This is a genomic window from Staphylococcus sp. NAM3COL9 (genome assembly GCF_001431205.1).
Lineage (GTDB): Bacteria > Bacillota > Bacilli > Staphylococcales > Staphylococcaceae > Staphylococcus.
The window spans coordinates 1-40,725 of the sequence record NZ_LGPC01000002.1 but is presented as its reverse complement, the minus strand read 5'-3'; the positions used below and the strand labels follow the sequence as shown (position 1 = coordinate 40,725).

Here is a 40,725-nt window from a genome sequence, read left to right as displayed (position 1 = left end):
TTTGTACATTGAAAACTAGATATGTAAGTAAAATTTATGATTTTACCAAGCAAAACCGAGTGAATTAGAGTTTTAAAAAGCTTGAATTCAAAAAAATAGAAATAATCGCTAGTGTTCGAAAGAACACTCACAGATTAATAACATTTTAGGTTTTCAACCGATTTTATCGTGTTGAAGGTCGAAAAGATTAAGTTATTAAGGGCGCACGGTGGATGCCTTGGCACTAGAAGCCTACGAAGGACGTTACTAACGACGATATGCTTTGGGGAGCTGTAAGTAAGCTTTGATCCAGAGATTTCCGAATGGGGAAACCCAGCACGAGTTATGTCGTGTTATCGATATGTGAATACATAGCATATCTGAAGGCAGACGCGGGGAACTGAAACATCTTAGTACCCGCAGGAAGAGAAAGAAAAATCGATTCCCTGAGTAGCGGCGAGCGAAACGGGAAGAGCCCAAACCAACGAGCTTGCTTGTTGGGGTTGTAGGACACTCTATACGGAGTTACAAAAGAACAAATTAGACGAATCATCTGGAAAGATGAATCAAAGAAGGTAATAATCCTGTAGTCGAAAGTTTGTTCACTCTTGAGTGGATCCTGAGTACGGCGGAACACGAGAAATTCCGTCGGAATCCGGGAGGACCATCTCCCAAGGCTAAATACTCTCTAGTGACCGATAGTGAACCAGTACCGTGAGGGAAAGGTGAAAAGTACCCCGGAAGGGGAGTGAAATAGAACTTGAAACCGTGTGCTTACAAGTAGTCAGAGCCCGTTAATGGGTGATGGCGTGCCTTTTGTAGAATGAACCGGCGAGTTACGATTTGATGCAAGGTTAAGCAGTTAATGTGGAGCCGTAGCGAAAGCGAGTCTGAATAGGGCGTTGAGTATTTGGTCGTAGACCCGAAACCAGGTGATCTACCCATGACCAGGCTGAAGTTCAGGTAACACTGAATGGAGGGCCGAACCGACTTACGTTGAAAAGTGAGCGGATGAGTTGTGGGTAGCGGAGAAATTCCAATCGAACCTGGAGATAGCTGGTTCTCTCCGAAATAGCTTTAGGGCTAGCCTTAAGTAATGATTATTGGAGGTAGAGCACTGTTTGGACGAGGGGCCTTTATCGGGTTACCGAATTCAGACAAACTCCGAATGCCAATCAATTTTATCTTAGGAGTTAGAACGCGGGTGATAAGGTCCGTGTTCGAAAGGGAAACAGCCCAGACCACCAGCTAAGGTCCCAAAATATATGTTAAGTGGAAAAGGATGTGGCGTTGCCCAGACAACTAGTATGTTGGCTTAGAAGCAGCCATCATTTAAAGAGTGCGTAATAGCTCACTAGTCGAGTGACACTGCGCCGAAAATGTACCGGGGCTAAACATATTACCGAAGCTGTGGATTGTCCGTAAGGACAGTGGTAGGAGAGCGTTCTAAGGGCGTTGAAGCATGATCGCAAGGACATGTGGAGCGCTTAGAAGTGAGAATGCCGGTGTGAGTAGCGAAAGACGGGTGAGAATCCCGTCCACCGATTGACTAAGGTTTCCAGAGGAAGGCTCGTCCGCTCTGGGTTAGTCGGGTCCTAAGCTGAGGCCGATAGGCGTAGGCGATGGATAACAGGTTGATATTCCTGTACCACCAAAATTCGTTTTAAGCGATGGGGGGACGCAGTAGGATAGGCGAAGCGTACTATTGGATTGTACGTCCAAGCAATGAGACTGAGTGTTAGGCAAATCCGGCACTCTTAAGGTCAAGTTGTGATGGGGAGAGGAAATTTTTTCCTCGAGTCGTTGATTTCACACTGCCAAGAAAAGCCTCTAGCTAGAATTTTGGTGCCCGTACCGCAAACCGACACAGGTAGTCAAGATGAGAATTCTAAGGTGAGCGAGCGAACTCTCGTTAAGGAACTCGGCAAAATGACCCCGTAACTTCGGGAGAAGGGGTGCTCTTTAGGGTTAACGCCCAGGAGAGCCGCAGTGAATAGGCCCAAGCGACTGTTTATCAAAAACACAGGTCTCTGCTAAACCGTAAGGTGATGTATAGGGGCTGACGCCTGCCCGGTGCTGGAAGGTTAAGAGGAGTGGTTAGCTTCGGCGAAGCTACGAATCGAAGCCCCAGTAAACGGCGGCCGTAACTATAACGGTCCTAAGGTAGCGAAATTCCTTGTCGGGTAAGTTCCGACCCGCACGAAAGGCGTAACGATTTGGGCACTGTCTCAACGAGAGACTCGGTGAAATCATAGTACCTGTGAAGATGCAGGTTACCCGCGACAGGACGGAAAGACCCCGTGGAGCTTTACTGTAGTCTGATATTGAAATTCGGTACAACTTGTACAGGATAGGTAGGAGCCTTTGAAACGTGAGCGCCAGCTTACGTCGAGGCGTTGGTGGGATACTACCCTTGCTGTGTTGGATTTCTAACCCGCACCATTTATCATGGTGGGAGACAGTGTCAGATGGACAGTTTGACTGGGGCGGTCGCCTCCTAAAGAGTAACGGAGGCGCTCAAAGGTTTCCTCAGAATGGTTGGAAATCATTCATAGAGTGTAAAGGCATAAGGAAGCTTGACTGCGAGACTTACAAGTCGAGCAGGGTCGAAAGACGGACTTAGTGATCCGGTGGTTCCGCATGGAAGGGCCATCGCTCAACGGATAAAAGCTACCCCGGGGATAACAGGCTTATCTCCCCCAAGAGTTCACATCGACGGGGAGGTTTGGCACCTCGATGTCGGCTCATCGCATCCTGGGGCTGTAGTCGGTCCCAAGGGTTGGGCTGTTCGCCCATTAAAGCGGTACGCGAGCTGGGTTCAGAACGTCGTGAGACAGTTCGGTCCCTATCCGTCGTGGGCGCAGGAAATTTGAGAGGAGCTGTCCTTAGTACGAGAGGACCGGGATGGACATACCTCTGGTGTACCAGTTGTCGTGCCAACGGCATCGCTGGGTAGCTATGTATGGACGGGATAAGTGCTGAAAGCATCTAAGCATGAAGCCCCCCTCAAGATGAGATTTCCCAACTTCGGTTATAAGATCCCTCAAAGATGATGAGGTTAATAGGTTCGAGGTGGAAGCATAGCGATATGTGGAGCTGACGAATACTAATCGATCGAAGACTTAATCAAATTTAAAAGTGTTTTGTTTTGGCATTATCAAATTTTACTTACTATCTAGTTTTGAATGTATAATTTTTATACATTTCATTGTCTGGTGACAATGGCAAGGAGGTCACACCTGTTCCCATGCCGAACACAGTAGTTAAGCTCCTTAGCGCCGATGGTAGTCGGACTTACGTTCCGCGAGAGTAGGACGTTGCCAGGCAATTAGAGACCCGAATGGGTCTTTTTTTTATGCGTAAAAAAGGTTGATTCAAGCTTGTTTGAAGATAAATTTTTTATATGGGGGTACATTAGAGCATAAGTGGCTCTAATTTTCCAAACGAAATGTAGTATACTATATGTTAAAATATAATGAACTATAAGAACTGAAATTATTGCTTGAAAAGCGAGGATACTTATGAAATTACCATTAACTAATAAACTTAATGATATATTAAATAGAAATCCGATTTCGATGCATGTACCTGGGCATAAAAATATGACAATCGGTTATTTAGAACAATTGAATTTTAAAATGGATATGACTGAGATTACAGAATTAGATGATTTGCATCATCCTGAAGAAGTGATAGCACAAAGTATGGAAGGTATACAGAAACATCCTGACTATGATGCATATTATTTAGTTAATGGGACAACATCTGGGATATTATCAGTAATCCAAGGATTTTCAGGACAAGAGGGACATTATTCTATTGTTCGAAATGCACATAAATCTGTATTTCATGCTTTAGATTTAACATCAGAGCAGTGTCAATTACTGGAAATGAAAATGAGTGAAAAAACGAACCAATATTTAGGTCCGAATTTGGATACATTTCTTTCTCAAATACAACAAACTAAATTAGCGGTCCTTACATATCCTAATTATTATGGTGAATGTTTTGATGTATCTATTGCTATCAAATATCTAAAAGAGCACAACATACCTGTGTTAATAGATGAAGCACATGGTGCCCATTTTGATTTGGAAGGCTTTCCAAGTTCTACTTTAAATATGGGTGCAGATTACGTAGTGCAATCGTATCATAAATCATTACCTGCACTAACAATGAGTTCTATTATACTCATTCATAAGAACGCGCCGAGTCGGGAAAAAGTTATTAAATATTTGTCCTATTTTCAATCTTCAAGTCCTTCTTATTTATTAATGACGAGTTTGGAATTAGCGCATCAGTTTTATAAAGATTATAATGGTAATCTCTTTTTTGAAAAAAGGAGTCAATTAATTCAAGCGTTAAAAAAAATTGGAGCAGAAGTAGTTAGGGTTGAAGATCCACTGAAATTGAATATACGCTGTAATGGTTATACTGGTTTTGAATTACAAAAGTATTTTGAAACTAAAGATATTTATGTTGAACTTGCTGATGAACATCAGGTATTATTCATTTTACCTTTATGGCATAAGGAGGATAGTTATCCATTTGATTTATTAATAGAAAGAATACGGCAGATTGAGTTGGAAGTGAGAAAGACACAAACACTTGCTCAATCAGTGTTTAGAACTGAAGAAGGTATATACCAAGCGGGTGCTATAGTTGATACGAAAATTGTTACTATTAGTCATGCTAAAAATAAAGTTTTAGCAACAAATATCGTCCCATACCCTCCAGGCATCCCTGTTATGTTTAAAGGAGAAAAAATTACAGAAAATATGATAGAATTAATGAATTATTGGTATGATAATAATATAAGAGTAGAAGGAATTAAAAATTATAAAATAGAAATTAAGGATGAATAAAATGTCAGCTTTTATAACTTTTGAGGGCCCTGAAGGTTCAGGTAAAACTACAGTCATTCAACAAGTGGCAAAAAGGTTAGAAACAGAGTATGATGTTGTACTTACTAGAGAACCTGGTGGTGTTAAAACTGGAGAGCAAATACGTGAAGTATTGCTTGAAGGAGACGAGATGGATGAGCGCACAGAAGCCTTATTATTTGCGGCGTCAAGACGTGAACACCTGGTTGGCAAAGTCATACCATCATTAGACGAGGACAAGTTAGTATTATGTGATCGTTATATAGATAGTTCACTAGCGTATCAAGGTTATGCACGGGGTATAGGAATAGAAGAAGTGAAATCTATTAATGAATTTGCTATCAATGGCTTATATCCAGATAGAACCATTTACCTTGATGTGAGCGTGGAGGTAGGCCGTGACCGAATACTAAAAAATCAGCGAAATCAAAATCGTTTAGATCAAGAAAGTGTAATATTCCACGAAAAAGTAGTTGAAGGTTATAAGAAAATTATTCATAATGAGTCTAAACGTTTTATTGTGATTAACGCAAATCAAAGTATAGAAGAAGTAGTAAACGCGACGTATGAATCTATCAGCAAATACTTAGAAAAATTGTGATATAATATTTGGAAGAGGTGTTTAGTATGAAAATGATTATAGCAATTGTACAAGATCAGGATAGTCAGGAACTGTCAGACAAACTTGTTAAGCATAATTTTAGAGCAACAAAACTTGCAACCACTGGTGGATTTTTAAGAGCTGGTAATACTACGTTCTTATCTGGTGTTGAAGATGATCGCGTGGATGAGATGTTGAAAGTTATCAATGATACTTGTGGAAACAGAGAGCAACTTGTATCACCTATTACACCTATGGGTGGCAGTGCAGACTCTTATATACCGTATCCAGTTGAAGTAGAAGTTGGAGGAGCAACGGTATTTGTAATGCCTGTTGAAACTTTCCATCAATTCTAAAATCATGGTTGCTTAATATAGTAGCCTCTCAAATTACATTTTAGCTAAAGAGATGTACCTATGGTGATCTTTTAGAATGTTTTTTGTAGAGTAACTATATATAAGCAGCCTTTTTATATAAAGGAGTAACTTTATAATGGATGAACGAGAAAGACTGACGAAAGCCTATCAATCAAATAAATTGTCACATGCTTATTTATTTGAGGGTGATGATGGTCAGACAATGCAACAAGTCGCTATTGATTTTACGAAACTTATTTTATGTAATCAGGATAATCAATGTCAGTTAAAGGTAGAAACATTTAATCATCCTGATTTTATGTATATATCCTCTGAAGAGACTACAATAAAGAAAGATCGAATAGAACAATTATTACATCATATGAATCAATTACCAATTGAAGGAGACTATAAAGTATATATTATTGAATCCTTTGAAAAGTTAACAATTCAAGGTGAAAATAGCATTTTGAAATTTTTAGAGGAACCTCCTGAAAATACCATCGCTATCTTATTAACTACGAAACCTGAGCAAATCTTAGACACAATACATTCGAGATGTCAGCATGTTTATTTTAAGCCTATTAATAAAGCTAATTTTATAAATCGGTTAGTAGACCGTGATGTTTCTCGTCCAGTAGCTGAATTATTAAGTACATATACTACGCAAATTGAAACAGCAATTACACTTAACGAAGAAGCAGATTTAATGGCGCTACGTAAAAGTATCATTAAATGGTGCCAATTACTTTTAACAAATCGACCTATGGCATTGATTGCTATTGTAGATTTATTGAAACAGGCTAAAAATAGAAGGCTACAAATGCTCACATTAGCTGCAGTTAATGGTTTCTTTCAAGATGTTATGCATGCTAAAGTAGGGATGACTGATGATATGATATATCAAGATTTACAAGGCGATGTACAAGAATATACGAAAAAACTAACATATAATCAAATTATTTTGATGTATGATCAAATAACAGAAGCACATAAAAAGTTGAATCAAAATGTGAATCCAACGTTAGTGTTTGAGCAAATCGTAATAAAAGGGGTGAATTAGTTATGCAAAATGTAGTAGGAATTGATTTTCAAAAGTCAGGAAAAATGGAGTATTATTCGCCTCAACACTTTAATTTAACTGTAGGAGACTGGGTAGTAGTAGAGTCTAAAAGAGGTTTAGAGATGGGTCGTGTAAAATACGAAGCTTTAAATGTAGCGGATCAAGATGTAACGCTACCATTAAAAGAAATCGTACGTATTGCAACTGAAGAAGACTTATTCAGATATGAACAAAATGAACAATCTGCCAAAGAAGCTTTAGAATTATGTAAAGATACAATTCAACAACAACAATTAGAAATGCGTTTGGTTAACTGTGAATTCACATTAGATAAATCAAAAGTAATATTTAATTTCACTTCAGATGAACGCGTTGATTTTAGAAAACTCGTGAAAGTGTTGGCACAGAAGTTAAAAACACGTATTGAATTAAGACAAATAGGTGTTAGAGACGAAGCAAAATTATTGGGTGGCATTGGACCATGTGGTCGTTCTTTATGTTGTTCTACATTTTTAGGTGATTTTGAACCAGTATCTATAAAAATGGCTAAGGACCAGAACTTATCTTTAAATCCAACTAAAATTTCGGGAGCATGCGGACGTTTGATGTGTTGTCTCAAGTATGAAAATGATTATTATGAGGAAGCACGTGCACAATTACCTGATGTTGGTGATCCGATTGAAACACCAGAAGGTAATGGTAAAGTGATAGGCTTAAATATTTTAGACATTTCCATGCAAATTAAAGTGGAAGGCTTAGAGCAACCACTAGAATATAAAATGGAAGAATTAGAAACATTTAATTAGGAGGCCGTTACAACATTGAATCGAAGCGAGATATTTGAAAAGTTAGCGCATTTAGAAGAAAATATTAATCAAATCAATGGTGATATGGTTAATTTGAAAAATCTTACTGTCGAACTCATAGAAGAAAATGTAGCCTTACAAATAGAGAATGAAAATCTAAAAACTTTAATAGATAAAGAAGAAAAACCGAAAAAAGTAGAAAGTGGTCATAAAGCACAATATAAGCGACCACTTCGTAGTAAAGATAATTTAGCTATGCTTTATAAAGAGGGTTTTCATATTTGTAATGGTGAGTTATTTGGAAAACATAGAAAAGGTGACGACTGTTTATTTTGTTTAGAAGTGCTGAGTGAATAATTAAAAAATGAAATTGCCTATAAAACAATATAGATGAAATGTGATTGAGGATGAGATGTAGCGATAGGCTTGGTTATTAAGCATCGCAGTCTCGTCCTTTTTTGGAGGATATAATGAATATGCATATGGAAAATGAAAGGTTAGATTATTTAATTAAAGAAAAACTAGAAATTATTCAAAATGATGATGTGTTTTCTTTTTCAACAGATGCATTACTACTTGCACATTTCACAAAAGTAAAAAAGCAGGACACAATCATGGATTTGTGCTCTGGTAATGGCGTTATACCATTATTACTTTCTAATAAAGGTCAGCAGGCTATAGATGGAATTGAAATACAACAACAACTCGTAGACATGGCTCAACGTAGTATTGCACATAATCGTTTAGAAAGTAGAATTCAGATGCATCATATGGATTTGAAAGAGGCACACAAACAGTTTAGTCCTGCAAAATATAGTCTTATTACTTGTAACCCGCCGTACTTTAAAGAGAACCAAGCGTTCCAACATCAGAAAGAAGCACATAAGATAGCACGACATGAGATCATGTGTACATTAGAGGATTGTTGTTTTGAAGCAAGACATTTACTGAAACAGGGTGGGCGCTTTGTGATAGTACATCGAGCGGAACGTCTTATGGATGTCTTAAGCTATATGAGAGCATACCAAATTGAACCAAAGAAACTTTATTTCATCTATAGTAAGCAAGGTAAAGTGGCCCAAACAATTGTTGTTGAAGGTAGAAAAGGTGGCAATCAAGGCCTAGACATTCAAACACCATTTTACATATATAATAATGATGGAACGTATACTAAAGAAATGAGAGAAATATATTATGGATAAACATTATATATATATTGTTAAGTGTAAAGATGGAAGTTTATATACTGGTTATGCAAAAGACATAGAAAAAAGAGTGGAAAAGCATAATAAAGGACAAGGCGCCAAATATACTAAAATAAGACGTCCGGTAGAGTTAGTTTATCAAGAAATGTTTGATACGAAATCAGAAGCTTTAAAACGAGAATATGAAATAAAAACCTATTCTAGGCAACAAAAATTAGTATTAATAAGCGAGGGATAACTCATGGCGACACTATATTTAGTAGGAACACCCATAGGGAATTTAGCAGATATTACATATAGAGCTGTAGACATTTTAAGATCAGTGGATTTGATTGCTTGTGAAGATACAAGAGTGACTAAAAAGTTATGTGCACATTATGATATTCAAGCCCCCCTGAAATCCTATCATGATCACAATAAAGAACAACAAACGGATTATCTAATAGAACAACTGCAGCAAGATGTTAGCATAGCACTTGTATCAGATGCAGGATTGCCATTGATTAGCGATCCTGGTTACGAGCTTGTTGTTGCAGCGAGAGCAAGTGATATTAGAGTGGAAACAGTGCCAGGTCCTAATGCTGGGTTAACGGCACTCATGGCGAGTGGATTACCCTCATTTACTTATACATTTTTAGGGTTTTTGCCACGAAAAGAAAAGCAAAAATTAGATATTTTAGAGCAACGTATGTTTGAAGATAGTACTCTGATTATTTATGAATCTCCACATCGTGTCAAAGAGACGTTGAAAACAATTCAAAAAGTAGATGAAACTAGAGAAGTTTCACTAGGTAGAGAATTAACTAAAAAGTTTGAGCAAATTGTCACAGGAGAAGTTGGAGAATTACTAAATCAGCTTGATGAAAATCGTATTCCAACTAAAGGTGAATTTGTCGTAGTCATTGAAGGTGCGATAGCTAAAGAGGATACGTCATGGTTTGAAGATATGTCAATACAAGCACATGTAAATTATTATATAAATGAAAATATGAAGCCTAAAGCTGCAATTAAACAAGTTGCTGAAATGCGTCATATGAAGACTGGCGAAGTATATGATATTTATCATGAGGTCTCCAATAATTAATCTAAGTCAGATTGATTATTCTTAGGATAAAGCTTCTAAGATAAAGTGAAAAACTTTCATAGGATAAATTCATATTTAATCAAGAAAAATGAGTTGAAAAACTCCCATAACGCGCGTGATTTATGGTAATGTAGATAAGATAGAGATTATTAAGCATATTAAAATTTCAGAAGAATTAAGTCATGAAAAGTTCGATGTGAATAGTAATCTATCCATATCATTTTAGAAGTGGCTAAATTAGAAAATGAAATAAAAGCATATATCTGTTTCATTGAGGGAAAATGAATTTAGATATATTTAAAGCGTAGGAAACGAGGAGGAACATTGATGGCGAAAGAAACATTTTATATCACTACACCAATATATTATCCAAGTGGGAATTTACATATCGGTCATGCATATACAACAACAGCTGGTGATGTAATCGCACGTTATAAAAGAATGCAAGGCTATGATGTTCGTTATTTAACAGGTACGGATGAACATGGTCAAAAAATACAGGAAAAAGCACAAAAAGTTGGAAAATCTGAACTAGAGTATTTGGATGAAATGATTGCTGGAATTAAAGATTTATGGAATAAATTAGAAATCTCAAATGATGATTTTATTCGTACTACAGAAGCGCGACATAAAGAAGTAGTACAACAAATATTTGAACGTTTATTAAAGCAAGAAGATATTTATCTGGGAGAATATGAAGGTTGGTATTCTGTACCAGATGAAACTTACTATACTGAGACGCAATTAGTGGACCCGATATTTGAAAATGGTGAAATCGTCGGCGGTAAAAGTCCAGACTCCGGTCATGAAGTAGAATTAGTTAAAGAGGAAAGCTATTTCTTCAATTTATCTAAATATACAGATCGTTTATTAGAATTTTACGATGAAAACCCTGATTTTATTCAACCACCTTCACGTAAAAATGAAATGATTAACAATTTCATCAAACCGGGATTGGAAGATTTAGCAGTTTCACGTACGTCATTCGATTGGGGTATCCATGTAAAATCAAATCCTAAACACGTCGTTTATGTGTGGATTGATGCGCTTGTGAACTACATTTCTTCATTAGGTTACTTATCAGATGATGATAGCTTATTCAAAAAATATTGGCCAGCAGATATTCATATTATGGCGAAGGAAATTGTGCGTTTCCACTCAATTATCTGGCCAATCTTGTTGATGGCATTAGACGTTCCACTACCTAAGAAAGTCTTTGCTCATGGCTGGATTCTTATGAAAGATGGAAAAATGAGTAAATCAAAAGGGAACGTAGTTGATCCTAATGTACTTATAGATCGTTATGGTCTAGATGCTACGCGTTATTATTTAATGCGCGAATTACCATTTGGTTCAGATGGTGTCTTCACGCCTGAAGGTTTCGTTGAACGTACAAATTATGATTTAGCGAATGATTTAGGTAATTTAGTTAATCGTACAATTTCTATGGTTAATAAATATTTTGATGGTGAATTACCAGCATATCAAGGTCCAAAACATGAGTTGGATGAAGATATGGAACAAATGGCGATAGACACAGTGAAGACGTTCCATGAGAATATGGACGATTTACAATTCTCAGTAGCACTTTCAACGATTTGGAAGTTAATCAGCCGTACTAATAAATATATTGATGAAACATCGCCGTGGGTTTTAGCTAAAGATGAGAGTCAAAAAGACATGCTAAGTAATGTAATGGCTCATTTAGTAGAAAATATTCGTATTGTAGCAGTATTATTAAAACCATTCCTTACGCATGCACCAAAACAAATCTTTGAACAGTTGAATATTAATTCTCCTGAATTATATGAATTTGATAGCGTGAAACAATATGGTGCCTTAACTGCACCAATCGTTGTTATTGATAAACCACAACCTATCTTCCCACGTTTAGATAGTGAGGCAGAAATCGATTATATTAAACAGTCTATGCAGCCAGAAAAAGCGGCAGAAGTTTCAGAAGAAACTGAAGAAGAAGTACCTAGTAAGTCGCAAATTGATATCAAAGACTTTGACAAAGTAGAAATTAAAGCTGCTACGATTACGGATGCTGAACAAGTTAAAAAATCTGATAAATTATTGAAAATCCAAGTCGATTTAGATAGTGAACAACGTCAAATCGTCTCAGGCATTGCAAAATACTATCAACCAGAAGATATTATAGGTAAAAAAGTTGCAGTTGTAACAAATTTAAAACCTGCCAAATTGATGGGTAGAAAATCAGAAGGTATGATTTTATCTGCTGAAAAAGATGGTGTACTGACACTTGTAAGTTTGCCAAATGCAATTCCAAATGGTGCAATAATTAAGTAATCACAAATTAAGGGAGCGATATAATATGCTTATCGATACACATGTTCATTTAAATGCAGAACAATATGATGAAGATTTAGAAGCGGTCATTGCACGTGCAAGAGACAACGGTGTAGATCGAATGTTTGTTGTTGGGTTTGATACACCAACAGTCGAGCGTACGATGGAACTGATTGACCAATATGAATTTATCTATGGCATTATTGGATGGCACCCTGTAGATGCGGTTGATTGTACAGAAGAACGATTAGAGTGGATAGAAAAACTTGCAAAACATCCTAAAGTGATTGGTATAGGTGAAACAGGATTAGATTATCATTGGGATAAATCACCTAAAGATGTGCAACAAGCATTATTTAGAAAACAAATCGCACTGGCTAAACGCGTCAATTTACCAATTATTATTCACAATAGGGAAGCAACGCAAGATTGTATAGATATTCTTAAAGAGGAACATGCTGAAGAAATTGGCGGCATCATGCACAGTTTCAGCGCTTCTCCTGAAATTGCGGATGATGTAATTAATAAATTGAATTTCTATGTATCTTTAGGTGGTCCAGTCACTTTTAAAAATGCGAAACAACCTAAAGAAGTAGCAAAGCATGTTCCATTTGAACGATTATTAGTTGAGACGGATGCACCATTCTTATCACCACATCCTTATAGAGGCAAAAGAAATGAACCTGTCCGTGTGACATTGGTTGCAGAACAAATTGCTGAATTACGCGGTGTGAGCTATGAGGAAGTTTGCAAGCAAACAACTGAAAATGCAGAACGATTGTTTAAATTAAAAGGATAGACACATTACAAAAAGGTATCGGTCTGAAATAGGGCTTAGTTCATAGAGTAAATGCTAAGTGGTAACCATTATTTGCGACGATACCTTTTTTATTTTTATCTAAAATCGAATTAAAGTGATGAAAGGTGTAACAATAAATGAAGATTAACGAATTTATTGTAGTAGAAGGTAGAGACGATACGGAACGTGTTAAAAGAGCAGTAGAATGTGATACGATTGAAACAAATGGGAGTGCAATTAACGAACAAACGTTAAGTGTTATCGCACAGGCATTTGAAGCAAGAGGTGTAATTGTATTAACAGATCCTGATTTTCCGGGTGATAAAATACGTAATACAATACAAAAACATATACCAGGCGTAAAACATGCATATATCGACAGAGAAAAAGCCAAAAGTAAACGAGGCAAGATTGGTGTAGAACATGCACAACTTGCAGATATTAAAGATGCCTTAATGAATGTGAGTACACCATTCGAAGAAGGACACGAAACAATCAGTAAATTAGTGTTAATTGATTTAGGATTAATAATTGGGAAAGATGCACGCAGAAAAAGAGAAATACTTGGGCGTAAGCTACATATAGGACATTCTAATGGCAAACAATTAATAAATAAGCTCAATGCGTTTGGCTATACTGAAGCAGATGTTAGAAATGCGTTAAGTGATAATGAAGGAAGTGAATGATAAGTGGATATTAAAGATGTTGCTACACCATCGCGTACAAAAGCATTGCTCAATCAGTATGGTTTTAATTTCAAAAAAAGTTTAGGACAAAACTTCTTGATTGACGTTAACATTATACAAAAAATTATCGATGCCAGCGACATAGGTGAAAATACAGGTGTTATAGAAATAGGCCCTGGTATGGGTTCGCTCACAGAGCAATTAGCTAAAAACGCAAAAAAAGTTGTTGCATTTGAAATTGATCAACGTTTGATACCTGTGTTGAAAGACACAATGGGACCTTATGATAACGTGGAAATTATAAATGAAGACATATTAAAAGCTGATATTGCACATTATGTCGCAGAGCATTTAACAGATTGTGACAATATCATGGTGGTCGCTAACTTGCCATACTATATTACAACACCGATATTATTGAATTTAATGCAACAAAATTTACCTATCGATGGGTATGTGGTTATGATGCAGAAAGAAGTCGGTGAAAGATTGAATGCACAAGTTGGTACAAAAGCTTATGGATCACTTTCAATTGTTACGCAATATTATACTGAAACAAGTAAAGTGTTAACAGTGCCGAAGACTGTCTTCTTACCACCGCCAAATGTAGATTCAATTGTTGTGAAATTGATGAAGCGTCAGACGCCGGAAGTAGATATAGATAACGAAGATGAATTTTTCAAAATGACAAAAGCTGCATTTAGCCAAAGACGAAAAACAATCAGCAATAACTATCAAAGTTTGTTTGTAGATGGTAAAGCAAACAAAGAAATTATAAAAAAATGGTTAGAAATAAGCGATATAGATCCAAGAAGACGTGGAGAAACGCTTTCAATAAAAGAATTTGCAAAATTATACAATGAATTGAAAAATTTCACAGAATTAGCATTTTAAATTATTGACAAGCCTGAATTACATTGCTAAAATTGATGTTTTGTTTGACAAAATCGCGCGATTTGTGTTATTATACAACTTGTAGCGAGGTGGAGCAATATGCCAAAATCTATTGGAGACATCAAAAATTCACTTGATTGTCAATTAGGAAACCGAATCGTACTTAAAGCGAATGGTGGTCGTAAGAAAACAATTGAGCGTAGTGGTGTGTTAAAAGAAACGTACCCTTCTGTTTTCATTGTTGAGCTAGATCAAGAAATTTACAACTTTGAGCGTGTATCTTATACATACGCTGACGTTTTAACTGAAAACGTACAAGTTTCTTTTGAAGATGATAATCAGCAAGAAGCAATTGCACACTAAATAAAAGTGATTTAAATAAAGTTTGTCTCTTAGGAGTCATACTTTTTAATTTAAACTTTAATATTAAGATCATTAAATGAAAAGGTATGTTGGTGTAACTTCGCCAACATACCTTTTTCTGTGTCACAATTTATAATGTGTGAGATGGATATAATTTTAATAGAGGCGCACTATATTGTAGAATAGTAAATTAAGAAATGATTTATTGTCTAATATAGTTAAATGTATATTTATCAAAATATCGAAAAATAGTTTTTAAAAACAGGCAATTCAACTATAACAATATGTTAAAATCATTTTATTACCATATCGAATTGGAAGAGGGTGGGAATATGATTTATGAAACAGCTCCAGCAAAGATTAATTTAACGCTGGATACACTCTTTAAACGAGATGATGGTTTTCATGAAGTTGAAATGATTATGACAACGATTGATTTAAATGATCGCTTGTCATTTGAACTACGCAACGACAAAAAAATAGTTGTTGATGTAGAGCAAACTTACGTTCCCTCCGATAATAAAAACTTAGCGTATAAAGCTGCAGAATTAATGAAAAGAACTTATAATCTAAAGCAAGGTATCACAATCACTATAGATAAGAACATACCGGTGTCAGCAGGGCTTGCAGGAGGCTCTACTGACGCTGCAGCTACGATGAGAGGGATGAATCGCCTGTATGAGCTAAATAGACCGTTAAATGAGTTGTGTGAGCTCGGTATTAAGATAGGTACAGATATCCCTTTTTGTATTTTTGGTAAAACAGCATTATGCAGAGGTAAAGGTGAACATATTACGTTTCTGAATAAACCTCCATCAGCATGGGTTGTTGTGGCAAAACCAAATTTAGGAATATCTTCTCCGAGTATCTTCAAAAAATTAGACTTAAATAAGTCACATCATGTGGATACGACAACTTGTAAATCAGCTTTGATTTCAGGAGATTATGAATTACTTTGTAAAAGTCTTTCAAACCGATTGGAACCTGTCTCAAGTAAGATGCATACTGAGATTTTAAAAATAAAAGAAAATATGTTAGAAAATGGTGCGGATGGTGCTGTTATGAGTGGAAGTGGCCCGTCTGTTTATGGACTAACACAAAAAGAACGCCAGGCAAGACATGTTTACAATGCAGTCAATGGCTGTTGTAATGAAGTGTATATAGTAAGATTATTAGGCTAGTGAGAAGGGATGAGTTAAATGCGCTATAAAAGAAGCGAACGAATTGTTTATATGACACAATACTTGATGAATAACCCTAATAAATTGATACCATTAACTTATTTCGTACAAAAATTTAAACAAGCGAAATCATCTATAAGTGAAGATGTTCAAATTATTAAAACCACGTTCCAAAAAGAAAAATTAGGGACAGTAATTACCACAGCTGGTGCCAGTGGCGGTGTAACGTATAAACCTGAAATGAGTAAAGAAGAAGCGAGTGAAGTCATTGATGACGTTATCGCACAACTCCAAGAGAAGAATCGTTTGCTACCAGGAGGATATTTATTCTTGTCTGATTTAATGGGAGACCCGACATTACTTAACCGTGTCGGGAAACTGATTGCTACACTTTATATGGATGAAGAATTAGATGCAATCGTTACGATTGCTACGAAAGGTATCTCTCTTGCCAACTCAGTAGCTAACGTATTGAATTTACCAGTAGTTGTCATTCGAAAAGATAACAAAGTGACTGAAGGTTCTACGGTATCTATCAATTATGTGTCAGGGTCTTCTCGAAAAATTGAAACAATGGTGTTATCTAAGAGAACGTTACCAGAGAATTCCAATGTCCTTGTAGTAGATGATTTTATGCGCGCAGGAGGATCCATCAATGGTGTGATGAATTTAATGAACGAGTTTAAAGCACATGTGAAAGGGGTATCGGTACTAGTAGAATCAAAAGAAGTTAAACAAAGATTAATTGAAGATTATACTTCCTTAGTTAGATTATCTGATGTAGATGAATACAATCAGGAATTTAAAGTGGAGAAAGGCAACAGTTTAACTAAATTTTCTTAAAGGAGCGATTACGGCATCATGAAAACGATTAATACAACCAAAGCACCGGAAGCATTAGGACCATACTCACATGCAACAGAAGTAAATGGTCTAGTATTCACATCTGGACAAATCCCATTAAATTTAAATGGAGAGATTGTTAGCGATGATGTAAAAGAACAGACGACACAAGTCTTAGAAAATTTAAAAGTTGTACTAGACCAAGCTGGATCAGATATAGATTCGGTTATAAAAGCTACTATTTTTATTGCTGATATGAATGAATTTCAAAATATAAATGAAGTTTATGGTAAATATTTTGATCATCATCAACCTGCGAGAAGTTGCGTTGAGGTAGCAAGACTACCTAAAGATGTTAAAGTAGAAATAGAAGTGATTGCAAAAGTGAAGTAAGGATTTATAATTTTTAATAAAATTGTTAAGCTTCTAACAAAGAGATACTATGGGGGGCTCACTACATGAAAGTGACAGATGTAAGACTTAGAAAAATACAAACAGATGGAAGAATGAAAGCGCTTGTTTCAATCACTTTAGATGAATCATTTGTGGTACATGATTTACGCGTTATTGAAGGCAACACAGGTCTATTCGTCGCAATGCCAAGTAAACGTACACCAGATGGTGAATTCCGAGATATCGCGCATCCAATCAATTCAGAAATGAGACAAGAAATACAGGATGCTGTGATGAAAGTATACGAAGAAACTGATGAGGTCATCCCTGATAAAAATGCTCAATCATCAGAAGATACTAATGAGGAAGCTTAATTTAATTATTTGAGATTATAGTGAATTTAATATTGTTTTAAAGAAGATTGAATTTCTAAAACTAGGAAATTCAATCTTCTTTATTTATGTAAGCGTGACTAAAATATAAAATATTAAAATTATTTATAAAATGTAAAGGTGACAAAAATTATAATTTTGAAATTTATAATAAATAACCTGAATTTACATGTTTTTACTTAACTATATTATTATGAAGAAAACAATTACATAAAGAAGGGGCACCGTGTGTTTCATTCATAATAATATGTTGGGAATTACCGATAATAAGAAAAATCACTTCAGAATAATGAAGCGCTTTTAAAACCTAAATAGATGACAAATACTATGCACTTTATTTTTAACAATAGTAATAAAAAACACTCTAATAAAAAACATTGGCACTTTGAGCCTTGAAAGTGTGGCTAGCGTTAAATTATAATAATAAAGAAGTGTATATTTTAATGGAGGGTTAACATACATGCAAAGACATGCAATAGTACTCGCAGCTGGTAAGGGTACACGTATGAAATCAAAGAAATACAAAGTACTACATGATGTCGCTGGCAAATCAATGATTGAACATGTCGTGGATAATGTAAAACAATCCGGCATAGAACAACTTGTAACAATCGTAGGTCATGGTGCAGAAAGCGTGAAAGAAACGTTAGGCGATGCATCGCTTTATAGTTTTCAAAAAGACCAATTAGGTACTGCACATGCCGTTAAGACGGCGAGTGAACATTTAAATGATAAACAGGGTACAACGTTAGTGGTTTGTGGAGATACGCCATTAATTACGACGGAAACACTTAAATCTTTAATTGAACATCACGAAAATAACCAAGCACAAGCTACTGTATTAACAGCTACAGCGTCGAACCCATATGGTTATGGCCGTATTATACGTGATGCAGACAATCAATTAGTTAAAATAGTCGAGCAAAAAGATGCAACAGATACAGAACAACAAATTAATGAAATTAGTTCAGGTATTTTCGCATTTGATAATCAAATTCTATTTGAAAAGTTAGAGTTGGTGAACAACAATAATGTACAAGGCGAATACTACTTGCCTGATGTACTTTCATTAATTTTAGAAGATAAAGGCATAGTGGGCATTTATCATACGAATGATTTTGAAGAAATTATGGGCGTAAATGATCGAGTGATGTTAAGTGAAGCAGAAAAAGCATATAGAAAACGCATCAACGAATTTCATATGAAAAATGGTGTGACAATTGTGGATCCATCCAATACTTATATCGGTTCAGATGTAATTATTGGAGAAGACACGATTATAGAACCTGGAGTTAAACTTGCAGGACATAGTGAAATTGGAGAAGAAACAGTTGTAGGACAATATACAGAAATCACGAATAGTAAAATAGGTGATAATGTTACAATTAAACACTCAGTGATTAATGAAGCAATGGTTGATGATTATGCGATGATTGGGCCATTTGCGCAACTTCGTCCAGGTACAGACTTAGGCAAAAAAGTGAAAGTCGGCAACTTTGTTGAAGTTAAGAAATCAGTTGTAAAAGCAGGAGCTAAATTACCTCACTTGAGTTATATTGGTGATGCAGAAATAGGCGAACGTGTGAATCTTGGCTGTGGTTCAATCACAGTGAACTATGATGGTATTAACAAATTCAAGACGATTATTGGTAATGATTCGTTTATAGGGTGCAATACGAATCTAGTAGCACCTATTACGTTAGGCGAGCGTTCTCTAATTGCTGCGGGCTCTACAATCACTGATAGTGTGCCAGAAGACAGTTTAGCATTAGCGAGAGCTAGACAAACAACCAAAGAAGGTTATTTGAAAAAATAAAAGGTATATGTTTAGACATGCATGCTTGAACTGTTAAACTTAATGTAATTGAATAACTTGTTAACCACAAAATGCTTTATATTGATAAACAATGTAAGTTTGCGCTTGTCTTTAAATGAAAACTAATTGAATGAATTAATTGGAGGACTATAAATGTTAAACAATGAGTATAAGAATTCTGCTTTGAAAATATTTTCTTTAAAAGGTAATGAACCTTTAGCCCAAGAAGTAGCAGATCATGTTGGAATCGAACTAGGTAAGTGTTCAGTAAAACGTTTCAGCGATGGAGAAATTCAAATCAATATAGAGGAAAGTATCCGTGGTTGTGATGTGTTTATTATTCAACCTACATCGAACCCTGTAAATTTACACTTGATGGAATTATTAATTATGGTTGATGCTTGTAGACGTGCATCAGCAGCTAATATTAATATAGTTGTTCCGTATTATGGTTATGCGCGTCAAGATAGAAAAGCACGCAGTCGTGAACCAATTACTGCTAAACTTGTAGCAAACTTAATTGAAACTGCAGGCGCAGATCGTATGATTGCGTTAGATTTACATGCACCTCAAATCCAAGGTTTCTTCGATATGCCAATTGACCACTTAATGGGTGTGCCAATCTTAGCAGAATACTTCAAGAATGAGTCAGGTATTGATCTTGAAGAGTGTGTTGTAGTCTCTCCAGATCATGGTGGTGTAACAAGAGCGCGTAAACTTGCAGATATACTTAAATCACCGATTGCTATTATTGATAAACGTCGTCCAAAACCAAATGTTGCAGAAGTGATGAACATTGTTGGTGAAATAGAAGGACGTACGGCTATTATTATTGACGATATCATTGATACAGCAGGAACAATTACATTGGCAGCTCAAGCATTAAAAGACAAAGGTGCTAAAGATGTATATGCTTGTTGTACACACCCTGTATTATCAGGTCCAGCTAAAGAACGCATTGAAAATTCAGCAATCAAAGAACTAATCGTTACAAATTCAATTCAATTAGATGAAACCCGTAAACCAATCAATACGAAAGAGTTATCTGTAGCTGGTTTATTAGCACAAGCAATTATCCGTGTTTACGAACGCGAATCTGTTAGTGTGCTATTTGACTAATATATTTTATAAATGTATAATGATTTCGTTCGTGAATTCACGAGCAAAATAAACGCTTGCAAGCAACATCATGTTGATGGGCAAGTGAGGGGCTCTTATTTGAGCAAAATGAAAGGTGGAAAATGAATATGGCTGCATTAAAGTCAATTATTCGTCAAGGTAAACAAACACGTTCAGACCTTAAAACACTAAGAAATACTGGTAAAGTACCTGCAATCGTTTACGGTTATGGTACAAAAAATACTTCTGTTAAAGTAGACGAAGTAGCATTTATTAAAGTTATTCGTGAAGTTGGACGTAACGGTGTTATCGAATTAGGCGTAGGTTCTAAAACAATTAAAGTAATGGTTTCAGACTACCAATTCGACCCACTTAAAAACCAAATCACTCACATTGACTTCTTAGCAATCAATATGACTGAAGAACGTACTGTTGAAGTACCTGTTCATTTAATTGGTGAAGCAGTAGGTACTAAAGAAGGCGGCGTGGTTGAACAACCATTATTCAACCTTGAAGTTACAGCTACTCCAGACAATATTCCTGAAGCAATCGAAGTTGAAATCAGCGAATTAGAAATCAATGACAGTATTGCAGTTGAAGATATTAAAGTAACAGGCGACTTTACTATCGAAAATGAAGCTACTGATTCAGTAGTTACAGTAGTAGCTCCGACTGAAGAACCAACTGAAGAAGAAATCGAAGCAATGGAAGGCGAAGCACAAACTCAAGAGCCAGAAGTTGTAGGCGAATCTAAAGAAGACGAAGAAAAATAATATTCTTCACGCTTCATTATCAACATAAGTTGATGATTCCCATATTGTAATATCTTATAAAAAGCACCGTGCTTAATACGTTAAGCAGGTGCTTTTTTATGTTATTATAGTGAATGATATGAAAAAATAATTTTTAATTGTTTATTAATTCAAATACATGAAAATGATATATATAGTTAAGTGAGAACAACAATTGGAGGTAACAAAATGAAATGTATTGTAGGCCTAGGGAACATAGGCAAACGTTTTGAACAAACAAAACATAATATTGGTTTTGAAGTTATAGACTACATGTTAGATCAAAATAAATTTTCATTAGATAAACAAAAATTTAAAGGTGCCTATACAATCGAACGCGTTGGTGGAGAGAAAGTCATGTTTATTGAACCCCTAACAATGATGAATTTGTCAGGTGAAGCGGTAGGTCCGTTAATGAAATATTATGATATAGATATAGATGATTTAGTTGTTTTATATGATGATTTAGATTTACCACAAGGAGAGATTCGCCTAAGACAAAAAGGCAGCGCTGGTGGTCATAATGGGATTAAATCAATGATTCAAGTATTAGGAACAGACCAATTCAAGCGTATTAGAATCGGTGTAGATAGACCTTCAAATGGTATGTCAATTGTCGATTATGTGTTACAAAAATTTTCAAAACAAGAAATGCAAATAATGAATAAAGTAATAGCATATTCTGCGCGTGCAGTTGAAGCTTATATAGAAAGTTCTCGCTTTGATCATGTGATGAATGAATATAATGGTGAAGTCAAGTGAAATCAATAATTACACAATATATAAATGAAGACAAACGATACCAAGAATTAAACGACGTATTTGGTGAAGAAAATGTGCTTGTCACTGGCTTATCTGGAGCAGCTAAATCAACAATTATAGCCGAAAAATATTTACACAGCACTAAACAATTATTAGTTGTTACAAATAATTTATATCAAGCAGATAAATTGGAAAGTGATTTGCTGCAATTTGTAGATGCAGATGAGGTCTATAAATATCCAATGCAAGATATCATGACAGAAGAATTCTCAACACAAAGCCCTCAATTTATGAGCGAGCGTGTACGCACATTAACTGCACTTGCTCAAGAAAAGAGAGGGTTATTTATCGTACCATTAAATGGTTTGAAAAAATGGCTCACTCCAGTTGAAATGTGGAAATCTCATCAATTAACACTATCTGTTGGTGACGATATTGAAATTGATGAATTTTTAAATAAATTAGTGAATATGGGTTATCGTAGAGAAAGTGTAGTGTCACATATAGGTGAGTTTTCATTACGCGGTGGCATTGTCGATATTTATCCGTTAATTGGGAAGCCAGTAAGAATTGAACTATTCGATACTGAAGTGGATTCGATTCGTGATTTTGATGTGGAGACACAAAGATCAAAAGAGAACATCGAAGAAGTCAATATTACGACAGCAAGTGATTATATTATCACGGACGATGTGCTTAAGCATACAAAATTAAAATTAAAAGAAGCATACGAAAATACACGTCTAAAAATTGAAAAATCGGCACGTAATGATTTGAAAGAAACTTACGAAAGTTTCGAACTTTTTGAATCAACGATGTTTGACCATCAAGTATTGCGTAGACTTGTGTCATTTATGTATGAACAGCCAGCGACGATTATGGATTATTTTAAAGATGATGCTATTGTTGCAGTTGATGAACATAATAGAATTAAAGAAACTGAGCAAACACTTATAACTGAAGTTGATGAATTTATGCAAAATCTTATAGAAAGTGGTAAAGGATTTATTGATCAAAACTTCTTACAATATGATGGATTTGAAGCATTGTTGAAAGATTATCCAGTGACGTATTTTACATTATTCACGGCAACAATGCCTATTCAACTAAATGAAATCATCAAATTTTCGTGTAAGCCCGTACAACAATTTTATGGACAATATGATATTATGCGCTCAGAATTTCAGCGCTTTATTCAAAATGATTATACTGTCGTTGTTCTTGCTGAAACGGAAGTGAGAAAAGAACGTATTCAATCTATGCTCAATGAAATGCATATCCCAACATTTATCGATACACCAGGTCAACAAAACAATGGGGGCAATGCAATTATTACCGAGGGTAGTTTATCAGAAGGATTTGAGCTGCCCTATATGCAACTTGTCGTTGTGACGGAACGCGAATTATTTAAATCTAAACAAAAGAAAAAACCAAAACAACAAAAAACATTAACAAACGCTGAAAAAATCAAATCATACCAAGATTTAAAAGTAGGAGATTATGTCGTACACGTGCATCACGGTGTCGGTAGATACTTAGGTGTTGAAACACTTGAAGTCGGTGGCGTACATAAAGATTACATTAAACTTCAATATAAAGGGACAGACCAATTGTTTGTACCAGTTGATCAGATGGATCAAGTTCAAAAATATGTAGCGTCAGAGGACAAGACACCTAGGTTAAATAAACTTGGTGGTACAGAATGGAAAAAAACAAAAGCTAAAGTACAACAAAGCGTTGAAGATATGGCTGATGAATTAATTGATCTATATAAAGAACGTGAAATGTCAGTAGGATATAAATATGGTCCGGATACGGCAGAACAAAGTGAATTTGAGATAGATTTCCCTTACGAATTAACACCAGACCAAGGTAAATCAATTGAAGAAATTAAGCAGGATATGGAAATTGAACGCCCAATGGATCGATTGTTATGTGGTGATGTAGGCTATGGTAAGACAGAAGTAGCAGTACGTGCAGCGTTTAAAGCTGTTATGGAAGGAAAGCAGGTTGCCTTCTTAGTGCCAACAACAATTTTGGCACAACAGCACTATGAAACATTAATTGAGCGTATGCAGGATTTTCCAATCGAAGTCCAACTCATTAGTCGATTTAGAAGTACAAAAGAAGTTAAAGAAACAAAAGAAAGATTAAAGTCAGGCTTCGTTGATATCGTCGTAGGTACCCATAAATTATTAAGTAAAGATATCCATTATAAAGATTTAGGGTTATTAATTGTGGACGAAGAACAACGATTTGGTGTGCGTCATAAAGAAAGAATTAAATCATTGAAAACGAATGTGGATGTTTTAACACTGACGGCAACACCTATCCCACGTACATTACACATGAGTATGTTGGGGGTTCGTGATTTATCAGTGATTGAAACACCACCAGAAAATCGTTTTCCAGTACAAACTTACGTATTAGAACAGAATACGAATTTTATTAAAGAAGCACTAGAAAGAGAATTATCTAGAGAAGGACAAGTCTTTTATTTATATAATAAAGTGCAATCTATTTATGAAAAACGAGAGCAATTACAAATGTTAATGCCAGAAGCGAATATTGGTATCGCACATGGACAGATGAAAGAAGGAGACTTAGAAGAAACAATGCTAAGTTTCATTAACCATGAATACGATATCCTTGTAACTACTACAATCATCGAAACTGGGGTTGATGTTCCAAACGCTAACACACTTATTATCGAAGATGCGGACCGTTTCGGACTCAGCCAGTTATACCAATTGAGAGGTCGTGTCGGACGTTCGAGCCGTATTGGCTATGCTTATTTCTTGCACCCTACGAATAAAGTATTGTCAGAAACAGCTGAAGATCGTTTGCAAGCAATTAAGGAATTTACTGAGTTAGGTTCAGGATTTAAAATTGCTATGCGTGATTTAAATATTCGAGGTGCAGGTAATCTCTTGGGTAAACAGCAACATGGATTTATTGATTCTGTTGGTTTCGATCTTTACTCACAAATGCTAGAAGAGGCAGTGAATGAAAAACGTGGTGTTAAAGATGAGAAACAAGATGCGCCTGAAATTGAAATTGAACTCAACATTGATGCTTATTTACCTGCTGAATATATTCAAAATGAACAATCTAAAATAGAAATCTATAAAAAATTACGTAAGATTGAAACTGAAGCACAGCTTATGGATGTTAAAGATGAATTAATAGATCGTTTCAATGATTATCCAGTAGAAGTAGAAAGACTGTTGGATATGATGGAGATAAAAGTTCATGCTTTAAATGCCGGAGTGGCGCTTATTAAAGATGTAGGTAAAAAGGTAGAAATTTATCTGTCTGAAAAAGGAACGACAGATATTAACGGAGAAACGTTATTCAAACAAACACAACCATTAGGCCGTGCAATGAAAGTTGGCGTTCAAGATGGTAAAATGAAAGTGACTTTAAATAAAGTAAGTAATTGGTTAGATAGTTTGAAATTCTTAGCGAAATGTTTAGAAGAAAGTATGGTTATATCAGATGAAATCTAAGTACGATAAGAATACGGCCTTTAACGGCGTAGTTGTTCTTACAATCGCACTTGTTATTGTTAAAATATTAAGCGCAATTTACCGTGTTCCGTATCAAAATATACTTGGAGACGAAGGATTATATGCTTATCAACAAATATATCCGATTGTTGCTTTAGGTGTTATTTTAACAATGAACGCTATTCCAAGTGCAGTTACACAAACGTTTGGTACACAAGGGCAATCAAGACAATACACCGAAGTGTTACTGAGGTTACAACTCATTAGTACTGCTTTTTTCTTGGCTGTTTTCATAGGCGCGAAGTGGGTCGCACTTCTAATGGGAGACACTAACCTCACACCAATGTTAAGAGCAGCAAGTTTTAGTTTCTTGTTTGTTGGTATATTGGGAGTCTATAGAGGTTATTACCAAGCGCATCAGCATATGACTGTTCCAGCGATATCACAAGTCATAGAGCAAGTGATACGTGTTGTAATTATCATCTTTGCTATTATATTATTTATGACACAACAATGGTCTGTTTACACAGCTGGTACAGTGGCTATTATCGGTTCAGCAGTAGGGTTTTTAGCATCCAGTATATTCCTAATGCAAGGCAAGCCTTTTAATCTCAAGCAAGCGAATAAACCGAATAACCAGGCAATAGTAGAATGGAAAAAGTTATCACTAGCTATTATCATCTTTGCTGTAAGTCAGCTTATTGTCATCGTTTGGCAAGTGATAGACAGTTTTACGGTCATACATGCACTTCAGAATGCAGGCTTAAATTTTCAAGAAGCAACTACGCAAAAAGGTATTTTTGATCGAGGCGCTTCATTTATACAAATGGGCTTAATTTTGACAACAACATTTTGTTTTGTTCTTATACCGATGCTTACGGATGCGATTAAAGCGCGCAACAATATTCTGATTAATAGATATGCGAATGCCTCTATCAAGATTACAATTATGTTTAGTGTGGCAGCTGGTATTGGATTAATTAATTTACTGCCGGTCATGAATAGTGTGTTTTTTAAAAATGATAGTCTGACTGGTACGTTATCTCTCTATATGCTGACAGTTATATGCGTCTCGCTCATAATGATGGACATTGCTTTATTACAAGTGAAAAATCAAGTTCGCCCTGTGCTAATTGCCTTTATTATCGGTGTTGTTAGTAAAGTAATTCTCAATGTGATTTTAATACCACAATTATTAATGCTAGGTGGTAGTATTAGCACTGTAACTTCACTTATTATATTTACACTCGTTTTACATTATCACGTACTAAAACACTATAAATTCCAGATGATGAAAAAATTCGTATTTAAATTGATTGCTACGATGGTGATGTTGTCAGTAGCTGTTCAAATAGGAATGTGGCTCGTACATACACAAAGTAGAATCACAGGTTTAATTGAATTAATCATCGCAGCAGTTATTGGCGTATTGGTAATCGTTTTCTCTATTGTACGTATGCATTTATTGAGTTATAGAGAATTAAAACATTTACCATTGGGCGATAAACTTTATCATATGAAAAGAGGGAAACATTAATGTCAGGTAAAATAACAATTGTTGGATTAGGTAACTACGGTATTGATGATTTACCTTTAGGTATCTACAAATTTCTTAAAAAACAAATGATGGTTTACACGCGTACATTGGATCATCCTGTAATTAAAGAATTAACCGCAGAAAATATACAATTCAAAAGTTTTGATAGCGAATATGAGGCACAAGAATCATTCGAAGGCGTCTATGAACGCATTGTGTCGCAGCTCATTGAAGTGGCACAGAGTGATGATGTCATATACACAGTGCCCGGACATCCACGTGTAGCTGAAACGACAACTGTGAAATTAGAAGCTTACGCACAAAAGCATAATGATGTTCAGGTTGAAGTTTTGGGAGGCAAAAGCTTTATCGATGATATATTTGAAGCGGTGAAGTTAGACCCAAACGATGGTTTTACATTACTTGATGCGACAGCGATTAAAAAAGAGCAGTTAAATATTCGTACCCATACGCTCATTACTCAAGTTTATAGTCCTATGACTGCAGGCGATTTAAAAGTGACATTGATGGAACATTATCATGATGAGCAAACAGTGTTTATCGTCGATGGTGCACAAAATAATGCTGCAAATGTAATAGAAATACCGCTTTATGAATTAGACCATCATGCAGCTATTTTCAGTAATTTGACGAGTGTATTTATTCCGAAAGTAGAAAAAGAAGAAGCATATTATAGTGATTTCTATTTTGCTGCGAACATTATAGACCAGCTTGTCGATGACGAAATAGGCTGCCCTTGGGATAAAGTGCAAACACACCACACATTAAAACGTTATCTATTAGAAGAAACATTTGAATTGTTTGAAGCAATAGATAACGAAGATGATTGGCACATCATTGAAGAGTTGGGGGACATACTTTTACAAGTATTATTGCATACAAGTATTGGCAAAAAAGCCGGATTCCTTGATATAAATGAAGTGGTTCAAAGCCTTTCAGAAAAAATGATACGTAGACATCCACACATTTTTGGTGATGCCGAAGCGGAAACTGAAGAAGATTTAAAACATATATGGTCAGAAGCAAAAGCAAAAGAAGGTAAAACGAAACGTGTTAAATTTGAAAAAGTATTTGCAGAGCATTTCTTGAAGTTGTATGATAAAACAAAAAATATGTCATTAGATGAAGATGCCTTAAGAAAAATTTTAGCGCAAGGAGGAAATAAATTATGAGATTAGATAAATATCTCAAAGTATCACGGTTAGTGAAACGTCGTACTTTAGCTAAAGAAATTAGTGATCAAGGTCGTATTGCCGTGAATGGTTCAGTAGCGAAAGCAGGTACTGACGTAAAAGTAACAGACGAACTTGTAATCCGATTTGGACAAAAAGTGATTACAATTGAAGTTACTGGTTTAAGTGAACATGCGACTAAAGAAAATGCAAAAGGTATGTATGAACTAGTCAAAGAAGAAAAGGTTAGTGGAGACTAGAAAAGGAGGTGGCAAGCAATGAGTAAAAAAGTTGAGAACATAGGTAATACGTTCACTTCTGCTGAAAATAAAAAGAAACAACAGCAAAAAAAGAGAAGACGTGTCGTACGTAAACGTATTACTTTATTTGGTGGCATATTACTTATCCTCATTATTATTTTAACTGTAATGCTTGTCACTCAAAAACAAAGTAATGTAGACGACGCAGGTGAACGACAAGAAAAAGAACAACATTATCAAAAGCAACAAGACGAAGAACTCGCATTAAAAGAACAATTAAACAATCTCAATGATAAAAGTTATATAGAGAAAGTTGCGCGAGATGATTACTATTTGAGCAATGATGGAGAAGTAATTTTCAAGTTGCCTGGAGAGAAATCTGAGGAAGATTCTAAATCATCAAAAGAAGATAAATAGTGAAATTTATCATTTAAGTCACAATACCATTGTTAATTTATGCAAACAGGCATATAATAGGGTTAAAATCGAAACAAATCGGGAGGATTTATTTACAATATGTCAATCGAAGTAGGAAACAAGCTTAAAGGTAAAGTCACTGGTATTAAAAAGTTTGGCGCTTTTGTCGAACTTCCTGAAGGAAAGAGTGGCTTAGTTCACATAAGTGAAGTTGCAGATAATTACGTGGAAAACGTAGAAGATCATTTATCTGTTGGAGATGTAGTTGAAGTTAAAGTGCTTTCAATTGCTGATGATGGTAAAATTAGTTTATCAATTAAAAAAGCAAAAGATCGTCCACGTAGACCTCAAAGTAAACCTAGTTATAAAAAACCTCAACCAAAAGGTGAGGACTTTGAAAAGAAATTAACAGATTTCTTGAAAGATAGTGAAGATAAATTAACATCTATTAAACGTCAAACAGAATCTAGACGTGGTGGAAAAGGCGCGAAACGTTAATAAATATATATTATAAGACTGTTGAAGCAGGAATTAATTTAACGACTTGAAAACGAAGTACAATAAATTTTTCCAAAATTAAGTTTGATTGTAACAATCTAAGACTGTTTTCTTACTTGAGGAAACAGTCTCTTTTTTATTGTATATAAGTCATAATATTACGAGCATTTGCAGTGTTAAGGTAATATTACAGTTAAGGAGGTAGATAAGTTGAGAGTGAATACTGAAGGCTGGGACAAAAGTAATCACATTGTATTGGCAGTTTCTACTGGTGTAGATAGTATGGTGCTATTACATCAATTGATTACGCGTTTAGCTGATTCATATACTAAGTTGACTTGTCTACATGTAAATCACAATATTCGTCCTGTTGCAGCAGCAGAAGAACAATTTATTAAAACGTATTGTGACGAGCATCAAATCCCCTTGCATGTACAACATCTGGACTTGTCTGCTGTGATAGAAAAAGGTAATAGTATTGAAAATGAAGCGAGATATGAACGTTATCATTGGTTTGATTATATGATGACTGAGTTAAAAGCAGACGTATTACTTACAGCACACCATCAAGACGACCAAATTGAAACGATATTTTATCGACTTATGACTGGGCGCTCTACGAGAAGTAGCTTGGGGATGACATATCTTTCTTCAAGAGGTCATTATAATTTATGCAAACCATTTTTAGAAGTCACGAAAGCAGAAATACATAACTATCAAACAAAATATAATGTTCCATATTATGAAGATGAATCGAATGCAGAAAATCATTATGTCAGAAATGATATTCGCAACCGTATACTACCTGATATAGAAAGTAATAAACACTTATCTACAGAACAATTGCTAAAATTACAAGACTGGCATGATGAACAATTAGAAGTTGTGCGAAATGAAGCTACGACATTTATATCGATATTTGCTGATTTTTGTAATGATGGCCAAGAAGTTACTTTTTCAAGAAAACAGTTTTTAAATTTGCGACATAGTGTCAAAATGGCAGTCTTAGATAAAATTTTTGCTCAATTACCACTAGATAAGTCGTTTACTGAGAAAACTTATAATGAATGGTTTCAACAACTTACAGAAAATGTAACACAATGCACATTATATGCGACACATGAATGGATAATTCATATCGCTTATGATAAATTTATAATAATGGCAAATTGTAAGGAAAAACTAGCTCCGACTAAGATTGATCAACCAGGTGCATACAACTATGGTCGCTATAGCATTGATATTACTAATGAATTTCCTACATTCGAGTATCCTATAGTTATCCGTACAAGAAAAGACGGCGACAAATTTGAACTGAATGGTATGAAAGGGCATAAAAAAATAAGTAGACTACTTATTGATAAAAAGGTTATACAAACTGAACGTAACCAAATGCCAGTTATAGTTAATGCATATAATGAGATTATTGCTGTTGGCACATTATATTTAAAAAATAAATACAATCAATCAATTTTTATACGAAATATGGGAGAGGAATGAAGACATGCGAGATGATTTAAAAGACATTTTATTGTCAGAGGAAGATATACATCAAATTTGTGAAGAGCTAGGTAAGAAAATAACAGAGGAATACAAAGGGAAACCACTTGTTTGTATCGGTATACTAAAAGGATCTGTGATGTTTATGGCAGATTTAATTAAATATATTGATACGCATTTAGCTATCGACTTCATGGATGTTTCTAGTTACCACGGAGGCACTGAGTCAACAGGAGAAGTAAAAATCTTGAAAGACTTAAGTGCATCTATTGAAAATAAAGATGTTTTAATTATTGAAGATATTTTAGAAACTGGTACTACATTAAAATCAATTACTGAATTACTTGAATCACGTCGTGTCAATTCACTTGAAATTGTTACGCTACTTGATAAACCCAACCGTCGTAAAGCAAATATCGAAGCGAAATACGTAGGTAAAAAGATACCTGATGAATTTGTAGTAGGCTATGGTTTAGATTATGCTGAACATTATAGAAATTTACCTTACATTGGTACATTAAAACCAGAAATTTATTCAAAATAAGCAGTACAATTTATTCACAGAAAAAGTTGTTATATACTGTAAGTTACAGTTGAATTAAGTTGATGAATGTGAAAAGTAGGGTTAGACTTAAATCATTTGAAATTTAATACATAAACTTGTGGGTACGTGACAATAAATAATATTCATTTAACTTTAAGCATAGTAGAAAAAAAACTAAAGTGTAAAACAGTAAGAATTGTAAACATAATGCAAAAGTTGAAATAGTAGCCGAAAACTCGAGTGTTGTGTTACAATTTTTGTTAGTTTTATAATTGAAGTAGGAGGAAACGACGCATGCAGAAAGCCTTTCGTAACGTGCTAGTTATCGCAATCATTGGCGTTATTATTTTTGGCTTGTTTTCGTGGCTTAACGGAAATGGGAATATGCCAAAACAGCTTACATATAATCAATTTGTTAAGCAGTTAGATAAAGGTGAGTTAAAATCACTTGAAATACAACCTGAACAAAATGTATATATGGTAAGTGGTAAAACAGATAAAGATGAAGAGTATTCTTCAACTATTTTATATAACAACGATAAAGAGCTAGAAAAAATAACTGATAAAGCACAAAGTCAAGACGGATTGAAATTTACAGTTAAAGAAGAAGAAAAACAAAGTGTATTTGTAAGTATATTAACAACATTAATTCCTGTATTAATTATTGCACTCTTATTTATTTTCTTCCTCAGCCAAGCCCAAGGTGGCGGTGGTGGCGGTGGTAATCGTATGATGAACTTTGGTAAATCCAAAGCGAAAACGTACGATAATCAACAAAAACGTGTACGTTTCACCGATGTAGCCGGAGCAGATGAAGAGAAACAAGAATTAATTGAAATCGTCGATTTCTTAAAAGATAATAAGCAATTTAAACAAATGGGGTCTAGAATTCCTAAAGGTGTTCTTTTAGTTGGTCCGCCTGGTACAGGTAAAACATTATTAGCTCGTGCAGTTGCTGGTGAAGCCGGCACGCCGTTCTTCTCAATCAGTGGTTCAGACTTCGTTGAGATGTTTGTGGGTGTTGGTGCAAGCCGTGTACGTGACTTGTTCGAAAATGCTAAGAAAAACGCGCCTTGTATCATCTTTATTGATGAAATCGATGCAGTTGGTCGTCAACGTGGTGCTGGTGTAGGTGGTGGCCATGATGAGCGTGAGCAAACATTGAACCAATTACTAGTTGAAATGGATGGATTTGGCGACAATGAAGGTATCATTATGATCGCTGCTACAAACCGTCCAGACATATTAGACCCAGCGTTATTACGTCCAGGTCGTTTCGACAGACAAATTCAAGTAGGTCGCCCAGATGCTAAAGGTCGTGAAGCAATTCTTCATGTTCATGCGAGAAACAAACCGTTCGATGAAACAGTTGACTTAAAAGCAGTTTCAGAAAGAACACCTGGTTTCTCTGGTGCAGATTTAGAAAACTTATTAAACGAAGCATCATTAGTTGCTGTACGTGAAGGTAAGAAAAAAATCGATATGCGTGATATTGAAGAAGCGACAGACCGTGTTATCGCTGGTCCAGCTAAAAAATCTCGCGTAATCTCAGAGAAAGAACGTAATATTGTAGCGCACCATGAAGCTGGTCATACAATTATTGGTATGGTTCTTGATGAAGCTGAAGTTGTTCACAAAGTTACAATCGTACCTCGTGGACAAGCTGGCGGTTACGCAATGATGTTACCAAAACAAGATCGCTTCTTAATGACTGAAAAAGAGTTATTAGATAAAATTTGTGGTTTACTTGGTGGACGTGTATCTGAGGACATTACCTTTAATGAAGTATCTACAGGTGCATCTAACGACTTTGAACGTGCGACACAAATTGCACGTCAAATGGTTAGTGAATATGGTATGAGTGAAAAAATTGGAACAGTTCAATTCACAAATAGCAACGGTGGCCAAGTCTTCTTAGGAAAAGAAATGCAAGGCGACACTGAATTTTCAGGACAAATTGCATATGAAATTGATAAAGAAGTTCAACGTATCATCAAGGAACAATATGAGCGTTGTAAGGATATCCTGTTAGAGCATAGATCACAGTTAGATTTAATAGCTAAATCATTATTAACTGAAGAAACATTAGTTGCCGAACAAATCCAATCATTATTTAACGATGGTGTATTACCAGAAGTTGATTATGATAGTGCCAAAGTTGTGGAACATAAAGAGAATGACTTTGAAGAAGGAAAATACGGTAAATCTTACGAAGACGTTCGTAAAGATCAACTATCTTCAGATGATGAAACACAAGATACCAATGAAGAAAACGAACAACAAGATAATAATGACACTGAAGAAACAGGTCATGAACAAGCACCTAATATCGATAAACCTAGCAATCCAAATGATCCAAATGACCCAAGTAACAGAAATTAAGAACTGAACTTAAAGCTTCTTTCTGCTATCATATTGATAGTAGAAAGAAGCTTTTTTAATAACAAGTTATAATAAAACAATTTCCAAACAGATGTTTCGCATTTTCTACTTCGAACGATTACAATAATTGCATTGATAAAAAGTGTAAAAACAATATTAAAGCAAAGATAAAGAAATTTTCAAAACTAGATGATATTAAAGGAGAAATAAACAAAATGACGAATGATTATATAGTTAAAGCATTAGCTTTTGGAGGACAAATTCGTGCTTATAGTGCACTCACAACTGAAAGTGTACAAGAAGCACAAACAAGACATTATACATGGCCAACTGCTTCAGCAGCACTTGGACGTACGATGACAGCGACGGTGATGATGGGGGCAATGCTCAAAGGCGATCAAAAATTAACGGTTACTGTTGATGGTAAAGGTCCAATTGGTAAAATAATTGCTGACGCTGATGCTAAAGGAAATATAAGGGGTTATGTTACGAATCCTCAGACACATTTCCCTTTAAATGATGCTGGTAAATTAGATGTTAGTCGTGCAGTTGGTTCAGAGGGTGCATTGACAGTTGTAAAAGATGTTGGAATGAAGGATTACTTTTCTGGTTCTAGTGAACTCGTTTCTGGTGAATTAGGAGATGACTTCACTTATTATTTTGCTAAAAGTGAACAAGTACCATCGTCAGTAGGTTTAGGCGTATTGGTTAATCCTGACAATACAATTAAAGCTGCAGGCGGTTTTTTATTACAAGTTATGCCAGGTGCAGAAGAAGAAACAGTTAATAAACTTGAAGATGCAATCAATCAAATGACACCAGTTTCGAAATTGATTGATCAAGGTTTAACACCTGAAGAAATTCTTTTCGAAATACTAGGAGAAGAAAACGTACAATTATTAGAAAATCTTCCTGCACGTTTTGATTGTAATTGTGGTCATGAAAAATTCTTAACTGCTATTAAAGGTTTAGGAGAAGCTGAAATTCAAGATATGATTGATAAAGATCATGGCGCAGAAGTTGAATGCCATTTCTGTAGAAGTAAATATAATTTTTCAGAAGATGAGTTATATGGATTAATAGAAAATAGTAAATAAAAGGTTTAAACTAGATATAGAATATGCTATTGAACAAAAATATTGGTACATTAAATCTTCGTAGTTGTATTTGCTGAAAAATCTGATAAAATATAAAGTATATCCGAGAGAATAAGTAGGTTTTAAACTTTTTAATGAAAAGGAGCAATACTAAATGACAAATAAACCAGTAGATAATATTGTAAAAGCAATTGGCAATACACCTGTTGTTAAGTTAAACAATGTTGTGGGAGAAGATGCCGCAGACATATATGTGAAACTTGAATATCAAAACCCAGGTGGCTCTGTAAAAGACCGTATTGCATTAGCAATGATTGAAGAAGCTGAAGAAGCAGGCAAAATTAAACCAGGCGATACAATTGTTGAACCGACAAGTGGTAACACAGGTATCGGCTTAGCTTTTGTTTGTGCGGCTAAAGGGTATAAAGCAGTATTTACGATGCCTGAAACAATGAGTCAAGAACGTCGTAACTTATTAAAAGCATACGGCGCAGAATTAGTATTAACACCTGGATCAGAAGCAATGAAAGGTGCAATCAAAAAAGCTAAAGAATTAAAAGAAGAATTTGGTTATTATGAACCACAACAATTCGAAAACCCAGCGAACCCTCGTGTACACGAATTAACAACTGGGCCAGAATTAGTTGAACAATTTGAAGGCAAAACAATTGATTCATTCTTAGCTGGCGTGGGTACTGGCGGAACACTTAGTGGTGCTGGTAAAGTATTAAAAGAAAAATACCCAGACATCAATCTTGTAGCGATTGAACCAGAAGACTCGCCTATCTTAAGTGGTGGCGAACCAGGTCCGCATAAATTACAAGGTTTAGGTGCAGGATTTGTACCAGATACTTTAGATACAAACATTTACGATGAGATCATCAAAGTAGGCAACGAAGCTGCTATGGATATGTCACGTAGAGTTGCTAAAGAAGAAGGTATCTTAGGTGGTATTTCTTCAGGTGCAGCGATTGTCGCAGCGATTGAAAAAGCAAAATCATTAGGTAAAGGTAAAACAGTTGTTACCGTATTACCAAGTAATGGTGAACGTTATCTTTCTACACCGCTATATTCATTTGATGACTAAATGATAGATTTTTAACAATTACCGACCACATATTCATGTGAGTCGGTTTTTTGTGTATACATAAGTATATTTGATTTTAAGTTTTGTTTACTGAAAAAAATGAAAATTAACGTTATTATAGAATAGTAAATAAAATACATAAGAAAAAATCATTTATAAAGTGAAAGGAAGAAGAATAATTATGACGCATACAAAAATTATGGGCATATTAAATGTAACTCCTGACTCTTTTTCTGATGGTGGTAAGTATAATACAGTTGAAAAAGCGATTAAGAGAGCAAAAGAAATGATGAACGAAGGTGTTGATATTATAGATGTCGGGGGGATATCTACTCGTCCAGGTTTTGAAGAGATAAGTGTTGAGGAAGAGCTAGAGCGTGTTGTCCCTGTTGTAAGTGCGTTGGCTGACTTAGATGTACAATTATCTATAGATACCTACCGAAGTGAAGTGGCAGAATCTGCAATGAAACTAGGTGCCAAGATGATTAATGATCAATGGGCAGGACACTATGATGAACGTATTTTCAATGTAGTAGCGGAATACAATGGTGAGATTGTACTCATGCACAATGGCGATGGTCAAAGAACAGAACCTGTAGTAAATGAGATGTTGTTATATTTATTAAAACAAGCGAATAAAGCGGAAATGGCAGGTATACCTCAACATAAAGTATGGATTGATCCGGGGATTGGCTTTGCAAAAACACGTGAAGAAGAAAAAGAGGTTATGTCACGTTTAGATGAACTTGTAGCGACGGGTTATCCTGTACTATTAGCAACAAGTAGAAAAAGATTCATAAAAGAAATGATAGGGACAAAAACAACGCCTACTGAACGTGACGAAGCAACGGCAGGTACTACTGCGTATGGTATAATGAAAGGCGTAAAAGCGGTAAGAGTTCATAATGTCGCATTAAACGTTCGATTAGGGCAAAGCATGGACTATTTAAAGGAGAATGACGATGAGCGACACAATATTTCTTAATGGTATGAGATTCTATAGTTATCATGGTGCGCTACCAGCTGAAAATGATATCGGACAAATATTTATTGTTGATGTCACAATGAAAGTTGATTTGAGTATGGCTGGTCAATCTGATGATGTTACAGATACTGTCCATTATGGTGAAGTTTTTGAAGAAGTAAAAGCAATCATGGAAGGCGAGCCTGTAAATTTATTAGAGCATCTAGCTGAACGTATTGCAAAACGTATAAATTCACACTATAATCGTGTAATGGAAACGAAAGTTAGAATCACTAAAGAAAATCCACCTATACCTGGTCATTATGATGGTGTAGGCGTTGAAATAGTGAGGGAGAATCTCTAATGGAATATGCTTATTTAGGATTAGGAAGTAATGTTGGAGAAAGAGCGGCACAACTTGATGAAGCGATCCGTATATTAGATAATATAGATGGCATTCAAGTAACGCAAAAATCCCCGATATATGAAACAGAGCCAGTAGGTTATGTCGACCAACCACAATTTTTAAATCAATGTATTGAGATTTATACATCTTTAACACCACAAAAATTATTAAAAGCATGTTTGCTTACTGAACAACAGTTACACCGGGTAAGAGATATACGTTGGGGCCCTAGAACTTTAGATGTTGATATTTTATTATTTGGTAATCATATTATTGATGAAGAAAATTTGAGCGTACCGCATCCACGTATGCTGGAGCGTTCATTTGTACTTATACCATTAAATGATATAGCATCAAATTGTGTAGAACCTCATTCTAATAAAAAAATTGGAAGTATCGTGATTGCAGATGATTCAGTCAAAGAGTATAAAGATTCATAATTATAAAATGTGTGGAAAATGGGAGTCGTAGAGATATATAATAGAGTAGTTCTTGCTCCTACGGGTAGTATAGAGAATGTTACATTTAAGCTTATAGTTAAAAATGTGTGTGTGCTTAATGTGTACTATATCTAAATGATAAGACTAGAAAAGCTTTGAAACAAACAGAACAACAAACGATAGATAACCATCAAACGTTCAAGTGGAAATTGAAGCTAAAGAAGAATAAAAATTAGAACAAGAAGCATAAAGGAGAGAAAGTAATGTCAGAAGAAATGAACGACCAAATGCAAGTCCGCCGTCAAAAATTACAAGAATTATATGATTTAGGTATCGATCCTTTTGGTCAAAAATTTGAGCGTACTTCTACGGCTGACCCGTTGCACGAAGATTGGGATGCATATACAAAAGAAGAATTACATGACAAAGAAGATGAAAGTAACGTAAGTATTGCTGGTCGCTTAATGACTAAACGTGGAAAAGGTAAAGCTGGATTTGCCCATGTTCAAGATTTAACTGGTCAAATACAAATTTACGTAAGAAAAGATCAAGTGGGAGACGAACAATTTGAAGTTTGGAATTCTGCAGACCTTGGAGACATTGTAGGCATAGAAGGTGTAATGTTCAAAACAAATACAGGTGAATTGTCTGTTAAAGCTAAAACGTTCACGTTATTGACTAAAGCATTACGCCCATTACCTGATAAATTCCATGGTTTACAAGATATCGAACAACGTTACCGTCAACGCTACCTTGATTTAATTACAAATCAAGATAGCACGCAAACGTTTATTAACCGTAGTAAGATATTGCAAGAAATGCGTAATTACTTAAATCAAAGAGGATTTTTAGAAGTAGAAACACCTATGATGCACCAAATTCCTGGTGGTGCTGCTGCGCGTCCTTTCGTAACACACCATAATGCTTTAGACGCAACATTATATATGCGAATTGCAATTGAATTACATTTGAAACGTTTAATCGTAGGTGGATTAGAAAAAGTTTATGAAATTGGCCGTGTTTTCAGAAACGAAGGCGTATCAACGAGACACAATCCAGAATTCACTATGATTGAATTATATGAAGCGTATGCTGACTATCAAGATATCATGGATATAACTGAGAACATGATTAGACATATTTCTGAAAAAGTACTTGGTACTGCTAAAGTGAACTATGGTGAAGAAATTATAGATTTAGAATCTGATTGGAAACGAGTTCACATGGTTGATGCTGTTAAAGAAGAAACAGGGGTAGACTTCTTCGAGGTACAAACTGACGAAGAAGCTAAATCATTAGCTAAAGAACATGGTATTGAAATAACAGAAAATATGAAATATGGTCATATCTTAAATGAGTTCTTTGAGCAAAAAGTCGAAGAAACATTAATTCAACCGACATTTATATATGGACATCCAATCGAAATCTCTCCACTAGCTAAGAAAAATCCAGAGGACCCAAGATTTACGGATCGCTTTGAATTATTCATAGTAGGTAGAGAACATGGTAATGCATTCACAGAATTAAATGATCCTATTGATCAAAGAGCAAGATTTGAAGCGCAATTAGTAGAAAAAGAAGAAGGTAATGATGAAGCACATGAAATGGACGAAGATTTCATTGAAGCATTAGAGTACGGAATGCCTCCAACAGGTGGTTTAGGTATTGGTATTGATAGATTAGTAATGCTACTTACTGATTCTGCTTCTATCCGTGACGTATTGTTATTCCCTTATATGAAACAAAAATAAATTATTAAAACCTTGAGATAAACTAAGTAATAATTAATTTAGACATTTAAACTAGATCATATGTTGCGATTTCACGCTGGTGAGACGTAATATATTGTCTAGTTTTTATTTGATTTTTTATAGACATGCTATAAATGAGGGAGAATAGAGGATATAAGTACTAAATAAATTAATTAAATTAGTAATAAGATACAATTAAGTATTATAATGCTATTTAAATATAATAATATACTAAAAAAGGTATGGTAAAGATAGATTCTATGTGATAAGATTATTCAAGTCGAGTTAAGGAAACGAAGCAAGACAGACATAAACATTTAAAATATTTCTTTTCAATAAATGTTCGAAAAGTATTGACTTTAAAGTGGAAATGAATTAATATATAAAAGTCGTCGAAAACGACAAGTGCTTTATACATAACTCAAGTAAAAGTCTTGTAAACAAATCTTTAAGATAGTGTAAAATTGACTATTGCAAATGATTAACAAGTAATGTATCATTAATTGAGTAAGTTAATTTGTCTGGTGGCAATAGCAAAGAGGTCACACCTGTTCCCATGCCGAACACAGTAGTTAAGCTCTTTAGCGCCGATGGTAGTCGGACTTACGTTCCGCAAGAGTAGGACGTTGCCAGGCTTTATATTAAAATTATTTGGAGAATTAGCTCAGCTGGGAGAGCATCTGCCTTACAAGCAGAGGGTCGGCGGTTCGAACCCGTCATTCTCCATCACTTCATGAAAGCCGGCCTAGCTCAACTGGTAGAGCAACTGACTTGTAATCAGTAGGTTGGGGGTTCAAGTCCTCTGGCCGGC

Annotated in this window: 37 protein-coding genes, 2 tRNA genes and 3 rRNA genes; all 42 read left to right on the top strand. The window is 35.2% G+C overall.

Annotated features, from left to right (window positions below):
* The first annotated feature begins 185 nt into the window (after positions 1-185).
* Positions 186-3,109 (top strand): 23S ribosomal RNA (locus ACA31_RS00225).
* 81 nt (positions 3,110-3,190) lie between these two features.
* Positions 3,191-3,305 (top strand): 5S ribosomal RNA (gene rrf / locus ACA31_RS00220).
* A 195-nt stretch (positions 3,306-3,500) separates the two neighbouring features.
* Positions 3,501-4,844, top strand: coding sequence for a lysine decarboxylase (locus ACA31_RS00215; RefSeq protein ID WP_057511385.1), 1,344 nt, complete (start codon positions 3,501-3,503; stop codon positions 4,842-4,844).
* A 1-nt stretch (position 4,845) separates the two neighbouring features.
* Entirely contained in the window at positions 4,846-5,463 is a 618-nt protein-coding gene (tmk, locus tag ACA31_RS00210; RefSeq protein ID WP_057511384.1) for a dTMP kinase, read from the top strand.
* 26 nt (positions 5,464-5,489) lie between these two features.
* Positions 5,490-5,819 (top strand): cyclic-di-AMP receptor, encoded by a 330-nt coding sequence (locus ACA31_RS00205; RefSeq protein ID WP_002508726.1) that lies wholly within the window; start codon positions 5,490-5,492, stop codon positions 5,817-5,819.
* Between the two features lie 136 nt (positions 5,820-5,955).
* Positions 5,956-6,882 carry a DNA polymerase III subunit delta' C-terminal domain-containing protein gene (locus ACA31_RS00200; protein ID WP_057511383.1) on the top strand — a complete coding sequence of 309 codons (927 nt, stop codon included), beginning with the start codon at positions 5,956-5,958 and terminating at the stop codon, positions 6,880-6,882.
* A gap of 2 nt (positions 6,883-6,884) precedes the next feature.
* Positions 6,885-7,688, top strand: a complete 804-nt coding sequence (locus ACA31_RS00195; protein WP_057511382.1) for a PSP1 domain-containing protein — start codon at positions 6,885-6,887, stop codon at positions 7,686-7,688.
* A 15-nt stretch (positions 7,689-7,703) separates the two neighbouring features.
* Entirely contained in the window at positions 7,704-8,045 is a 342-nt protein-coding gene (gene yabA / locus ACA31_RS00190) for a DNA replication initiation control protein YabA (protein ID WP_057511381.1), read from the top strand.
* A 119-nt stretch (positions 8,046-8,164) separates the two neighbouring features.
* Positions 8,165-8,890 (top strand): tRNA1(Val) (adenine(37)-N6)-methyltransferase, encoded by a 726-nt coding sequence (locus ACA31_RS00185; RefSeq protein ID WP_057511386.1) that lies wholly within the window; start codon positions 8,165-8,167, stop codon positions 8,888-8,890.
* Positions 8,883-9,131: a GIY-YIG nuclease family protein gene (locus ACA31_RS00180; protein ID WP_002508731.1), complete on the top strand. Its 249-nt coding sequence runs from the start codon at positions 8,883-8,885 to the stop codon at positions 9,129-9,131. The genes ACA31_RS00185 and ACA31_RS00180 overlap by 8 nt, the downstream gene beginning before the upstream one ends.
* 3 nt (positions 9,132-9,134) lie before the next feature.
* Positions 9,135-9,977 carry a 16S rRNA (cytidine(1402)-2'-O)-methyltransferase gene (rsmI, locus tag ACA31_RS00175; protein ID WP_057511380.1) on the top strand — a complete coding sequence of 281 codons (843 nt, stop codon included), beginning with the start codon at positions 9,135-9,137 and terminating at the stop codon, positions 9,975-9,977.
* A 327-nt stretch (positions 9,978-10,304) separates the two neighbouring features.
* On the top strand, positions 10,305-12,290 hold the full coding sequence (metG, locus tag ACA31_RS00170; RefSeq protein WP_057511379.1) for a methionine--tRNA ligase: 1,986 nt from the start codon (positions 10,305-10,307) through the stop codon (positions 12,288-12,290).
* Positions 12,291-12,315: 25 nt separating this feature from the next.
* Positions 12,316-13,089: a TatD family hydrolase gene (locus ACA31_RS00165; RefSeq protein WP_057511378.1), complete on the top strand. Its 774-nt coding sequence runs from the start codon at positions 12,316-12,318 to the stop codon at positions 13,087-13,089.
* 137 nt (positions 13,090-13,226) lie between these two features.
* A complete protein-coding gene (gene rnmV, locus ACA31_RS00160; protein ID WP_057511377.1) occupies positions 13,227-13,775 on the top strand; it encodes a ribonuclease M5 in 549 nt (182 codons plus the stop codon).
* A 3-nt stretch (positions 13,776-13,778) separates the two neighbouring features.
* Positions 13,779-14,669 (top strand): 16S rRNA (adenine(1518)-N(6)/adenine(1519)-N(6))-dimethyltransferase RsmA, encoded by an 891-nt coding sequence (gene rsmA / locus ACA31_RS00155; protein ID WP_057511376.1) that lies wholly within the window; start codon positions 13,779-13,781, stop codon positions 14,667-14,669.
* A 99-nt stretch (positions 14,670-14,768) separates the two neighbouring features.
* Positions 14,769-15,032, top strand: coding sequence for a biofilm formation stimulator Veg (veg, locus tag ACA31_RS00150; RefSeq protein ID WP_002508737.1), 264 nt, complete (start codon positions 14,769-14,771; stop codon positions 15,030-15,032).
* 332 nt (positions 15,033-15,364) lie between these two features.
* Entirely contained in the window at positions 15,365-16,213 is an 849-nt protein-coding gene (gene ispE / locus ACA31_RS00145) for a 4-(cytidine 5'-diphospho)-2-C-methyl-D-erythritol kinase (RefSeq protein WP_057511375.1), read from the top strand.
* Positions 16,214-16,231: 18 nt separating this feature from the next.
* Entirely contained in the window at positions 16,232-17,056 is an 825-nt protein-coding gene (purR, locus tag ACA31_RS00140; RefSeq protein ID WP_002508739.1) for a pur operon repressor, read from the top strand.
* 18 nt (positions 17,057-17,074) lie between these two features.
* Positions 17,075-17,449 (top strand): RidA family protein, encoded by a 375-nt coding sequence (locus ACA31_RS00135; protein WP_057511374.1) that lies wholly within the window; start codon positions 17,075-17,077, stop codon positions 17,447-17,449.
* 65 nt (positions 17,450-17,514) lie between these two features.
* Positions 17,515-17,823 (top strand): septation regulator SpoVG, encoded by a 309-nt coding sequence (spoVG, locus tag ACA31_RS00130; RefSeq protein WP_002508741.1) that lies wholly within the window; start codon positions 17,515-17,517, stop codon positions 17,821-17,823.
* A 478-nt stretch (positions 17,824-18,301) separates the two neighbouring features.
* Positions 18,302-19,657 carry a bifunctional UDP-N-acetylglucosamine diphosphorylase/glucosamine-1-phosphate N-acetyltransferase GlmU gene (gene glmU / locus ACA31_RS00125; protein ID WP_057511373.1) on the top strand — a complete coding sequence of 452 codons (1,356 nt, stop codon included), beginning with the start codon at positions 18,302-18,304 and terminating at the stop codon, positions 19,655-19,657.
* 153 nt (positions 19,658-19,810) lie between these two features.
* Complete coding sequence (locus ACA31_RS00120; protein WP_057511372.1) at positions 19,811-20,776, top strand: ribose-phosphate diphosphokinase; 966 nt, start codon at positions 19,811-19,813, stop codon at positions 20,774-20,776.
* A gap of 128 nt (positions 20,777-20,904) precedes the next feature.
* Positions 20,905-21,549: a 50S ribosomal protein L25/general stress protein Ctc gene (locus tag ACA31_RS00115; RefSeq protein WP_057511371.1), complete on the top strand. Its 645-nt coding sequence runs from the start codon at positions 20,905-20,907 to the stop codon at positions 21,547-21,549.
* Between the two features lie 207 nt (positions 21,550-21,756).
* Positions 21,757-22,329: an aminoacyl-tRNA hydrolase gene (gene pth / locus ACA31_RS00110; RefSeq protein WP_057511370.1), complete on the top strand. Its 573-nt coding sequence runs from the start codon at positions 21,757-21,759 to the stop codon at positions 22,327-22,329.
* A complete protein-coding gene (gene mfd, locus ACA31_RS00105; protein ID WP_057511369.1) occupies positions 22,326-25,838 on the top strand; it encodes a transcription-repair coupling factor in 3,513 nt (1,170 codons plus the stop codon). Before pth ends, mfd begins: the two co-directional genes overlap by 4 nt.
* The gene (locus tag ACA31_RS00100; RefSeq protein ID WP_057511368.1) at positions 25,828-27,375 is read left to right on the top strand and encodes a putative polysaccharide biosynthesis protein; all 1,548 of its coding nucleotides are present in this window, start codon (positions 25,828-25,830) and stop codon (positions 27,373-27,375) included. Before mfd ends, ACA31_RS00100 begins: the two co-directional genes overlap by 11 nt.
* Positions 27,375-28,568 carry a MazG nucleotide pyrophosphohydrolase domain-containing protein gene (locus ACA31_RS00095; protein WP_057511367.1) on the top strand — a complete coding sequence of 398 codons (1,194 nt, stop codon included), beginning with the start codon at positions 27,375-27,377 and terminating at the stop codon, positions 28,566-28,568. The genes ACA31_RS00100 and ACA31_RS00095 overlap by 1 nt, the downstream gene beginning before the upstream one ends.
* A complete protein-coding gene (locus ACA31_RS00090; protein WP_057511366.1) occupies positions 28,565-28,828 on the top strand; it encodes an RNA-binding S4 domain-containing protein in 264 nt (87 codons plus the stop codon). The genes ACA31_RS00095 and ACA31_RS00090 overlap by 4 nt, the downstream gene beginning before the upstream one ends.
* Positions 28,829-28,846: 18 nt before the next feature.
* Positions 28,847-29,245, top strand: a complete 399-nt coding sequence (locus tag ACA31_RS00085) for an FtsB family cell division protein (protein WP_057511365.1) — start codon at positions 28,847-28,849, stop codon at positions 29,243-29,245.
* Positions 29,246-29,344: 99 nt separating this feature from the next.
* Positions 29,345-29,743: a S1 domain-containing RNA-binding protein gene (locus ACA31_RS00080; RefSeq protein ID WP_057511364.1), complete on the top strand. Its 399-nt coding sequence runs from the start codon at positions 29,345-29,347 to the stop codon at positions 29,741-29,743.
* A 210-nt stretch (positions 29,744-29,953) separates the two neighbouring features.
* Positions 29,954-31,243 carry a tRNA lysidine(34) synthetase TilS gene (gene tilS, locus ACA31_RS00075; RefSeq protein ID WP_057511363.1) on the top strand — a complete coding sequence of 430 codons (1,290 nt, stop codon included), beginning with the start codon at positions 29,954-29,956 and terminating at the stop codon, positions 31,241-31,243.
* A 4-nt stretch (positions 31,244-31,247) separates the two neighbouring features.
* Positions 31,248-31,787 (top strand): hypoxanthine phosphoribosyltransferase, encoded by a 540-nt coding sequence (hpt, locus tag ACA31_RS00070; protein WP_057511362.1) that lies wholly within the window; start codon positions 31,248-31,250, stop codon positions 31,785-31,787.
* Between the two features lie 294 nt (positions 31,788-32,081).
* A complete protein-coding gene (gene ftsH, locus ACA31_RS00065) occupies positions 32,082-34,169 on the top strand; it encodes an ATP-dependent zinc metalloprotease FtsH (protein ID WP_057511361.1) in 2,088 nt (695 codons plus the stop codon).
* Between the two features lie 215 nt (positions 34,170-34,384).
* Complete coding sequence (gene hslO, locus ACA31_RS00060; protein ID WP_057511360.1) at positions 34,385-35,266, top strand: Hsp33 family molecular chaperone HslO; 882 nt, start codon at positions 34,385-34,387, stop codon at positions 35,264-35,266.
* Between the two features lie 154 nt (positions 35,267-35,420).
* Positions 35,421-36,353 carry a cysteine synthase A gene (cysK, locus tag ACA31_RS00055; protein WP_057511359.1) on the top strand — a complete coding sequence of 311 codons (933 nt, stop codon included), beginning with the start codon at positions 35,421-35,423 and terminating at the stop codon, positions 36,351-36,353.
* A gap of 181 nt (positions 36,354-36,534) precedes the next feature.
* Complete coding sequence (folP, locus tag ACA31_RS00050) at positions 36,535-37,338, top strand: dihydropteroate synthase (RefSeq protein WP_057511358.1); 804 nt, start codon at positions 36,535-36,537, stop codon at positions 37,336-37,338.
* A complete protein-coding gene (gene folB, locus ACA31_RS00045) occupies positions 37,316-37,681 on the top strand; it encodes a dihydroneopterin aldolase (protein ID WP_057511357.1) in 366 nt (121 codons plus the stop codon). Before folP ends, folB begins: the two co-directional genes overlap by 23 nt.
* On the top strand, positions 37,681-38,163 hold the full coding sequence (gene folK, locus ACA31_RS00040; RefSeq protein WP_057511356.1) for a 2-amino-4-hydroxy-6-hydroxymethyldihydropteridine diphosphokinase: 483 nt from the start codon (positions 37,681-37,683) through the stop codon (positions 38,161-38,163). The genes folB and folK overlap by 1 nt, the downstream gene beginning before the upstream one ends.
* Before the next feature lie 263 nt (positions 38,164-38,426).
* The gene (gene lysS / locus ACA31_RS00035) at positions 38,427-39,914 is read left to right on the top strand and encodes a lysine--tRNA ligase (protein WP_057511355.1); all 1,488 of its coding nucleotides are present in this window, start codon (positions 38,427-38,429) and stop codon (positions 39,912-39,914) included.
* A gap of 520 nt (positions 39,915-40,434) precedes the next feature.
* Positions 40,435-40,549 (top strand): 5S ribosomal RNA (rrf, locus tag ACA31_RS00030).
* An 18-nt stretch (positions 40,550-40,567) separates the two neighbouring features.
* Positions 40,568-40,640 (top strand) — tRNA-Val (locus ACA31_RS00025).
* A 13-nt stretch (positions 40,641-40,653) separates the two neighbouring features.
* A tRNA-Thr gene (locus tag ACA31_RS00020) sits at positions 40,654-40,725 on the top strand.

What these genes read in the sequence shown, in the direction of transcription:
- ACA31_RS00215 (WP_057511385.1), top strand. Translation starts at nt 3,501, where the DNA reads ATGAAATTACCATTAACTAATAAACTTAATGATATATTAAATAGAAAT.
- tmk (WP_057511384.1), top strand. Translation starts at nt 4,846, where the DNA reads ATGTCAGCTTTTATAACTTTTGAGGGCCCTGAAGGTTCAGGTAAAACT.
- ACA31_RS00205 (WP_002508726.1), top strand. Translation starts at nt 5,490, where the DNA reads ATGAAAATGATTATAGCAATTGTACAAGATCAGGATAGTCAGGAACTG.
- ACA31_RS00200 (WP_057511383.1), top strand. Translation starts at nt 5,956, where the DNA reads ATGGATGAACGAGAAAGACTGACGAAAGCCTATCAATCAAATAAATTG.
- ACA31_RS00195 (WP_057511382.1), top strand. Translation starts at nt 6,885, where the DNA reads ATGCAAAATGTAGTAGGAATTGATTTTCAAAAGTCAGGAAAAATGGAG.
- ACA31_RS00185 (WP_057511386.1), top strand. Translation starts at nt 8,165, where the DNA reads ATGCATATGGAAAATGAAAGGTTAGATTATTTAATTAAAGAAAAACTA.
- ACA31_RS00180 (WP_002508731.1), top strand. Translation starts at nt 8,883, where the DNA reads ATGGATAAACATTATATATATATTGTTAAGTGTAAAGATGGAAGTTTA.
- rsmI (WP_057511380.1), top strand. Translation starts at nt 9,135, where the DNA reads ATGGCGACACTATATTTAGTAGGAACACCCATAGGGAATTTAGCAGAT.
- metG (WP_057511379.1), top strand. Translation starts at nt 10,305, where the DNA reads ATGGCGAAAGAAACATTTTATATCACTACACCAATATATTATCCAAGT.
- ACA31_RS00165 (WP_057511378.1), top strand. Translation starts at nt 12,316, where the DNA reads ATGCTTATCGATACACATGTTCATTTAAATGCAGAACAATATGATGAA.
- rnmV (WP_057511377.1), top strand. Translation starts at nt 13,227, where the DNA reads ATGAAGATTAACGAATTTATTGTAGTAGAAGGTAGAGACGATACGGAA.
- veg (WP_002508737.1), top strand. Translation starts at nt 14,769, where the DNA reads ATGCCAAAATCTATTGGAGACATCAAAAATTCACTTGATTGTCAATTA.
- ispE (WP_057511375.1), top strand. Translation starts at nt 15,365, where the DNA reads ATGATTTATGAAACAGCTCCAGCAAAGATTAATTTAACGCTGGATACA.
- purR (WP_002508739.1), top strand. Translation starts at nt 16,232, where the DNA reads ATGCGCTATAAAAGAAGCGAACGAATTGTTTATATGACACAATACTTG.
- ACA31_RS00135 (WP_057511374.1), top strand. Translation starts at nt 17,075, where the DNA reads ATGAAAACGATTAATACAACCAAAGCACCGGAAGCATTAGGACCATAC.
- spoVG (WP_002508741.1), top strand. Translation starts at nt 17,515, where the DNA reads ATGAAAGTGACAGATGTAAGACTTAGAAAAATACAAACAGATGGAAGA.
- glmU (WP_057511373.1), top strand. Translation starts at nt 18,302, where the DNA reads ATGCAAAGACATGCAATAGTACTCGCAGCTGGTAAGGGTACACGTATG.
- ACA31_RS00120 (WP_057511372.1), top strand. Translation starts at nt 19,811, where the DNA reads ATGTTAAACAATGAGTATAAGAATTCTGCTTTGAAAATATTTTCTTTA.
- ACA31_RS00115 (WP_057511371.1), top strand. Translation starts at nt 20,905, where the DNA reads ATGGCTGCATTAAAGTCAATTATTCGTCAAGGTAAACAAACACGTTCA.
- pth (WP_057511370.1), top strand. Translation starts at nt 21,757, where the DNA reads ATGAAATGTATTGTAGGCCTAGGGAACATAGGCAAACGTTTTGAACAA.
- ACA31_RS00100 (WP_057511368.1), top strand. Translation starts at nt 25,828, where the DNA reads ATGAAATCTAAGTACGATAAGAATACGGCCTTTAACGGCGTAGTTGTT.
- ACA31_RS00095 (WP_057511367.1), top strand. Translation starts at nt 27,375, where the DNA reads ATGTCAGGTAAAATAACAATTGTTGGATTAGGTAACTACGGTATTGAT.
- ACA31_RS00090 (WP_057511366.1), top strand. Translation starts at nt 28,565, where the DNA reads ATGAGATTAGATAAATATCTCAAAGTATCACGGTTAGTGAAACGTCGT.
- ACA31_RS00085 (WP_057511365.1), top strand. Translation starts at nt 28,847, where the DNA reads ATGAGTAAAAAAGTTGAGAACATAGGTAATACGTTCACTTCTGCTGAA.
- ACA31_RS00080 (WP_057511364.1), top strand. Translation starts at nt 29,345, where the DNA reads ATGTCAATCGAAGTAGGAAACAAGCTTAAAGGTAAAGTCACTGGTATT.
- hpt (WP_057511362.1), top strand. Translation starts at nt 31,248, where the DNA reads ATGCGAGATGATTTAAAAGACATTTTATTGTCAGAGGAAGATATACAT.
- ftsH (WP_057511361.1), top strand. Translation starts at nt 32,082, where the DNA reads ATGCAGAAAGCCTTTCGTAACGTGCTAGTTATCGCAATCATTGGCGTT.
- hslO (WP_057511360.1), top strand. Translation starts at nt 34,385, where the DNA reads ATGACGAATGATTATATAGTTAAAGCATTAGCTTTTGGAGGACAAATT.
- cysK (WP_057511359.1), top strand. Translation starts at nt 35,421, where the DNA reads ATGACAAATAAACCAGTAGATAATATTGTAAAAGCAATTGGCAATACA.
- folP (WP_057511358.1), top strand. Translation starts at nt 36,535, where the DNA reads ATGACGCATACAAAAATTATGGGCATATTAAATGTAACTCCTGACTCT.
- folB (WP_057511357.1), top strand. Translation starts at nt 37,316, where the DNA reads ATGAGCGACACAATATTTCTTAATGGTATGAGATTCTATAGTTATCAT.
- folK (WP_057511356.1), top strand. Translation starts at nt 37,681, where the DNA reads ATGGAATATGCTTATTTAGGATTAGGAAGTAATGTTGGAGAAAGAGCG.
- lysS (WP_057511355.1), top strand. Translation starts at nt 38,427, where the DNA reads ATGTCAGAAGAAATGAACGACCAAATGCAAGTCCGCCGTCAAAAATTA.